The 57,671-nt window shown below is 47.6% G+C and carries 48 protein-coding genes and 4 tRNA genes (2 of these 52 cut by a window edge); 23 read left to right on the top strand and 29 right to left on the bottom strand.

What is annotated here, in order from left to right; translation table 11 throughout:
- Positions 1-210, top strand: the 3' portion of a protein-coding gene (locus Q3O60_RS01505; protein ID WP_305892135.1) for a CBS domain-containing protein. 207 nt of this gene lie to the left of the window's left edge; only the last 210 of its 417 coding nucleotides appear in the window; its start codon lies off the left edge, out of view; it ends in the stop codon at positions 208-210.
- 69 nt (positions 211-279) lie between these two features.
- Here the strand turns inward: Q3O60_RS01505 and ettA are convergent, their stop codons facing one another.
- The gene (ettA, locus tag Q3O60_RS01510) at positions 280-1,941 is read right to left on the bottom strand and encodes an energy-dependent translational throttle protein EttA (protein WP_305892136.1); all 1,662 of its coding nucleotides are present in this window, start codon (positions 1,939-1,941) and stop codon (positions 280-282) included.
- A 159-nt stretch (positions 1,942-2,100) separates the two neighbouring features.
- Here ettA and Q3O60_RS01515 point away from each other — a divergent pair, with 159 nt between their 5' ends.
- Both Q3O60_RS01515 and folE read left to right on the top strand, forming a co-directional pair.
- Entirely contained in the window at positions 2,101-2,454 is a 354-nt protein-coding gene (locus Q3O60_RS01515; protein ID WP_305892137.1) for a DUF2750 domain-containing protein, read from the top strand.
- Between the two features lie 117 nt (positions 2,455-2,571).
- Positions 2,572-3,219, top strand: a complete 648-nt coding sequence (gene folE, locus Q3O60_RS01520; RefSeq protein WP_305892138.1) for a GTP cyclohydrolase I FolE — start codon at positions 2,572-2,574, stop codon at positions 3,217-3,219.
- Positions 3,220-3,263: 44 nt separating this feature from the next.
- Here folE and Q3O60_RS01525 read toward each other — a convergent pair whose 3' ends face one another.
- A complete protein-coding gene (locus Q3O60_RS01525; RefSeq protein ID WP_305892139.1) occupies positions 3,264-6,245 on the bottom strand; it encodes a bifunctional diguanylate cyclase/phosphodiesterase in 2,982 nt (993 codons plus the stop codon).
- Between the two features lie 188 nt (positions 6,246-6,433).
- On the opposite strand from Q3O60_RS01525, the gene Q3O60_RS01530 reads away from it, so the two are divergent.
- A complete protein-coding gene (locus Q3O60_RS01530; RefSeq protein ID WP_305892140.1) occupies positions 6,434-6,985 on the top strand; it encodes a glutathione peroxidase in 552 nt (183 codons plus the stop codon).
- Between the two features lie 80 nt (positions 6,986-7,065).
- Here Q3O60_RS01530 and Q3O60_RS01535 read toward each other — a convergent pair whose 3' ends face one another.
- On the bottom strand, positions 7,066-7,698 hold the full coding sequence (locus Q3O60_RS01535) for an alternative oxidase (protein WP_305892141.1): 633 nt from the start codon (positions 7,696-7,698) through the stop codon (positions 7,066-7,068).
- 299 nt (positions 7,699-7,997) lie between these two features.
- Complete coding sequence (gene rnhA / locus Q3O60_RS01545) at positions 7,998-8,477, bottom strand: ribonuclease HI (RefSeq protein WP_305892142.1); 480 nt, start codon at positions 8,475-8,477, stop codon at positions 7,998-8,000.
- A gap of 100 nt (positions 8,478-8,577) precedes the next feature.
- On the opposite strand from rnhA, the gene dnaQ reads away from it, so the two are divergent.
- The 6 genes from dnaQ to Q3O60_RS01575 all read left to right on the top strand — a co-directional run bounded on the left by dnaQ (position 8,578) and on the right by Q3O60_RS01575 (position 11,248).
- On the top strand, positions 8,578-9,291 hold the full coding sequence (gene dnaQ, locus Q3O60_RS01550) for a DNA polymerase III subunit epsilon (RefSeq protein WP_305892143.1): 714 nt from the start codon (positions 8,578-8,580) through the stop codon (positions 9,289-9,291).
- Entirely contained in the window at positions 9,273-10,736 is a 1,464-nt protein-coding gene (locus Q3O60_RS01555) for a TIGR03503 family protein (RefSeq protein WP_305892144.1), read from the top strand. The genes dnaQ and Q3O60_RS01555 overlap by 19 nt, the downstream gene beginning before the upstream one ends.
- 107 nt (positions 10,737-10,843) lie before the next feature.
- Positions 10,844-10,920, top strand: a tRNA-Asp gene (locus Q3O60_RS01560).
- A 24-nt stretch (positions 10,921-10,944) separates the two neighbouring features.
- Positions 10,945-11,021 (top strand) — tRNA-Asp (locus Q3O60_RS01565).
- Positions 11,022-11,051: 30 nt separating this feature from the next.
- Positions 11,052-11,128 (top strand) — tRNA-Asp (locus Q3O60_RS01570).
- Positions 11,129-11,171: 43 nt separating this feature from the next.
- Positions 11,172-11,248, top strand: a tRNA-Asp gene (locus Q3O60_RS01575).
- A 208-nt stretch (positions 11,249-11,456) separates the two neighbouring features.
- Here the strand turns inward: Q3O60_RS01575 and Q3O60_RS01580 are convergent.
- On the bottom strand, positions 11,457-12,893 hold the full coding sequence (locus Q3O60_RS01580) for a YfcC family protein (RefSeq protein WP_305892145.1): 1,437 nt from the start codon (positions 12,891-12,893) through the stop codon (positions 11,457-11,459).
- A 236-nt stretch (positions 12,894-13,129) separates the two neighbouring features.
- Here Q3O60_RS01580 and Q3O60_RS01585 point away from each other — a divergent pair, with 236 nt between their 5' ends.
- On the top strand, positions 13,130-15,181 hold the full coding sequence (locus tag Q3O60_RS01585) for a spermidine synthase (protein ID WP_305892146.1): 2,052 nt from the start codon (positions 13,130-13,132) through the stop codon (positions 15,179-15,181).
- Between the two features lie 298 nt (positions 15,182-15,479).
- Here Q3O60_RS01585 and Q3O60_RS01590 read toward each other — a convergent pair whose 3' ends face one another.
- The 5 genes from Q3O60_RS01590 to Q3O60_RS01610 form a co-directional block, all read right to left on the bottom strand.
- Entirely contained in the window at positions 15,480-16,892 is a 1,413-nt protein-coding gene (locus tag Q3O60_RS01590; protein WP_305892147.1) for an FAD-dependent oxidoreductase, read from the bottom strand.
- A 10-nt stretch (positions 16,893-16,902) separates the two neighbouring features.
- Complete coding sequence (gltB, locus tag Q3O60_RS01595) at positions 16,903-21,366, bottom strand: glutamate synthase large subunit (protein ID WP_305892148.1); 4,464 nt, start codon at positions 21,364-21,366, stop codon at positions 16,903-16,905.
- Positions 21,367-21,725: 359 nt separating this feature from the next.
- Complete coding sequence (gene iadA / locus Q3O60_RS01600) at positions 21,726-22,907, bottom strand: beta-aspartyl-peptidase (RefSeq protein ID WP_305892149.1); 1,182 nt, start codon at positions 22,905-22,907, stop codon at positions 21,726-21,728.
- A gap of 10 nt (positions 22,908-22,917) precedes the next feature.
- Positions 22,918-24,408: a putative basic amino acid antiporter YfcC gene (gene yfcC / locus Q3O60_RS01605; protein ID WP_305892150.1), complete on the bottom strand. Its 1,491-nt coding sequence runs from the start codon at positions 24,406-24,408 to the stop codon at positions 22,918-22,920.
- A 67-nt stretch (positions 24,409-24,475) separates the two neighbouring features.
- Complete coding sequence (locus Q3O60_RS01610; RefSeq protein ID WP_305892298.1) at positions 24,476-27,412, bottom strand: TonB-dependent receptor plug domain-containing protein; 2,937 nt, start codon at positions 27,410-27,412, stop codon at positions 24,476-24,478.
- Between the two features lie 328 nt (positions 27,413-27,740).
- Here Q3O60_RS01610 and Q3O60_RS01615 point away from each other — a divergent pair, with 328 nt between their 5' ends.
- Together Q3O60_RS01615 and Q3O60_RS01620 are read left to right on the top strand one after the other, a co-directional pair.
- A complete protein-coding gene (locus tag Q3O60_RS01615) occupies positions 27,741-29,633 on the top strand; it encodes a cyanophycinase (RefSeq protein WP_305892151.1) in 1,893 nt (630 codons plus the stop codon).
- Between the two features lie 19 nt (positions 29,634-29,652).
- Positions 29,653-31,944 carry an ATP-binding protein gene (locus Q3O60_RS01620; protein ID WP_305892152.1) on the top strand — a complete coding sequence of 764 codons (2,292 nt, stop codon included), beginning with the start codon at positions 29,653-29,655 and terminating at the stop codon, positions 31,942-31,944.
- A 24-nt stretch (positions 31,945-31,968) separates the two neighbouring features.
- Here the strand turns inward: Q3O60_RS01620 and arcA are convergent, their stop codons facing one another.
- From arcA to trmB, 5 genes are all read right to left on the bottom strand, one after another.
- On the bottom strand, positions 31,969-32,679 hold the full coding sequence (arcA, locus tag Q3O60_RS01625; protein WP_305892153.1) for a two-component system response regulator ArcA: 711 nt from the start codon (positions 32,677-32,679) through the stop codon (positions 31,969-31,971).
- A gap of 185 nt (positions 32,680-32,864) precedes the next feature.
- Positions 32,865-34,493 (bottom strand): ATP-binding protein, encoded by a 1,629-nt coding sequence (locus Q3O60_RS01630; protein WP_305892154.1) that lies wholly within the window; start codon positions 34,491-34,493, stop codon positions 32,865-32,867.
- Between the two features lie 118 nt (positions 34,494-34,611).
- Positions 34,612-34,929, bottom strand: a complete 318-nt coding sequence (locus Q3O60_RS01635; RefSeq protein WP_305892155.1) for a hypothetical protein — start codon at positions 34,927-34,929, stop codon at positions 34,612-34,614.
- Positions 34,930-34,937: 8 nt separating this feature from the next.
- Positions 34,938-35,960, bottom strand: a complete 1,023-nt coding sequence (locus Q3O60_RS01640) for a methyltransferase (RefSeq protein ID WP_305892156.1) — start codon at positions 35,958-35,960, stop codon at positions 34,938-34,940.
- A gap of 1 nt (position 35,961) precedes the next feature.
- Positions 35,962-36,687, bottom strand: coding sequence for a tRNA (guanosine(46)-N7)-methyltransferase TrmB (gene trmB / locus Q3O60_RS01645; RefSeq protein WP_305892157.1), 726 nt, complete (start codon positions 36,685-36,687; stop codon positions 35,962-35,964).
- Between the two features lie 174 nt (positions 36,688-36,861).
- Here trmB and mutY point away from each other — a divergent pair, with 174 nt between their 5' ends.
- From mutY to rlmM, 6 genes are read left to right on the top strand one after another with little or no spacing between them, the layout of a single operon-like run.
- Positions 36,862-37,884, top strand: a complete 1,023-nt coding sequence (gene mutY / locus Q3O60_RS01650; RefSeq protein ID WP_305892158.1) for an A/G-specific adenine glycosylase — start codon at positions 36,862-36,864, stop codon at positions 37,882-37,884.
- A 50-nt stretch (positions 37,885-37,934) separates the two neighbouring features.
- Entirely contained in the window at positions 37,935-38,207 is a 273-nt protein-coding gene (locus tag Q3O60_RS01655; protein ID WP_305892159.1) for an oxidative damage protection protein, read from the top strand.
- A 33-nt stretch (positions 38,208-38,240) separates the two neighbouring features.
- Positions 38,241-39,176: a transcriptional regulator GcvA gene (locus tag Q3O60_RS01660; RefSeq protein ID WP_305892160.1), complete on the top strand. Its 936-nt coding sequence runs from the start codon at positions 38,241-38,243 to the stop codon at positions 39,174-39,176.
- Positions 39,139-39,780, top strand: a complete 642-nt coding sequence (locus tag Q3O60_RS01665) for an alpha/beta family hydrolase (protein WP_305892161.1) — start codon at positions 39,139-39,141, stop codon at positions 39,778-39,780. Before Q3O60_RS01660 ends, Q3O60_RS01665 begins: the two co-directional genes overlap by 38 nt.
- Positions 39,777-40,157 (top strand): DUF423 domain-containing protein, encoded by a 381-nt coding sequence (locus Q3O60_RS01670; RefSeq protein ID WP_305892162.1) that lies wholly within the window; start codon positions 39,777-39,779, stop codon positions 40,155-40,157. The genes Q3O60_RS01665 and Q3O60_RS01670 overlap by 4 nt, the downstream gene beginning before the upstream one ends.
- Positions 40,154-41,239 (top strand): 23S rRNA (cytidine(2498)-2'-O)-methyltransferase RlmM, encoded by a 1,086-nt coding sequence (rlmM, locus tag Q3O60_RS01675; RefSeq protein WP_305892163.1) that lies wholly within the window; start codon positions 40,154-40,156, stop codon positions 41,237-41,239. Before Q3O60_RS01670 ends, rlmM begins: the two co-directional genes overlap by 4 nt.
- A gap of 82 nt (positions 41,240-41,321) precedes the next feature.
- Here rlmM and Q3O60_RS01680 read toward each other — a convergent pair whose 3' ends face one another.
- The 4 genes from Q3O60_RS01680 to Q3O60_RS01695 all read right to left on the bottom strand — a co-directional run bounded on the left by Q3O60_RS01680 (position 41,322) and on the right by Q3O60_RS01695 (position 44,096).
- Positions 41,322-42,032, bottom strand: coding sequence for an alpha/beta fold hydrolase (locus Q3O60_RS01680; protein ID WP_305892164.1), 711 nt, complete (start codon positions 42,030-42,032; stop codon positions 41,322-41,324).
- Positions 42,033-42,246: 214 nt separating this feature from the next.
- Entirely contained in the window at positions 42,247-42,372 is a 126-nt protein-coding gene (locus Q3O60_RS01685; protein WP_305892302.1) for a hypothetical protein, read from the bottom strand.
- A 3-nt stretch (positions 42,373-42,375) separates the two neighbouring features.
- Positions 42,376-43,386, bottom strand: a complete 1,011-nt coding sequence (locus Q3O60_RS01690) for a lipase family protein (protein ID WP_305892165.1) — start codon at positions 43,384-43,386, stop codon at positions 42,376-42,378.
- Between the two features lie 179 nt (positions 43,387-43,565).
- Positions 43,566-44,096 carry a DUF6795 domain-containing protein gene (locus Q3O60_RS01695; protein ID WP_305892166.1) on the bottom strand — a complete coding sequence of 177 codons (531 nt, stop codon included), beginning with the start codon at positions 44,094-44,096 and terminating at the stop codon, positions 43,566-43,568.
- Positions 44,097-44,590: 494 nt separating this feature from the next.
- On the opposite strand from Q3O60_RS01695, the gene Q3O60_RS01700 reads away from it, so the two are divergent.
- Positions 44,591-46,312 (top strand): DUF262 domain-containing protein, encoded by a 1,722-nt coding sequence (locus Q3O60_RS01700; protein ID WP_305892167.1) that lies wholly within the window; start codon positions 44,591-44,593, stop codon positions 46,310-46,312.
- 69 nt (positions 46,313-46,381) lie between these two features.
- Here Q3O60_RS01700 and Q3O60_RS01705 read toward each other — a convergent pair whose 3' ends face one another.
- The 7 genes from Q3O60_RS01705 to queF all read right to left on the bottom strand — a co-directional run bounded on the left by Q3O60_RS01705 (position 46,382) and on the right by queF (position 54,761).
- Complete coding sequence (locus Q3O60_RS01705; RefSeq protein ID WP_305892168.1) at positions 46,382-47,389, bottom strand: isocitrate dehydrogenase; 1,008 nt, start codon at positions 47,387-47,389, stop codon at positions 46,382-46,384.
- Positions 47,390-47,565: 176 nt separating this feature from the next.
- The gene (locus Q3O60_RS01710; RefSeq protein WP_305892169.1) at positions 47,566-49,218 is read right to left on the bottom strand and encodes a hypothetical protein; all 1,653 of its coding nucleotides are present in this window, start codon (positions 49,216-49,218) and stop codon (positions 47,566-47,568) included.
- On the bottom strand, positions 49,190-49,582 hold the full coding sequence (locus Q3O60_RS01715) for a DUF3192 domain-containing protein (protein ID WP_305892170.1): 393 nt from the start codon (positions 49,580-49,582) through the stop codon (positions 49,190-49,192). Before Q3O60_RS01715 ends, Q3O60_RS01710 begins: the two co-directional genes overlap by 29 nt.
- On the bottom strand, positions 49,575-50,405 hold the full coding sequence (gene xni / locus Q3O60_RS01720; RefSeq protein ID WP_305892171.1) for a flap endonuclease Xni: 831 nt from the start codon (positions 50,403-50,405) through the stop codon (positions 49,575-49,577). Before xni ends, Q3O60_RS01715 begins: the two co-directional genes overlap by 8 nt.
- Positions 50,406-50,409: 4 nt before the next feature.
- On the bottom strand, positions 50,410-51,768 hold the full coding sequence (gene ppnN / locus Q3O60_RS01725) for a nucleotide 5'-monophosphate nucleosidase PpnN (protein WP_305892172.1): 1,359 nt from the start codon (positions 51,766-51,768) through the stop codon (positions 50,410-50,412).
- 85 nt (positions 51,769-51,853) lie between these two features.
- Positions 51,854-53,413, bottom strand: coding sequence for a GGDEF domain-containing protein (locus Q3O60_RS01730; RefSeq protein ID WP_305892299.1), 1,560 nt, complete (start codon positions 53,411-53,413; stop codon positions 51,854-51,856).
- Positions 53,414-53,921: 508 nt separating this feature from the next.
- Complete coding sequence (queF, locus tag Q3O60_RS01735; RefSeq protein WP_305892173.1) at positions 53,922-54,761, bottom strand: NADPH-dependent 7-cyano-7-deazaguanine reductase QueF; 840 nt, start codon at positions 54,759-54,761, stop codon at positions 53,922-53,924.
- An 80-nt stretch (positions 54,762-54,841) separates the two neighbouring features.
- On the opposite strand from queF, the gene syd reads away from it, so the two are divergent.
- A complete protein-coding gene (gene syd, locus Q3O60_RS01740) occupies positions 54,842-55,393 on the top strand; it encodes a SecY-interacting protein (protein WP_305892174.1) in 552 nt (183 codons plus the stop codon).
- A gap of 76 nt (positions 55,394-55,469) precedes the next feature.
- Here the strand turns inward: syd and Q3O60_RS01745 are convergent, their stop codons facing one another.
- Together Q3O60_RS01745 and Q3O60_RS01750 are read right to left on the bottom strand one after the other, a co-directional pair.
- The gene (locus Q3O60_RS01745; protein ID WP_305892175.1) at positions 55,470-56,246 is read right to left on the bottom strand and encodes a DUF2310 family Zn-ribbon-containing protein; all 777 of its coding nucleotides are present in this window, start codon (positions 56,244-56,246) and stop codon (positions 55,470-55,472) included.
- Positions 56,233-56,580 carry a hypothetical protein gene (locus Q3O60_RS01750; protein ID WP_305892176.1) on the bottom strand — a complete coding sequence of 116 codons (348 nt, stop codon included), beginning with the start codon at positions 56,578-56,580 and terminating at the stop codon, positions 56,233-56,235. The genes Q3O60_RS01745 and Q3O60_RS01750 overlap by 14 nt, the downstream gene beginning before the upstream one ends.
- A gap of 157 nt (positions 56,581-56,737) precedes the next feature.
- On the opposite strand from Q3O60_RS01750, the gene Q3O60_RS01755 reads away from it, so the two are divergent.
- Positions 56,738-57,103, top strand: coding sequence for a DUF3192 domain-containing protein (locus Q3O60_RS01755; RefSeq protein ID WP_305892177.1), 366 nt, complete (start codon positions 56,738-56,740; stop codon positions 57,101-57,103).
- 32 nt (positions 57,104-57,135) lie between these two features.
- On the opposite strand, the gene Q3O60_RS01760 is transcribed toward Q3O60_RS01755, so the two are convergent.
- Positions 57,136-57,363 carry a DUF2789 domain-containing protein gene (locus Q3O60_RS01760; protein ID WP_305892178.1) on the bottom strand — a complete coding sequence of 76 codons (228 nt, stop codon included), beginning with the start codon at positions 57,361-57,363 and terminating at the stop codon, positions 57,136-57,138.
- Positions 57,364-57,488: 125 nt separating this feature from the next.
- Between Q3O60_RS01760 and Q3O60_RS01765 the strand changes: the two genes are divergently transcribed.
- On the top strand, positions 57,489-57,671 hold the start of the coding sequence (locus tag Q3O60_RS01765) for a GNAT family N-acetyltransferase (protein WP_305892179.1). Its footprint extends 468 nt past the window's final position; 183 of the gene's 651 nt are visible here — the first part of the coding sequence; its start codon is at positions 57,489-57,491; the stop codon falls past the right edge of the window.

Here is a 57,671-nt window from a genome sequence, read left to right on the forward strand (position 1 = left end):
GATTTAGCCACCTTAAAAAAGCGGGTGCATCAGGTGATGCATCGTAAACCGGTCACCTTACCGGTGACTGCGGAGGTGATGGATGCGGTACGGGTGTTTAATCAGGACAATGTATCCTGCATTCCGGTTGTCGATCAACAGCAGCGGCCGTTAGGCATTGTGAGTTGGCGCGATATTATGCGGGCATTAGGCAAGAAAGAAGCAAAATAGTAGTGTTATCTACGGAAGCACTGTGCGGCCATAGCAGCCAACACAGTGCATTATCCAATAAAATAGCCGTTAGATTTTCTTGTATTTAATGCGATGCGGTTCCAGCGCCTGAGCTCCTAAAGTTTCTTTGATCCAAGCCTCGTAATCCGAGTAGTTGCCTTCAAAGAAATTGATCTGGCCTTCATCGCGGTAATCCAGAATATGGGTCGCAATGCGATCGAGGAACCAGCGGTCATGCGAGATCACCATGGCGCAGCCTGGGAAATCGAGCAGGGCATTTTCCAGTGCCCGTAGGGTTTCCACATCCAAATCGTTGGTTGGCTCATCCAGCAGCAACATATTGCCGCCAGCACGCAGCAGTTTGGCCAGATGCACCCGGTTGCGTTCACCGCCGGATAAATCACCGATAAATTTCTGCTGGTCATTGCCTTTAAAGTTAAAGCGGCCAACATAAGCCCGGCTTGGCAGTTGCACAGTACCGACCTGTAAAATATCCTGACCGTCTGAAATCTCCTGCCAAACGGTATTTTTCGCGTTCATGCTGTCACGGAACTGCTCAACGGAAGCCAGTTGCACGGTATCACCGACACTAATGCTGCCTGAGTCAGGTTGCTCACTTCCACTGATCATTTTAAATAAGGTGGATTTACCAGCACCGTTCGGGCCGATAATACCCACAATAGCGCCTTTAGGAATGCTGAAGCTTAAATCATCAATCAGCAGTTTATCGCCAAAGCTTTTGCGTAAATGCTCCACTTCCAACACCTTATCGCCCAAACGCGGCCCAGGCGGAATAAACAGCTCGTTGGTTTCATTACGCTTTTGAAAATCAGAATTTTGCAGTTCTTCAAAGCGTGACATCCGGGCTTTACTCTTAGCATGGCGGCCTTTTGGATTGGTACGCACCCACTCAAGCTCTTGCTTAATGGAGCGCTGACGGGCATGCTCCGTTTTTTCTTCCTGCGCCAAGCGAGCTTCTTTTTGCTCCAGCCAGGAGGAGTAATTGCCTTCCCACGGAATACCATAACCACGGTCGAGTTCCAGGATCCAGCCTGCGACATTATCCAGAAAGTAGCGATCGTGGGTAATGGCGACCACAGTGCCAGGGTAATCGTGCAGAAAGCGTTCCAGCCAGGCAACCGACTCGGCATCCAGGTGGTTGGTTGGCTCATCGAGCAGTAGCATATCTGGCCGCTCCAGCAGCAAACGACAAATAGCCACCCGGCGGCGTTCACCACCGGATAAATGTTCAATGCTGGCATCCCAGGCTGGTAAACGTAACGCATCAGCGGCTCGCTCCAGCGTGTTCTCCAGATTGTGGCCATCTTTGGCCTGGATCAGTGCTTCCAGTTCACCTTGTTCTTTCGCTAAGGCGTCAAAATCGGCGTTTTCTTCAGCATACGCAGCGTAGACTTCGTCCAGCCGGGTGAACGCTTGTTTTACATCAGCCACCGCTTCTTCGACAATTTCACGCACGGTTTTGCTGGTATCCAGCACCGGCTCTTGCGGCAGGTAGCCAATTTTGGTGCCTGCTAAAGGGCGGGCTTCGCCTTCAAACTCTTGATCTACTCCCGCCATAATGCGCAGTAAAGTTGATTTACCAGCACCATTTAAACCCAGCACACCAATCTTGGCGCCAGGGAAAAAGGACAGGGAAATATCTTTTAAAATGGTTTTCTTCGGCGGGACGACTTTCGAGACCCGGTGCATGCTGTAAATATATTGTGCCATGAGATCCACTTCATTGATTGCAATGGCTGAATTGTACGTGATTTCGCTGCAGCCGTGAAGTCGACTCAAGCATGCAATCAACGATGGATAAAAAGTAGCGCATTAGGCACCATATCTGTTCTAATAGTCGTACATTTATTGGCAAGTAGTGAGTCTCCCATGACCGATGTGATCCATGATCCTCAGTATCAGAAATTTGTAGAAGAAGCGAAAACGACCGCCGTGGTCTGGGCTTTAGCCGAAGGTGAAGACTTGTTGGTGGTCGAATCGGTGGAGTTTGAAGAAACCGATGTGATCCCATTTTGGTCAACAGAAGCCGATGCGCAAAAGCAATGCAGTGATGAGTGGGCTGCCTATAAACCGGAAGCGATCCCGCTGGATGTGTTTTGCGATGGCTGGTTAAAAGAGATGTATGACGACGGATTATTGATCGGTACCAACTGGGATGATGAACTGAATGGGCCAGAAGTTGAGCCGAAAGTTTTGCTCACCGCCTTGCGTCGGGTACAATAGCTGCTTGGTATGAGTGGTTTGGTTTGGATTTTTTTGAACTAAAGCATCTATACTGCTGTATAAAGTGAAACTGCTTTATACCGCCATAAAGCGTAGCACTCATTGTCTGGAATTTGTATGTTATCTGAAGAAGCGATCCGCGTTCGTAGCGCCCTGGAAGCCAAAGGGTTAGAAACTCCCATGCTGGAAACGGGACTATCCCGCGATGAAAAGTACAGCAAAATTTCTGCTTTGATGGCAGAAGTTGTCCAGACACTTGGGCTGGATTTAACTGATGACAGTCTGGCAGAAACACCGCATCGCATCGCTAAAATGTATGTCGATGAAATCTTCTCTGGCTTGGATTATCAGAAATTTCCCAAAGTGACGCAAATTGACAACAAAATGAATGTCAAAGAGATGGTCAAGGTGCGGGATATCAGCTTTTCCAGTACTTGTGAACATCATTTTGTCACCATCGATGGTTCAGCAACCGTTGCTTATATCCCGGAGAGTCGGGTTATCGGCTTGTCTAAAATTAATCGTATCGTTCGTTTCTTTGCGCAACGCCCACAGGTGCAGGAGCGGATGACAGAGCAGGTGTTGGTAGCATTGCAAACACTGCTTGAAACCGACAATGTAGCAGTCTGTATTGAAGCGGTGCATTATTGCGTGAAAGCGCGTGGTGTCATGGATGTGAATTCAAAGACCCAAACCACAGCTTTAGGTGGCAGCTTTAAAGACGATGGCCGAACCCGAGCCGAGTTTTTTTCCCGTTTTGCTTGATGGCGTGATGGTTTAAAAAAAGCGGACCTCAACGGTCCGTTTTTTTATGGAATGGCTTGAGGTGTCAGGTGCTGCTGCAAAAAATCGGTAGCACTTTCAGCCAACATGGGGCGACCATAATGATATCCCTGTATATCATCACACCCAAGCGTGGCCAGTAACTGCTGGTGCTCGGCCGTTTCAACGCCTTCAGCAATTGTTTTCAAGCCTAAGCTTTGTGCCATACGAATGATGGCTGTGACAATGGCTAAATCGTCTTTGTCGGTCAGTAAGTCACGAACAAAGGATTGATCAATCTTTAGCTTATTCAACTTGAATCTTTTCAAATAACTTAATGAAGAATAGCCCGTACCGAAATCATCAATAGCGACCCGCATGCCTAATTGCCGCATGGCCTGAATGGTTTTAATCGCTTGCTCAGCATCTTCAACCATGGCACTTTCGGTAATTTCAAGTTCAATACTGCTGGGATCGAGTCGAGCTAATTGCAGATGAGCTTGAATGATATCCAGTAAATCGGTTTGCTTAAATTGTATTGGGGACAGATTAATTGCCATCACTAAGGAATTAAACCCGGCCTGATGCCATAATTTTTGTTGTTGAATGGCGCTTATCAAAACCCACTCCCCAATGCTTTGCATCATCCCCGCCTGTTCTGCCAGAGGAATAAATTCTGCTGGTGATATAAATCCGAGTTCAGGGTGTTGCCAGCGTAGCAGTGCTTCGAATCCGGTAAGCTGTTGCTGATGCAAACTGTACTGTGGCTGATACACTAAATGCAGCTGGTTACGTTCGATGGCAAAGCGTAAAGCATTTTCTAATTGTAAACTGCGATTGAATTGACTTTGCATGTCTGGAGTGAAAAAGCAGTAATCGTTTCGGCCGCCTTCTTTCGCCTTAAACATAGCAATATCTGCATGTTTATACAGCTCATGAAAATTTTGTCCATCCATTGGATAGATCGCAATGCCAATAGAGGCTGATAGAGTAAGGGTTTCATTTGCCACAAAGTAAGGATTGAGCAATTGCTGCAACACTTTCTCTGCCAGACGGCCTGCAGAGTCCTGATTGGTATCCGGCAGTAGTAACATAAACTCATCGCTGCTCAGACGGCAAAGGGTATCTGCGCTCTGACAGTGTTTTTTAAGACGTTGAGCAACTTGAACCAAGACGTCATCACCGGCACTATGCCCGAGCGTATCATTGATTTTTTTAAAGCGGTCAAGGTCGATAAATAAAACTGCCAACTGCGTTTTCAGCTTTTTTGCATGTTGGATAGCTTGTTCGGTTCGGTCGAGCAACAGAGTCCGGTTTGGTAGCTGGGTAAGTGGATCAAAGTGAGCCAGAAAATCCAGTTTCCTTTGATCATCTTTGTAGGTGGTGATATCGCTAAATAAAGCAACATAGTGGGTAAGCTGGCCCCGCGCATCGCGGATCTCTGTAATGGTGAGCCATTCTGGTAACATGCTGCCATTTTTACGTCGGTTCCAAATTTCACCTTGCCAGTAGCCATGGCGCTGAATGGATAGCTGCATGCTTTGATAAAAGCTGGCGTCGTGTTTGCCAGAGGAAAGAACGCTGGGTTTTTTCCCAATAACTTCGTCGGCTTGATAACCGGTAATATCGCTAAATGCTTTATTAATACTTAGTATTTTTTGCTCTGGATCGGTGATTAGCATACCTTCTGAGCTTTGTTCAAACAGTTGCTCAAGCAATTGTAGCTTAAGTTCTGCTTGCTTCTGTGCGGTGATATCAATGTGAGTGCCGACAGTGATATCACCTGGCTCACCGAGCTCATTTAACAGCGTTCTTCCACGTGATAAGATCCATAGCCAGCTGCCATTGGCATGTTGCATGCGAAACTGAACTTCATACATACCATCAGGCTGCGCTAAGTAGTTGAGAAAAGCCTGACTCGCATTGGCTTTATCGTCCGGATGCAAGAAATGAAGCCATACCTCTGCCAAATTGTCCTGGCCCGTTTGATCGTAATCTTTACTATCGCGGCCTAACATACTGAAATACTCAGGACTACATTGCAGAGTATTTTGCTTTTTATGGTATTCCCAAGATCCTGTGTTCGTGGCCTTGATAAAAGAGTGATACCGTTTTAAAGCTTGGTTAAGCTCGGATGTTCGCTCTGCTACCTGAACGGTCAGTTTCCCACGCTGACTGCGGAGCAGCAAAAATAATAAAGCAAAACTATACAGCATCAGGCTGCTGATGATCCCCAGCGACATTTCAAGCCAGAGTGCTGAGTGATGGTACCACCGACTTCGATGGCTAAGTTGCAGCATCCAAGGGTTGTGAGGAAGGGAGAAGATAAACTCAGGTGCATGATCGAGAACGGCCCCACTGTTACTGATCTGTTGCAGCTGGTCTTGTTCTGCTCGCATTAGCCGATAGTGATACTGGTTAGGCGGGAAAAACTCGCTAACGATATCGTTAAGTAGGGGCTCCAACTGCAAAGTGACATTGATAAACCCCCAGAATTCATTGCCATTCGGTGTCGGAGTGGGCAGATACAGTGGTAAGCGGCCTATTACCCCCATACCGCCCTGAACAAGAGGGAATGGACCATTGACTCGCAGCGCCTTTGCTTCTTTAGCTCGCCTCGCCTCTTTCGCCTGTTGTGGGTGACTAAACATGTCAAAACCGAGCAAGCTTTCATTGCCGGTTAGTGGAAAGACTGCACTGACCTGGCCATCCGGTGCCAGCGAAATAGCATGAATATCGGGATAAAACTGCAGTAGCTCTGCAGCGTATTGATTGAAGTCGACAGTGAGCTCTTGCGGCTGTTTGAGGCCAGCTGCGATAGCATAAGCGGCCGTAAAGTTTCGCTCCAACCGTAATTGCAACTGAGCAAAAAAAGCCTGAGCAGCCTGTTGAAGCGCTACGTCTTGTTGCTGCTGTCGATGGCTATCCAGATAGTAAACAAAGGCTGCGTTAAGCAGCAATCCGAGCCCTAAAATACTCAGTGCAAGTGGATGAAACTTGTTGTTCAACAACTCAGTCAAGGTTTTCATAGGGCGGTTATTGAGCCTTTAAATAGGATGATTGCACTAATTTAGGTTGCTATCTAATTGTTTTTAAAAATATTCTAGCCTCTATTGTAGCGTAAATCTGTTTTTTTTCCTTGAAAGCAGAGGAACCATAATGCCGTAAGTGGCGTATAATCAAGGTAGATCAACGCACAACACCAAGGATTATTGCCATGAAAAAGTTACTATTGACCGCCTGCATCGCGGCCTCTATGGTCAGTTTTACCTCAGCTGCCAGCCAATGTGGTGCAGTTCTGAGCCACTCAATGCAGCAGCTGAGCACTCGTGAAACCGTCGATTTATGCGATAGCTTCAAAGGCAAAACCTTATTGGTCGTGAATACCGCCAGTAAGTGTGGTTTTACTCCACAATTTGATGCTTTACAAAAATTGCACGAAGAATACAGCGATAAAGGTCTGGTGGTGTTGGGCTTTCCATCGAATGACTTTCGTCAGGAACATAGTGATGAAGAGCGTACGGCCGAAGTCTGTTACCTCGATTATGGGGTGAAATTTCCCATGTTTACCACTACGTCAGTACGTGGCAGCAACGCCAACCCAGTGTTTCGCGCTCTTATTGATCAAAGTGGTGAGCAGCCGTCTTGGAATTTTAACAAATATTTGGTCAGCCCTGATGAGCAAACCGTAGTGCACTTTGGCAGCCGAACCAGCCCGACCGATGCCAAGTTTATCGCTGAGCTTGAAAAGTTGTTACCGCAAAGCTAGGTACTAGCTCTACAGACTGCAACCACAGTCCCGTGGTTGCAGCTTGACGAGTATGAGCATGTGCTTTCTCAAGACAAGCGCTATTTGCTCAGCTGATTGGCAAAACCATGGTTGACATCACGGTGACCTGCCTCATCGGCCCGCACGGCAATAACTACATCTCGCAGTTTAGCATCGGCTGGCATTTGCCAATAATCTATTGCCACCTGTGGCGCGGCGATATTCTCAATGATGCCCTGATCTATTTCTTCTAAATAGCAGCTGTAACTGAATACCGCTTCTTCTTCAAAATAGCCGACTAAGCGATGCGCTGTTTTTTCTGACACGATATACAAAAGTAAAAAACCAACAAAAAAGAAGCCTTGAGCTAGCAATATCAGGATGCGTTCAAACCAGTTGGGTTTGGCTATTTCAATGAATGTCATCAGGTGCATCCGCTCGTTTTCGGCTTCGTCTAGCAAGACTCGAATCCAGCCTTGATCATCTTCCATGCGGCGTAAACTGCGCATATGACGAATCATACCAGCCACCATGCCAGGGACCCCAGCGACGGTTTCAAGGATCACGGCCCGGTGGCCATAGCGCTTGGCAAAAAAAGTATCTGCACAAAAACGCAGTATTTTGGTCAGACGAAAAGCGATTCGGTCGGATAAATTTTGCGGACTATGGTGGGGTGCTAGTGGATCAGATTGGTGGCTTGACTCTTTAGACATCAGTAGCTCCTACTTTACAATGTATCGACACAGTATGACACAGGACAACTGAACCTCTACTGAGTATCCAGTACGTTAACGCGGTCAGTCTGGGGATAAAGTTTGTCCGCCAGTCGAATGCAATGTGGTATACCAAACATAATACGGATCGAGTTTTGTTATGTTGGCTGGCAAGAGTCGCTGCAACTGCTGGCGCACCTAACCGAGCCAGAAATACCAGATCAAGATTGATTTATGGTCAACATGGCCAAGCCAGCTTCAGTGTTTAAAGCATGATAGAGATCGTTTAGGATATAAGGTTACTTGGTTACTAAACTAAGCTCAAAGCCTTCATCAATGCCAATCGCCGCGTCAGTTGCTGCGTCTCTAGCCAGTTGATCACAGCGCTCATTTTCTGGATGACCGGCATGTCCTTTCACCCAATGCCAGTTGATCTGGTGGCGCTGTGCGGCAGTGTCGAGCCGTTGCCATAGATCTTTGTTTTTCACAGGTTTTTTTTGGCTGGTACGCCAGTCATTCCTTTTCCAACCTGCGAGCCATTGCATAATACCAAGACGGACATACTGGCTGTCGGTGGTTAGATCAACCTGACAGGCCGATTTCAACGACTCCAGGGCGACAATTGCTGCTAATAGCTCCATACGATTATTGGTGGTTTGACGAAAACCACCGCTCAATTCCTTTTTATGCTGCTGATAGCTGAGTACCACGCCATAACCGCCCGGACCAGGGTTGCCAAGGCAGGAACCATCTGTAAAGATGGAGACAGTTTTCAGCATAGAGTAATCCTTATTTTTATGGGGTTTTTCAAGTCAGTAGCGCATAGCAGCGGCAGAGTTGTTATAATTTAACGTAAAAGCGACTTCAGCGGAACCAAAGATGGCAAAACGTCAGATTGTACTGGATACCGAAACCACCGGCATCAGCCCAAAAGAAGGGCACCGCATTATTGAGATTGGTTGTGTTGAACTGATCAACCGGCGTTTTACCGGCAATAATTATCATGTCTATATTAATCCTGAGCGGGAAATTGAAGCCGAAGCAATAGCCGTGCATGGCATCACCAATGAGCGTTTGATGCATGAACCAAAGTTTCGTGACATTGCTCAAGAGTTTTATGAGTACATACAGGGCGCTGAGCTAGTGATCCACAATGCGCCCTTTGATGTTGGTTTTATGGATCATGAGTTTGCCATGCTACGGCCATCAATACCTGCTGTGGCTCAGCATTGCGCGGTACTGGATACCTTGAAACTAGCCCGGGAAATGCATCCGGGGCAAAAAAATAACCTTGATGCACTCTGTCGTCGCTACGATATAAACAACAGTCATCGAACCTTGCATGGCGCCTTGCTGGATGCTGAGATTCTGGCTGAGGTCTATCTGTTGATGACGGGGGGGCAGGTCAATTTAAACCTGGCTGGCGAACGGGAAAAGAGTGATGGCGATCAACCACAGCAGCCGATCCAAATTAAAAGACAGGGGGCTTTGAAGGTGATCAAAGCCAGCGATACGGAACTGCTCGCGCATCAGCAACGATTAGATGTCATTGCAACAGAGTCAGGAGGCCTGTTATGGCCCTTACAGCAGTAAAGTGGATTTTGCTTTGCACGGCTATTGTATGCTGTGGCTTGGCAAGTGCAGATCCTGCTTCAGAGACTGAGCCAGAGCTGACGATTGAGCAATTAGAGCAGATGGAATTAAACTTTCCTGATGCATTGGAAGGAACCCCATTCGACGTTGGCTTTGCCATGCTGGATGAATTACCCACCAAAAACCAGCTGCCATTTTTTGACAATCGTTTTCGTATTGATGCCGAGGTGGATGAAATTACCTTGTTGATGTTTCGTCGGCGAGGTTCACCGGCTGTGATTTTGGTCAGGCCGGATGGCAGCAAAATTAATGTCCGCACGGCAGAGGAGTTTGGCGTCGAGTGGCACGATACCAATAATTACGATTTGATCCGTATTCCCAGACCGATGCCGGGCCCGTGGCAGGCGCTGGGGCGTATTTTACCTGAAAGCCGTATTATGGTGTTCAGTGACATCGAGCTGGATGTCGATCCGTTGCCTGAGCACTTGATGAGTGGCGAAACCCTTAAGGTAACGGCTCGCTTGCAAAATGCTGGTGATCCTATCAATGCACGGGATTTCCGTGAAATTCTGACCTTGGATGTGATTTTTATCAGCACCAATAACCCTGATTATGACAATTTTGGTCGCGGTATCGTACAAGTGGCTCAATTTAGAGATGATGGACGAGGCTTCGATGAGCGTGCCCGTGATGGTGTCTTTACCGGTGAGTTCAAGCTGGATTTTGCTGCTGGAGAATGGGTGCCAAAGTATTTGGTAAAAACACCACTTTATACCCGGGAGGTGGTGCAACCTGCAGTGCTTATTCATCCTTCACCGATCAAGCCAAATATTCAGATTGCTGAAGATGAGAGTGCAGCTCATCACATTCAGTTTACCCTAGTCGATGAGCAGGTAGATGCATCATCGCTCATTGTTCAGGGAGGGATCCGTTATCCCGATGGTGTTGAAGACAGCTTCAGCTTACAAGAACAACAGGGGGCTCATCATGAGTTGGTATTGGATAATCGAGGCTTTGGTAGCTATGTGGTGATCGCTTCTGCTTTTGGCACAACCACCGAAGGTCGTGAGTTTATGCTGACGTTGCCTGTCATCGACTTTTCCGTCAATCTGCAAACCTTTCAGGCGCCTGAGCTTGAAATGCTGCCAGAGGAACTGTTGGCTTTAGAGGCTGAAAAATCACAACAAGAAGAAGAGCCCACCTTTCCATGGGGCTGGGTGATTGTGATCAATACAACGATTTTTGCGATTGGTGGTTGCATCATTTGGCTCACTATTAGCGGTCGCTCATGGCGAGATTTGCTGCCCCGTAAAAAAGCAAAGGGTGAACAAAAACCAGCTGAACAAAAGCAATCAGAAAAGTCAGCTGGCAAAAATGAACCGCAGGATGCTGGTAAAAAAGACGATTTAGACGACATTCTGGATCTATCGTTACCGGATGATTAAGGATTGCGCAATTGTCGGCAAAAAGGTGTTGACGAAGAAAACCCTAACCCTTATCATTCCCGCCGCAATGCAGCATCCGTACCAAGGATTCTGTAATGCTCTGGTTTGGAGCGGTAGTTCAGTTGGTTAGAATACCGGCCTGTCACGCCGGGGGTCGCGGGTTCGAGTCCCGTCCGCTCCGCCAAACCTTTACACAGTTCATGACAGTGGAGCGGTAGTTCAGTTGGTTAGAATACCGGCCTGTCACGCCGGGGGTCGCGGGTTCGAGTCCCGTCCGCTCCGCCACTGTTCAGAATTGTGTATGTATACCGCTGCGGAGCGGTAGTTCAGTTGGTTAGAATACCGGCCTGTCACGCCGGGGGTCGCGGGTTCGAGTCCCGTCCGCTCCGCCACTATACATCCCTTGCTTTGCACTCTGAGTGCGTTCTGTTATACGGAGCGGTAGTTCAGTTGGTTAGAATACCGGCCTGTCACGCCGGGGGTCGCGGGTTCGAGTCCCGTCCGCTCCGCCAACACTTTTCTAATATTTAGACTTGGGTTCGAGAGCCATCTATTTCGCGAACCATTTTCCCTGTGTTATCTTCTTCTGTCTCGAAAATACACCTATCATCCTGTTATCCAAGATAAATTATTATACTGCTCTGATATCTGGTTATTGTATGTTGGAAGGGGCAGAATAAAGCCATGACCAGCAGTTACTGGTCATGGCTAAAAGCAGAATTAAGAGGCAATAACCGCTTCAATGGACGCCATGGCAACTTCTGGTTGCACATCAGCTCCATAACCAAATACTACAGCCAGTACGAGCACTAGAGTGGCAGCCGCCATTAGTTTTAATAGCAACGGAATGCAGAACTTGAACCAGCGGTCATATGGCACACCGGCAATACCAATGATGCCCATCAAGACGGCATTGGTTGGTACGATCATGTTAGAGAAGCCATCACCAAACTGATAGGCCAGTACTGCCACCTGACGCGGTACACCAACCAAATCGCTGAGAGGCGCCATCAACGGCATGGTAACAAAAGCCTGGCCGCTGCCTGAGGGCACGAACAGATTAAGAATGGTCTGGATCACCAGCATACCAAAAGCCGACACAGTTGCGGGGACATGCGACAACGGCATGGATAGGCCGTGTACTATGCTGTGCAAGATTTGGCCGTCCTCTAAAATCAGCGCGATACCGCGGGCAATACCAATCAGTACTGCCGTGGTGGTTAAGTCTTTCACCCCTTCAATAAAGCTATCAGACGCTTGGTCAAAACTCAGCTGACCAATCAGCGTGGTAAGAAGACCCCAACCAATAAAGCAGGCACCGAGCTCATACAGATACCAGCCGTGCTCAGAAATACCATAAACAGCAATACCGATGGTGATGAGGAAGCTGGCTAGGATCAGTTTATGACGCTTGTTTAAACCAGGGTAGCTTTTGTTGCTGATATCGCCGACCGGGCAAGGTAAGTCTGCTACCAATGAAGCTTTAGGGTCGGCAATGACTTTCTGGGCGTATTTCCAGACATGGTGGTAGGCAATAATACAAAACGGCAGGATCAGGGCCAGCCGAAGCCACATACCAGAGTATGGCGGTACTTCAGCGATCCCTTGAGCAATCAGTACCGTGAAAGGGTTAAAGGCAGAGACACCATAACCAACACCATAACCCGCGACCGTCATGCCTACGGCAGTCATACTATCGAGTCGCATGGCCTTACAGAGTGCGACTAATATCAGCACGAAAGGAATGTATTCACCGGCAGTACCTATCGCCCCGGAAGCCAGTGAGAAGAAGAAAATGACCATAAAGATCAGCTTGTGTGGTGCATCGCTGTGTTTTTCCAGCAAGCGGCCAATCAGTGCATCTACCGTGCCGGTTCTGCGCGCGACAGCCAGCACACCACCGACAATAAAGACAAAGAAAATGATGTCCTGAGCGGCGGCGAAAGCGCGGGGTACGGCCGTCAGCAGCTGCCAGGGAGTGAGTAACTCCCGATCCTCAGCCAGCGTATAGGTACCTGGAATGACCACGGTGCGGCCAGTATCGGTTAATGCGGTATCAAAAAAACCCTGTGGTACGATCCAGGTTGCGATCATTGCAATGATCATCATACTGAACAACAAAGTGAGGGTGTGGGGGACCTTAAATTCTTTCTTCATGGAAAGACCTTTTTCGTTATATACCCATTGTCTCTCAAAGCGCACGGGTATTGGTTATCAGGTGTCAAAACCATTCAAGTCTACCTGAAGGCGGGGTGGCAACCAAGACGCTTGTTGTGCATTTGTATAAAATTTATAACGTCTTTGCATGACCACTTGCATGAAGTGCTCTTAAGCTTGCTTCAAGATTAGGCATTGTATAGGCTTGGCAGCATTATTCATTCGTAGGATTAGCTGTGCCTATATTTATTCTGACCATTTTTCTCAGCGCCGTGCTGCTATTTTTAATTCAACCGATGATGGCCAAGATCTTACTGCCTCACTTTGGCGGCGGTGCTGCTATTTGGACAGCTTGTATGCTGTTTTTTCAGGCCATGCTGTTGGCCGGTTACAGCTATGCGCATGCTCTGACTAGCTTCTGCTCATTGCGGCAGCAACGTTGGCTGCACGCCGGGCTGATCGTGGTGTCGCTGCTATGGCTGGTAGCCAACCGCTTGGGGGGGGCTGTTCCCTCCACGGGAGAGTTTCCGCTACTGGGCATTCTTTGCTGGCTGTTGCTTAGCGTTGGTTTACCCTTTCTTGTGGTCTCGGCGACAGGCCCATTACTGCAGCGTTGGTTCGCCGATCGCTTTCCTTTGCGGTCGCCGTACCGGCTGTATGCTTTATCCAATGTCGGTTCGCTGGGTGGGTTATTGAGTTATCCTTTTTTGGTGGAGCCATGGTTATCCTTGACGCAACAAACACTGATGTGGTCGGCAGGCTTTGTGCTGTTAGCTGCTTTTTTACTGCTGTTGATTGGCACTCAGTTACCCGCTGAACGCACTACGACAACAGATGCTTCGGCCCAGGGAGCAACCACCGAGCGCACCGCTCCCCGGTTATGGGGCTACTGGCTGGCGTTATCGGCTTGTGGTGTCGTGTTGCTGTTGGCGGTTACTCAACAACTGACCCAAAATGTGCCACCCGTACCTTTTTTATGGGTGGTCCCACTTGCGCTGTATTTACTCAGTTATATCGTCGTTTTTAACCGTGATAGCTGGTATCAGCGCGCCATTTGGTTGTATTTATTTTCCATCGGTGTGGTGATAGCACTCATTCTGATGCATTTTGGCCGCTTGTTTGATTTGTACTCTCAACTGATCTTGTACCTGATGATTTTGTTCAGCGGTTGTGTCGTGTGCCATGGTGAGCTGGCTAAATTAAAGCCTAAAGCTCAGCAGTTGACCCAGTTTTATTTAGCGATGGCATCCGGTGGCGTTTTGGGTGGTGTGCTGGTGAATCTAGTCGCGCCAGTGCTGCTAAATGACTTTTATGAATTTCCGTTGGTATTAGCCGCTATTCTGCTGCTTGCCGTGTTGCCATGGCGCAAGCAATTAGTTTACTGGAAACAGGGTCTGTGGCTGGCTGGTGTTTTTGCTTTTGGTATCAGTGCAGTCGCGTTGCAATGGTTATTCTCACAGCATGATCTACATCAACAGCGTAACTTCTACGGCAGCTTGTCGGTACGGGACATGTCTATTGCTGGTCAGATGCAGCGACAGCTGATTGATGGTACCACCAGCCACGGTGCCCAATATTTGTCTGCTGAGAAGCAGCAGACAGCCTTGAGTTATTATCGTGAAGGTACTGGTGTTGCTGTAGCCCTGCAGAATTTTGTGCCGAGCTCATCGGAGCGATCTATCGAGCAGGTGCACCAACGTCATTATGGCATGGTGGGGCTGGGCGCTGGAACCTTGGCTGTGTATGGCCGCTCAGGCGATCGCATTGTGTTTTATGAGCTAAACCCGGCAGTGATAGAGGTGGCCGATGATTATTTCAGTTACCTCAGTGAAAGCCAGGCGGATATTGAGGTGCTGCTTGGTGATGCCAGACGGGTGTTGCAGCAACAATTAGAGCAATCGGGTAGTCAGCAATTTGATGTGCTGGTACTGGATGCATTCACGAGTGATGCCATACCACAGCATCTGCTGACCCGTGAAGCTTTCGAGTTGTATTGGCAGCATTTAATGCCAGATGGGATTTTGGCGGTGCATGTTTCAAACAATTACCTGGACCTGACCTCTGTAGTTCGCAATCACGCCAAAGCTATGGGGCTGGAGAGTTTCTTTATTTATACCGAGCCAGATGATAACAATTTTGCAGCAGTCGAGTGGATCCTGTTGACCAATAATCATCGCTTTATGCGCCAAATTGTGTTGTTTCAAGCCACAACATCATGGCCATCTGAGTTGAACCCCGCCATTCAATGGACGGATGATTACAGCAATTTATTGCAGGTGCTCAAATAAAATGACTCGACGATGGGAATAACTCAGCGTGGTAAACGTTAACTTCATAGATGACGTTATTTTGTCTGTTTTTCTATTTAACAAAGGGGTACTGATGATGCAACATGTTCAATCTTTTGACTGGCCGCTGCAGCTATTGCGGTTTCTGTTGCATTGGTCGCTGCCGTAGCCATTTGTTTTTCCGGCATCGAGTTAGTTGGCAATGGCATGCAACCGCATCAGCCGGATTTTTAAACTGACTTACCAAAAAAACCGCCTTTGTAGATTGGCGGTTTTTTTATGGTAATCAACTTTATACTTACACCTGCAAATAATCCAAAATACCTTCAGCGGCTTTGCGGCCCTGGGCGATGGCAGTGACTACCAGGTCAGAGCCAAGTACCATGTCGCCGCCAGCGAAGATTTTTTCCTGATTGGTTTGCAATGCGTAAGTGCTTTTTTCATTGGCATGCACCCGGCCTTTTTGATCCAGTTCGATGCCAAACTGCTGCAACCAGGCCGGTGGGCTGGGTTGAAAGCCAAAGGCTATGATCACCGCATCGGCTTCCAGCACATGCTCTGAACCAGCAATAGGCTCCGGGCTGCGGCGACCATTGGCATCGGGCTCGCCCAGTTGGGTTTTCACCACCCGAACGCCGCAGGCATTGCCTGCTGGGTCGACTTCAATACCAAGCGGCTGCAGGTTAAACTGAAAATCAACGCCTTCTTCTTTGGCATTTTGCACTTCTTTCCGTGAACCCGGCATATTGGCTTCATCGCGGCGATACGCACAAATCACTTGGTGTGCACCCTGACGAATGGAGGTACGCACGCAGTCCATCGCGGTATCGCCACCGCCCAATACCACCACACGTTTGCCTTCCATGCTGATGTAAGAGTGCTCGGTTTGCCAGCCCATTAACTGATTCGTATTCCCAATCAAAAATGGCAGTGCTTCGTGCACGCCCGGTGCTTCTTCATGCTCAAGGCCACCTTTCATCGGTGTGTAGGTGCCAAGCCCCAAAAATACTGCATCGTACTCTTCGACCAATTGCTCAAACTGAATATCGTCACCGATACTGGTATTCATACGAAACTCAATGCCCATATCGCTGAAAATTTGCCGCCGTAGCTGCATCACTTCTTTTTCCAGCTTAAAGGCGGGTATGCCAAAGGTCAGCAGGCCACCAATCTCCGGGTTACGGTCAAATACCACTGGCGTGACACCGTTGCGTATCAATACATCAGCGCAGGCGAGGCCGGCAGGGCCTGCACCGACTACGGCGACCCGACGGTCGGTTTTAACGACCGCAGATAAATCCGGCCGCCAGCCCATTTCGAAGGCTTTATCGGTGATGTATTTTTCAATGCTGCCAATGGTGACAGCGCCAAAACCTTCTTCCAACGTGCAGGCGCCTTCGCACAAACGATCTTGTGGACAAACCCGACCACAGACTTCGGGCAGGCTGTTGGTTTTATGCGATAATTCAGCGGCTTCAATGATCTTGCCATCATTGGCTAGCTCGAGCCACTGCGGAATGTAGTTATGTACCGGGCACTTCCACTCGCAGTAAGGGTTGCCACAATCCAGGCAGCGGTCGGCCTGACCGGCGACCTGAGTATCGGTCATCGGCTGGTAAATTTCGACAAACTCGATGGTCCGTTCTTGCATCGAGCGCTTTGGCGGATCGACTCGTTCCACATCAATAAACTGATAAACATTCTGTGCCATAACCGTCTCCTTACATCGCTTGCACGCGGAGCTCGTCAGACGAGCGGGCCCGGTGCCCTAGCAGAGTGTGAACATCGCTGGTTTTCGGTTTGACCAGACGGAATTTAGGTAAATACTGTTTGAAATCGGACAGAACTTTGTGCGCTAAGTCACTGCCGGTTTGTTCGTAATGCTGGTGCAATAAGCTGCGCAGATGCTCCTGCAAAATCGGCATTTCAACATCCAGGCATTCAACCAGCTCGGGGTTCACCCGCAGTTCCAGATCGTTTTGCTCATCCAGTAAGTAAGCAAAGCCACCGGTCATGCCCGCGCCAAAGTTCACGCCAGTATCGCCGAGTACCATCACGACACCTCCGGTCATGTATTCGCAGCAGTTATCACCTGTGCCTTCGACCACAGCAATCGCCCCTGAGTTACGTACGGCAAAGCGCTCACCGGCTTTACCAGCGGCAAACAAACGGCCGCCAGTAGCACCATACAAACAGGTATTACCAATAATGGTGGCGCCTTCTTTGGCATAGCCCACGCCTTTGGGTGGAAATACAGAGATTTGCCCACCGGTCATGCCTTTGCCCACGTAATCATTGGCATCGCCCTGTAACGACAAATACAAGCCACCGGCATTCCAAACACCGAAACTCTGGCCGGCAGTTCCTGTTAGGTGTACATGCACAGGCTCAACCGCCATACCCTGATTGCCATGATGACGGGCAATGAAGCCGGACAGGGTGGCACCCACTGAGCGATCGGTATTACGAATGGATAAACGAACCCGGCCGCCGGCTTTGCGTTTAACGGCATCACCCAGTAATTCGACCAACTGCAGATTTAAATCGCCTTTATCAAAAGGAGCATTGCCTTCAACGCAGTACAGTGGTTTTTCTGAGCGCACTCCACTGGACTCGAGAATTTCTGACAGATCCAACCGGCTTTGTTTTTGTGTTTGTGGCTCAACCAGCTCGAGCAGGTCGGTACGGCCAATCAGATCTTCCAGTTTTTCCACGCCGAGCTCAGCCAATAAGGCCCGTACTTCCTCGGCCAGAAACTTGAAGTAGTTCATCACCATTTCGGGCAAGCCATTGAAATGGTTTTTCCTGAGTGTGGCATCCTGAGTCGCGACGCCGGTGGCGCAGTTATTCAGATGGCAAATGCGCAGGAACTTACAACCCAGCGCAACCATAGGACCGGTGCCAAAACCAAAGCTTTCTGCCCCTAAAATAGCGGCTTTCACCACATCAAGGCCGGTTTTTAAGCCACCATCTACCTGCAGGCGAACCTTATGGCGCAGGCCGTTATCGACCAGTGCCTGGTGCACTTCAGCCAGACCCAGTTCCCAGGGGCTGCCGGCATACTTAACGGAGGTGAGCGGGCTGGCACCGGTACCACCATCGTAGCCAGAAACGGTGATCAAATCGGCGTAAGCTTTCGCCACACCGGTAGCAATGGTGCCAATGCCGGGTTCAGACACCAGTTTGACGGACACCAGTGCTTTTGGATTGACTTGCTTCAAATCGAAAATAAGCTGCGCTAAATCTTCTATCGAATAGATGTCGTGGTGCGGTGGCGGTGAAATTAAGGTGACACCAGGGACCGAATAGCGCAAATGAGCAATCTCTGCCGTCACTTTTTCACCGGGTAACTGACCCCCTTCACCAGGTTTAGCACCCTGAGCAACTTTAATTTGCAGCACTTCGGCATTGATCAGGTAATGAGGTGTGACCCCAAAACGACCAGACGCGATTTGCTTAATTTTTGAGTTTTTCTCAGTACCAAAACGACGTGGGTCTTCACCACCTTCACCGGAGTTTGAGCGGCCACCCAAGCGGTTCATCGCGATCGCCAGCGCTTCATGCGCCTCCGGGCTTAAAGCGCCAATTGACATGGCTGCGCTGTCAAAGCGGGGAAAGAGTTCGGTATCCGGCGCAACTTGCTCCAGCGATAAAGGCTGCTCTGCTTTTTTCAATGTCAGCAGATCACGGATATGGGCGATTGGCCGTTCATTAACCAGGCTGCTGAAACGTAAATAGTCGCTGTACTGGCCACTGCGTACCGCTTGTTGCAGAGTCTGCACCACATCCGGGTTGTAGGCATGGTATTCGCCATCATGCACATATTTTAGCAGGCCGCCATGGTTCATTTGTTTGCGCTTTAACCAGGCAATATTCGCCAGTTGCTGTACATCCTGTTGTACATCATTAAAGTTGGCGCCACCAATACGGGACTCAATATCACTGAAGCAAAGCTGCATGATATCTTTCCCTAAACCAATGATTTCAAACAGGTTCGAACATCGATAACTGGCAATAGTGGAAATGCCCATCTTGGACATGATTTTAAACAGGCCCTTGTTGATACCTTTGCGATAATTCAGCACCGCCTGACGAGCACTTAACGTCAGCACGCCTTTCTCAACCAGTTGTTCAACGGTTTCATAGGCCATAAACGGATATACGCCTGTCGCACCGAGCCCAACCAATACCGCAAAATGATGTGGATCACGTGCAGTGGCGGTTTCGACAATAATATTGGAATCACAACGCAGCTGAGCTTTCACTAAGGCCAGTTGCACAGCACCAACCGCTAATGCGGCCGGGATCGGCAGTTTACCCTGAGCAATATCACGATCTGATAAAATCACCAGCACCACTTTTTCATCACGAACGGCAGTGACCACTTCGGTGCATAATTGCTCCAGTGCCTGTTGCAGGTTGTGTTGATCGGGAGCGAAGTTTAGCGAAAACTGGCGGTGGCGATAGAATTCGTCATCGGCCGCTTTCAGCTGCTTTAAATCTGAATACATCATCACCGGTGATTCGAACTGAATGCGACGGGCATAGCCTGCGGTCTCGCTAAAGACGTTGTGCTCGCGGCCAATGCTGGTCGCCAGCGACATCACATGATTCTCCCGCAGCGGATCAATCGGAGGATTGGTCACCTGGGCAAATTGCTGACGGAAATAATCAAATAAATTACGTGGTTTTTGCGACAACACCGCCATAGGCGTATCGTCGCCCATGGAGCCGACTGCTTCCTGGCCATCTTTGGCCAGTACCGTCATCACCTGAGCAATTTCTTCGTAGCTGTAGTTAAACAGTTTATGGAAAATTTGCATGGTGCCATCATCAAACACCCGTTTGCCAATTAAATCAAGCTCATAGTGTTCGTACGGCACTAACCGTTGCACATTGGCATTCAGCCATTCACGGTAAGGATGGCGTTGCTTTAAATCTTCATCGATATCGCAAGAGCGCCAGACTTTACCGGTGTAGGTATCGACGGCAAGCATCTCTCCGGGGCCGACCCGGCCTTTTTCCTGCACTTCATCCGGGCTGTAATCCCAGATGCCGACTTCGGATGCCAGTGTCAGCACCTGATCTTTAGTGATGACAAAGCGGGCAGGGCGCAAACCATTGCGATCCAGGTTGCAGGCAACGTGACGGCCGTTGGTCATAACGATACCGGCAGGGCCATCCCAGGGCTCCATATGCATGGAGTTAAACTCGTAAAATGCTTTTAAGTCATCATCCATCACCCGGTTGCCTTGCCACGCAGGTGGAACCAGTAAACGCATGGCACGGAATAAATCCATGCCACCGGCTAAAAATAGTTCGAGCATATTATCAAGTGAGCTGGAGTCCGAAGTGTCTTCTTTGACAAACGGCGCAGCCTGTTGCAAATCAGGCAGTAAAGGCGACCCAAACTTGTACTGGCGGGCACGGGCCCATTGGCGGTTGCCTTTAATGGTATTGATTTCACCATTGTGAGCCAAAAACCGGAATGGCTGAGCCAGCGGCCAACGTGGCATAGTGTTGGTCGAAAAGCGCTGGTGAAATACGCAGATGGCGGTTTCCATACGAATATCTGCTAAATCCAGATAGAAGCGCGGTAAATCGGCCGGCATCATCAGGCCTTTAAAGACTGTGACCAAACAGGAAAAACTAGGGATATAAAAATCAGCATCATCCGCCAAACGTTTCTCAATACGTCGGCGCACCATATACAAGCGTCGCTCCAGATCCCGCTTACGCCAGCCAGGTTGCGCATTGACAAAAATTTGCTCAATCCGTGGCAGAGAATCAAGTGCTATCGGTCCGAGCACGGATGGATCGATAGGCATTTCACGCCAGCCGACCAAACTTAAGGTTTCATTGGCAATTTCTTCTTCAATCACGGCTCGGGCATAAGCGGCTTTTTCGGCATCCTGACTTAAGAACATCATGCCGACGCCATACTTTTTACCCAGACTCCAACCATTTTCTTCAGCTATGGCGCGAAAGAAGCTGTCAGGTTTTTGCATCAGCAAACCACAGCCATCTCCGGTTTTGCCATCGGCCGAAATCCCACCCCGATGTTGCATACGATCCAGACCATTAATAGCGGTACGTACCAATTTATGGCTGGCAACCCCTTCTAAGTGGGCGATCAAGCCAAAGCCACAGTTTTCACGGGCTTGTGCGTGTTGATACAACGCCATTACACACCTCCAAACTTGTCCAAATGGATATAAATCTAATTATTGTGAATTTTTATTCTTTTGTGTGCGCGGCGTTAAACTGAAATAAAATAACGGAATACTTTCAGTTTCCGTGTGAATATAGAGTAATAGCTCTTACTGCGTTTAGCCGTCTGAACGTCAATAGATGATAGGTATACCGGCTTTTATAGCAAAATGCAAGCAGACTTTTGTGATGATAGAGTATAGAAAATAATCAGGGATTATTGAAAATAAATTACACGAATTGCCACTATTTCCGTTGTCTATGGGGATTTAGACAAAATAAAAGCTGCCATGGCAGCTTTTATAAGTGGTAAATTATTCTAAAACTATGCGAGTTAAGATTCAAAAGTGCCTTTAATCACTGCTTTACCTGCCGCAACCATCTGTACGCCCTTAGCATACACCTGTTCGATCTGTAGATCGTCGCGTCTGAGTAAGACCAGATCAGCATCCATTCCGACAGCAATCCTGCCTTTATGGGCTAAACCAAGAATTGCTGCCGGAGCTGCTGTAATCGAGCAGATGGCATCAGCCAGTGACACTTTATAGTCTTGTACGGCCTGACGAGCCGATTGATACAGGGTGCGTACCTGACCAACTTCGAGGCCCAGCATCTGACCTTTTTGATCATAAATAGGCAGGCTGGCATTACCATCTGAACTCATGGTCAGTTGCATCGCTGGTATGCCGTGCTCAAGGCTGATGGCCAGAGCTTGAGCAGCTGCCACTTCACCATGTGCTAAGTCATACTCAGTCGTGCTGGTGGTAAAATCGATATAGCCCCCTTGTTTTGCGTAGGCTAAGGCGGCATCAAACACCTGCTGATTGCGATTCATATGGGTGGGGTAAAACTGAGTCAGTTCCAGCTCACTATCCGTCACAGCATCCAGAATAGGTTGTAAAATACTATCGCCGGCGCCCATATGGACACTAACAATGCCACTTTTTCCAGACAGAATGCCACCAACGCGAGCCGCCGCAGCAACTTTACGGATTTCACTGATGGTGGGTTGCGATGAGCGGTGATCGCTGATGGCGATTTCTCCGACTCCGATAAACTTATCAATCAGAATTAAATCATCGGTAATGTTGTCCGTTAAGGTGCGGCAAGGAATTTCGTAGGAGCCGGTATGACACCAGGTACTGATCCCTTCCTCTTCCAGGGCGTGTGCCTTCGCCAGTAAGTTGGTCAGTGTACGAGTAGTAGCATCGGTGCCAAGTACGCCAATGGCGGTTGTGACACCGCCCAAGGTGGCATCCGTCAATTGCATCTCGGGTGTGCGGCTGGCAAAGCCAGCCTCACCGCCACCGCCAATAAAGTGAACCAATGAATCGACAAAACCAGGTACCAGATAATAATCACTCGCGTCGACTTGTGTGATGGGGAAGGTGCTATTGCCGGCATCGAGCTGCTCGGCGATAGCGAGGATTTTGCCGCCAGCGATCAGCACATCCTGCTTGCCGAGAGATTCTGGAGCCATGACTTCGGCTCCTTTAAATAGAATTAATTGAGTCACAATAACCTCATTATTGATAGCCAATGCTAACCGCAATTAGCATGGCCAGGCTGGCCAGAAAGAACAGCCAAAGATAAAGTTTCCAGGCAAATCGTGCCCATACAGTCCAGTCGACCCGAACCACTCCCAAGCAGCCAATAAGAGCGGCGGATGTTGGAATGATAATATTGGTTAAGCCATCTCCGAGCTGAAATGCTAATACAGCAATCTGTCGTGAAATACCAACCAAGTCAGCCAGCGGGGCAATTAATGGCATGGTAAGAGCGGCCTGACCGGAGCCTGACGCGACAAAGAAGTTAAACACCGATTGCAACACCAACATAAACCAAGCCGATAACCACGCCGGAAAGTCTCCAAGAGCCTGACCAGAATAATACAGCATGGTATTCAGTACCGAGGGGGTCTGAGGATCATCGCCACCTAGCATCAGCACAATGCCTTTGGCCATCCCAACAATCAGCGCAGCTGGCAGTAATTCGGCGGCACCATTTTTAAAAGCATCGGCAGCACCATTCAGCGTTAAACGTCCACCCAGCACGCCCAGCACCGCCACCACTAAACCAATGGTAAAAAACTGGCTGGCAATTTCCGGGATGTAATAACCGCGGTTGGTCACGCCCCAGATAATCCAGATTAAGCCGGCAAAGAATGCCAGTAGGATCAGACTATCCAGCTTGGTGTAGTTGCTGGTTTGCGGCTGACCTTCACCATGCTGGGCTTTGACGACTTGATCGGTGGCATAGCTGAACGACAGTTCAGGATTTTCCTTAATACGACGAGCATAACGCATGGTGAATGCGGTACCAAATAGGGTCAGTACCGCCCATAGCACATAGCGAAACTCAGCACCGGACATCAAAGGGATATCGGCAATACCTTGAGCAATCTGGATACTGAACGGGTTCATCCAAGAGGCGGCAAAGCCGATTTGGGTGGCCACATAGGTCACCAATACTGTCGTGATGGCATCGTAGCCCAGTGCATACATTAGGGGGAGTAACACGATGCAAAAAGCAATGGCTTCTTCTCCCATACCAAAAATAGCACCACCTAAAGAGAACACCACAAACATCAGTGGGATAAACAGCGCCTCCATATTCTTGGTCTTGTCGATCAGCGCCAAGATACCATTATGAATGGCACCGGTTTGCATAATGATGCCAAAGGCACCGCCGGTGAGCAGTATAAAGGCAATGACACCAATAGCTGAGCCCCATTTATCCCCTGAAACTAAGCCTTCAAAAGCGTAATTGAGAAAGCCGATTCCACCACCCTCAGCAAAAAGGGGGACTCCATAACTTTGTTCTGTATCCAGAGCAAAACTTGCCGGATCGATGCGTTGCAGTACTTCTGTTTCGCCGTTTTGTTCCATCACGACATCCTGCATACCAAAGCTACCAGCAGGCACCAGATGGGATGCAATAGCCGCAAATACCATGACAAAAAACAGGATCACAAACGCATCAGGCATATTAACTGGGTTCTTTCCAGCGGTTTTCATAAACAATCTGCCTGTATCAATCAATAGAAAGTAGTGGGGGAGCTAAGCTCCCCCCTATAGTGACTTCTTAGAAGAAGTAAGTTAAGGATAAACGATAACTGCGACCCATGGCATTATGATTGATGGAATCAAAGCCACGAGCACTGCCGAAAACGCGTGGTGGATCACGATCCAGCAGGTTATCAATACTAAAGTTAATGGCTGCATTGTCAAAGTCATAACCAACACTGGCTCGTAAGGTTGTCCAGGAAGAGACGTTACGACCACCATCTTCATTCAGAGCACCCAAGTCTTCCAGCTCATCAAGGTTGCGACCACGCAAACGACCGATATCGTCTTGGTAAGAAGAGGTATACAAGGCGGTTAAGCCAAGGAATAAATCTTCATAGCTCCAGGATACCCGAGCGCTACCAATGTTTCGTGGGTAACGGTAGGTCCCTACCAATGATTCAATATCATCAGAGCCGGCCTTGTTACGTTTGAAGGAAATGTAGTTGGTCCAGTCGGCATCCAGTCCTAAACGACCACCAGCAAAATCCAGTGTATGTCTGAAACTGATATCCAAACCTTTTACTTCTTGTTTGCCGACGTTTTCCAGTTGGATCACGTGGTCACGCAATAATGGTAACTCATCAAAGCGAGGATCGAACTCATTGACATAGGCATCAAGGATTTCGCTCAAGTTCGCGCCATCCTGATCAATGCGACGGCCTGACATATCCGTGACATCACAAACGTCAGGATTGTAAGCGATACCAATCTGTCCTTGTGGCACCAGCCCACAGTGACGTACCGATGCATCGGTAGCCGTGCGTGCTAACATCGCCGTCATGTCGGTATCGACCAAGCGGTCATGATCAAACTGCCAGTAATCAATAGTGATGGTGGTATCACGCGTCGGGCTCCATGCCAGGCCCAGACTGATAGACTCTGAGGTTTCTGCTTGTAAATTCGGGTTGCCCAGCTCCAGTACATTCGGACTGCTGGTAAAGTTTTGGCCATCACAATACAAATCCGAGACTGTTTGATTGGCACTACAATCATAGGTTGCCGTGGTAGTGCGCAGCTGAACACCGGCTTGAGTTAACGATGGTGCGCGGAACGACGTGGCCCATGAACCACGTAAAACCAACTCATCCACTGGACGCCATGTCAGGCCCACTTTTGGATTGAAAGTACCACCAAAATCGTTGTAGTGATCGTAGCGGCCAGCCGCCAATAACTCAACGCTATCGCTCAGAGGTACATAGATTTCTGCAAAGGCGGCAGCTTGGGTGCGGCTTGCCTCTGACAGGCTGGAACCAAAGCCAAACACATCGACCAGATAGTCATTTTCCGGGCGAGCACGAGCATTCAAAGAAGGCACATCGTTAATTTCTTCCCGACGTAACTCCAAACCTAAAGCCGCTCCAACAAAGCCAGCATCCAGCTCGAACAGTTCGCCGCTAAAGCGGGCATCCCAGCCATAAACAGTGCTTTGGCCATCACGGGTTGGTACTTCTTGAGCAAGCGCTAAAATGGCTTCATTGCCAGCATCATTCTGTAAAAATGGATTGTACACACCGGCTAGACTGGAACCAGAGGCGCAACTTAGGCCTGAACCATCGAAGCCAGCCAAAGTACCATCCAGACAAAGCTCACCAGCGATACCTGCATGGTATTTATAGCGGTTATAGATGCCAGCGGTTGCCTTTTGAGTAGATTCTGAGCGAGAAAGTAAAATCGCACTTTCCCATTCCCAATGGCCAATATCACCAGCCAAAGAGGAGACCAAGCGAATCGCCTCACTTTCTACTTCAACGGTGCGAGGATCATTGAAACGTGCGTCAAACTGGAAACCCCATAGTCTTTCTCCAGCTGGCGAGAAGAATGGATCGATCCAAATTTCATCATCACCGAAATAGATAAAGGTAGAATCTCTGGTGGTACCCGGGAAAATATCCAGAGCATCTTCTTGCACCCAAGCTCCTTCCGTATCATCGAGTTGATCAATAGGTGCTGGGCTCGAAAATGAAGTAGATTTGGTGCGGCTGTAAAATACATCGGTGTTCCAGCGCAGATTATTGGCTAGTTCTTTATTAAACATAAAGCCAATAGAGGCACTTTTGAACGGGCTTTGCAGCACATCGTCTTCATTGCTGTAGTAGGCACAGATTTGTTCACCAAACTCGGTGGTGACAAATTCGGTTTTACAATCCGGGCTGCCAATCTCATCGCCACTTCGAGCAGAGTTAAAATAGATATTTGGCGTGCCTTTAGGCAGGTAGGAGTAATTACTAACCAGAGCCGGTGTACGGGTGAACTCTCGATCCTGAGCGGTCAGCATTTTACGATCAAAATAATCGGCAAACACAGTCAGATTACCGCCAGCGACTTCGGTGCCATAGACAAAGTTGATGTTGGCTCTGCCATCGTTACTCGAGGCAGTGCTGTTGCCATAACTGACGTTCAGCTCGGCGCCGTCGTAATCAGTTTTTAAGATGTAGTTGATCACACCAGCAACGGCATCTGCACCATAAATAGCGGATGCGCCGGTTGCCAGTACTTCGATCCGCTCAATCGCGGCCAATGGAATGCTGTTAATATCGACAAAGTTCTGAGTGCCAGCCGCAAATGACGATGCAGCGACGCGGCGGCCATTAATCAGGGTCAGTGTAGAAGCCGGGCCTAAACCACGCAAAGAGGCTGCAGCCTGGCCACCAGGGGTTGAAGTCGAGGTAGCGCCACTTTCTGAGGTAGAGAAAGTACCACTGCCGCCACGGACTTGGCCGAGGTCGCGTAGTAATTCGTATATATCGCTGGCACCAGAGTTTTTAATATCTTCAGAAGACAGTACAACAAGGGGCTGTGTGCCTTCCAAATCGACGCCACGAATACGTGAGCCAGTCACTTCAATTCGTTCAAGCCTTTGTTCATCTTGTGCCACCTCATTGGTATCTGCGACCAAGCTGGCAGAGAGTAAAGCAGTAGTTATTGCTGTTGTAAGAGCAGAAAATTTACGCATCATGTTACACCTGTGCTGCACGGCAACCTCAACCCGCAGCCGTTGGATCGAAAAGATCGATCAGGCAAGCGCGGTGAGAGGTTCAACCGTCAATTGATTATTATGGTAATACATTGGATTTTTCGGTGGATAGGACCAATAGCACCTACCGGTCAGGGATGACCGGTTGCGCTATTCGTTAAACCACTCTGAGAGGTAGTAAGACGAATAGTGATATGTGCTGAGCTTGATGGCTTTTTTCAGCATACCGCTACCTTGAAACAAAAATGCATAAATTCTGCCTATAGATTTATCTCTAATTGGCAAAGATGTCAATACAGGCTACTCTATGCAGTCAGTAAAAAGTGAAGCAAAAATCCGTTCTATGAAAAAAAATCCTAAAAAAATGAAGATCATGCCTTATCAAAACCGCCGTAGTACGCTGTTGCTATTTTTTTTCACGTTAGTCGCCTTTTCGCTGCCAGTTACCGCTGAATCATCGCATAAGCACCAATTAATGCTGATGGGAGGAGGAGTTAAAACCTGTAGCTCAGCAGCTCAAAATAGCTGTTTACCGGACACTGAATTTTCTGCAAAAGCAAAATCACAAGCACTATTTCAGTTGAGTGATGACAAGATTAAGCGAGTGATCAGCGACCCATATTCGCTTTTTTCTGCACAAAATAGCCGCTGGTTACCCGCTGCTTTACATGCTTTGCAGCAACAACAGGGCCAAGCGCCGCTGACGTTTGCAGCTTTGCGGCAAGCTTTTCGTCAGTTGGAATTAGAGCAAGAGGGGCAACATCATTTGGGAGCTGATTTGTATCAGCAACTCTCCGCTGAAGAGCTTGATTTTATTTTCGATTATTTAGAGATCATGGTGATTGACCCTGAGATGCCCTCCATACGGTTGAAAGAGCAAGCGGCGCTATTGCAAACGAATGATGAGTTTTCCATTAGTTTGTATCAACGTCTGGTAGCCGAAGCGCAAAAGCATTCAGACAAAGAGAAGCCTTTAATTTTATTGGTCACCGCTTCATCAAGAGATCCATTTGCGGCAGTGGATTTTTATCTTAATGCGCTTGAACAAGCTGGAGCAACTGCTCAGTGGTTACCCATCCATGGTCCCTACCATCAAAGCCAACAGTTGCGTCAAAGTGATGAAACCGCATGTGAGGACCTGGAGCAACACCTTGCTAAGATCCATGGCAGTTACAATCGGGCGCATGTTTATCCTGATTTAATGGACTATCAGCGCAAGGTCTGCCAACAAGGCAGTGACTATACGCTGGCGCTATTAGAGCGAGCTGATGGCATCTTGTTTAATGGCGGCGATCAATCACTGACCTTACAGGCACTGCGTTTACCAAGCGGTGAAGCAACTCAGGAGCTGGCGACTATCAAGCAGCGATTAGCCGCTGGCCAGCTCATCGTGGCTGGAACCAGCGCAGGGACGGCCGTGATGTCGGGGTCTGCCGATCAGGCAGTACCAATGATCACCAATGGCGATAGTGCCCATGCATTAATTCACGGTGCCATTGCTTCCGAAGCTCCCGTTCGTGGTTGTGCGCAACAGCAGCGCTGTCCTGAAGGTGTTGGTGAATTATTTCTTACTTACACGGCCACTGGCGGCGCAGCTCTGTTTCCTTGGGGAATTTTAGATACTCACTTTTCTGAGCGGGGGCGGGAAGGTCGTTTAATTCAGCTGGCTTTGGCTACTTCAACGCGGTTTGGTTTTGGCGTCGATGAAGCCACAGCACTATTGGTGTCAGTGCCTGAAGCAGATGGTTCGGTTCATTTTGAAGTGCAAGGTCAAGGTGGCGTCTATATTGCTGACACCCAGAATGCAGCTCAAACTGTCGTAGAGAACGAGCAAATTATTACTGGGGTGGCAACGCATTACCTAACGCATGGCGATGATGCAACACTCAAGCAAGATGCACTCAATATTAACTTTGCCAGCTGGAAACAAGCCGAGCGGGAGCCAAGCCCTGCCAGCCTGCATGCAAGCCATATACTAAATGCAGATCACTACCAGCAATTAGCAAAGCGTCTATGTAGTACACAAAGTGACGAGGCGACAGGACTCAGCCAATTGGCAAATCATAAGTTTCAATTTCGATTGGCTGAACAAGCATCTACCCGACAGGCGCTCGGCTTCTTTGCTGTGTCCGATCGGGAAGTGAGCTATTGTTCATATCAGAATGTACGAGTGGATATTACCACCACCTTGCTGGAATAATGCAATTACTGGGGCTTTCATGATCGTGGATCAAGTACATCCTTTAGTGAAAGGATTTGCTGAACGTTTAAGGCAGTGGGGTTGGTTGAAACTGCTGCTACTGATTCAGCTATTTGTGACGTTAGCGACTACCTTGTTGTCGCTAGGCCTCTCTTTATTACTTGGCTCCGGCCTTAGTTGGCATACCAGTTTATCGGTGTTGGTACTGACACTGTTGCTTGGACCCTTGGTGTTGGCTCTGGTGTTTTATTTGATTCAGCATCTGGATGCAACGCTGCTGTACCTGGAGGATTCCAGCCGACAAGAAAAAATGCTTAATCAACATCTGCAGGAAAATATTCGGCAGCTTAATTTTGAGATTGAAGAGCGTAAAAAGGCATTTCAAGCCAAGCGTCGAGCCATTGATGAGCTGCGAAAAGAAATTTTAGAGCGAAAAAAAGCACAGCAAGAGCTGGAAGAGCAAACCCTACTGATCCGCTCGATCGTCGACAGCTCCCCCGATCTATTTTATTACCGTGATGAAACGGGCCGCTTTGCCAGCTGTAATAAAATGTTTGAAGTGATTATGAACAAGCCAGCCAAGGAGCTGCTGGGCCGGCATCCTGCTGATATTTTTCATGAGGATACCGTGCCGATTGCTATCTTAAGTGATCATGAAGTGTCGTCTCATCATTCAGAATTAACTCTTGATGTTGAGTTCACTGATTGTCATGGCCAAAATCTGTGGTTCGAAATGCGTAAAGTTCCCTTTTTCGATAAACAGGGACGCTACATTGGTTTGCTGGGCTTTGGCCGTGATATCACGTCGCGTAAGCTGGCTGAGCAAGCATTAGAAAAAGCATATCAAGATAAAGGTAAGTTTATTGCTACCCTTAGCCACGAGCTACGCACGCCTCTGAATGGCATCGTTGGCCTGACACAGCGCTTGTTGGATAGCCAATTAAGCAGCCAACAGCTGAGTTGGGGACAGACTATTTTTACCAGTGCTGAAACACTGGGCAATATTTTTAACGACATCATTGATCTGGATAAAATTGACCGGCAAGACTTGGATATTTTGTATCAAAGTGTTGAGCTCAATAGCTTTATTAAGGATATTGATAACTTTGCTGAGCTGATTTGTCAGCAAAAAGGCTTGCAGTTCGAAGTAGAGCAAATGATACCTGAACCTTGCTATTTGCATTTGGATCCTACACGGATCAGGCAGGTATTATGGAATTTACTCAATAATGCTGTGAAGTTCACCAGTCAAGGTGTGGTTCGATTATCTTGTGAACTGCTGCAACACGATACCTCTCAGCTGCGGCTCAAAGTCAGTGATACTGGTATTGGTATCGACAGCCTGGAGCAAGAGCGTATTTTTGATATGTATTATAAATCCAGCGACGGTCGGCGTTTAAGTGCGGTAGGTTCAGGTATTGGTTTGTCGGTTTCAAAAGCGTTGGTCGATGCCATGGGTGGTGAGATTAGCTTACAAAGCGAAGCTGGCAAGGGCAGTACCTTTGAGGTATTGCTGCCGACCAAGTTAGTCAGCAAACCCACCATTGAAACCATTGAGTGTCCAGAGCTCACCATTTTGTTGGTGGAAGATGTGCCGCTTAATGCGGATATTGCTATCAGTTTATTAGAGCAGCGCGGTCATACGGTGATCCATGCGGATACCGGTGAAGATGCGTTGGCATTGCTGGAAACAGAAGATGACATTGATTTGGTGTTATTGGATATGCAATTGCCCGACATGACGGGCGATCAAATCGCCAAAGTGATGCGTCAAGAATTGCATCTTAAGCAGATCCCCATCGTGGTGTTAAGTGCCAATGTGCGTAAAGCCGAAGCGCAATTATCCGGCATTCGAATCGATGGCGCTTTGGCAAAACCCCTTAATACCAATAACCTAGACCAGTTGCTGGCTCAGCTCTTTTCTCCCAGTGCTGTGAAAACAGTTGCTGCCGAACCACAGAACCAGTCCAATGATATGTTGGATTTGGCTACCTTAGATGATTACATGAACTCGCTGGGTAAAACCGCGATGGATAGAAGTGCAAAGCTTTTTAGTCAGTTGTTTCCAGGATACATCAATAAGATGCTTGAGGCGGTGGTTCATCAGCACGTCGCTGAGTTTCAGGATGCCGCACATACCTTAAAAGGGGCAGCCGCTTCGGTTGGCTTGCAGTGGGTGCAAACCCAGGCGAAAAAGTATGAGATGTTGCAAGAGCCAAACTGGCATCAACTGGAGCGTCAGCTGGTTGATTTTCACTTAACAACAGAGCGGCACTTGGCCGCTCTGAAAGATTACATTGTCAATCACTAGCGCGAACTAGCACGCGCAAACAATTTAGTCTTTGTCGATATGACCCACAAAGCGGTAGCCTTCACCATGGATGGTGCTGATCAGCTCTGGCGTATCCATATCGGTTTCGAAATGCTTACGAATGCGGCGAATGGTGACATCAACGGTGCGGTCATTAGGGCGCAGTTCACGTCCTGTCATATGACGGATCAATTGTTCACGGGTGAATATTTTACCCGGGGTATCAAGCATTAAACGCAAAGCACGATACTCACCTTTAGGCAGGCGACGTGATTCGCCTTTTGGTGAAGTCAGGTTGCGGCTGTTTTCATCCAGTGTCCAGCCGTTGAATGTGACGACACTTTTGTGCTCTTCAACCACAGGTTGAGCAACGGTGCGACTTAACAAGTTGCGGGCACGGATCGTTAATTCACGCGGGTTGAATGGTTTGGTTAGGTAATCATCGGCTCCAATTTCTAAGCCAAGAATACGATCTACTTCGCTATCTCTGCCAGTCAAAAAGATTAAACCAATTTTTTCTTTTTGACGGAGTTCGCGCGCTAAAATCAAGCCGTTTTTACCCGGTAAATTGATGTCCATCACAATCAGATTGACCTTGGTATCTGCCAGCCGCTGGTTCATTTCATCGCCATTTATAGCTTCAATGACATCGTAACCTTCGCCTTGAAACAGGCTGACAAGATTTAATCGGGTAACTTCTTCATCTTCAACAATCAGAACGACTGGGGTCTGCATATGATTAACCTTATGTGATTTTTGTGAAACTGGTGATTTATTTCTATGGTTTGTTATGACATACCATTGTCAATTAGTTCTCAATTATAGCTTTACTTTGCTTTGTTAACAAGTGGTTTTGTTAACATTTAGAGATGACTAAAGTAAAGATCCATTTTTTATGGGATAAATAGCATAAAAAACAATCAGTTATTGTGTTTTTTTGATTTCAAAATGACAGGGAATGCAATGAAAATATGCACGCCTTCATCGATAGAGCTTTCCAGCTGTATCTTGCCTCGCAAGGCTTGGGTCACTAAGTTATAGACCAGATGCATGCCAAGTCCGCTACCACCTTCCCCTCGTTTAGTGGTGACAAAAGGATCAAAAATACGCTTACGTATTTGCTCAGGTACGCCGGAACCATTATCTTGGTAGAAAAGCTGACAATCATTGTTTTCGGTGGTGACGGTGATATTAATTTGTCCATGCTCTTTGTCGCTAAATGCATGAATTAAACTGTTCATAATCAAATTAATCAGGATCTGATTAATGGCGCCAGGCTTGCTCTGTATCACGAGATGTTCCGGACAACTCACGATGACCTCATGCGAGGTTTTTTTCAGGTTTGGTCGTAATGACAATAAAACTTCATTGATCAACTGCAGCATATTGAATTCACGATCATGATCATTGGATTGATCGACGGCTACTTGTTTAAAACTACGGATTAAACTCGCGGCTCGTTCCAGATTACGATAGACGATACTAAGGTTCTCATCGGCCTCTTTGAGAAAACGAGCCAACTGTGACGAAGTGAGCTTTTTTTCTTCAAAACACTGTTCTATGACTTTTAACTTATCTTGCATCAGCGTCGATGCTGTAATGCCAAGACCAATAGGTGTATTCACTTCATGGGCTATGCCTGCCACCATTTGTCCTAAACTCGACATTTTTTCAGTTTCGACGATTTGATTTTGATACTGGTGCAACGTCTCCAGAGTACTCAGTAGTTCTTGATTTGATTCTTTTAATGCCAGTGTCCGTTCAGATATTTTTTGTTCAAGGCTTTGGTTTAATTGACGTATTTCTTGCTCAGCACTTTGCAGCTTTCGAAATTGGCGTTCAATTTTTTCCAGCATCAGGTTTAACGCTTTACTGTAGGAGTCCACCTCTTCTAAATCAGTGAAGGGAGCTCGCAGACTGAAATCCTGGGTTTTGGTGATGCGCTGAACTTGTTCCAGTAAAACAGCTATGGGTCGCGTGACCCACTTCTGCAAGCGGTGAGCGACCATAAAAGCGATGAGTAAAGCAATACATGCCATACTGACCCCATAAACAATCTGATTTTGAGTGTATTGCGATAATTCACTGGTGTTCGCTCTGAGATAGGCGTAACCAATTGACTCCGCATTGCTGATAATGGGAGCGATAACCTCAATGTAATGACCACTTCGTTTCGGTGTTTGAAGTTGCTCAAGGCGATGAAACTGTGTGGGATGAGGGCCAACGGTTTGACGGTTATAACTGGTAAAGAAAAATGGTTCAGGTTGCGTTGAGTGGTAGCTGTAAATATGAATATTATCGATCATAGGCTCGGCAGCAAAGGCTTGCAGTTGTTGTTCAAGATACTCGCTATCATTATTTTGTAAGTTACTGGCTGAACTGAATGCTACGATAGTGGCGTACGCTTCAAGTTGGTTTAGTAGCTTGCTCCGTTGAGCATTGATGTCGTGAGTGATCGAGATAACAAGTGAAGAAATGAGTGTTAAGCTGCAAATCAACATGATAATAGTGATCAGCATGCTTTTTAAAGAAAAGGTTTTTTGTATCATTGAGTTGTCATCATCGTAGCTGGCCTGATTTGCCAGAATTGGCTTACTATGATGTTATGCACAAATCAATGATTTAGCAAATTGATAACCTGTATATTTTCTCGATTAGGCTAGGGCTCTAGTCTTCGCGGCGCAAGATCCGCAGGATAGGTTCTAACTCCATGCCAAGTTCCGCTTCAAGCTGGCGTCGATCCATACGCTGGCGGATCTGGGCTACGTCTGAGCTTGGCTGTTGCAAAAAGGCTTGAAAGTCTTCGACACAAATACAACGCATTTGGGCGCCAGTCTGATCGGGCAATTGCATCATACGGTACAGCAAATGCGAACAGGCTTTTACTCGTCGGGGGTTTTGCACGCAGTCGCTATCTGCAGCAAAAGAAGTTTCAGTGAACAACCCACCAACAAACAGCAGAATCATGATGGCAGCATGCTTCATGACAGACCCTATAGTTTTTTTCGTTGAATACATTGATACACAGTAAACCCATTACTTTTAGCCAGTATAGTACAATGACCAAAGCTTGCTTCCAACCAGCCTTTGTAAGGCAAATGTGTATTCGCCACCAGTGTCAGACTACCACCAGTTTTAATGCGCTTGGGGCAGTCACGTATAAAAGCCTCAGCAATGCTGTAGTCGGTTTTCAGCCCGGTATGAAAAGGAGGGTTGGTGACCATATGATCAAATACCGCGGGGCTTGTCGGTAAGCCATCAGCAGCGATGACTGTGCCTGTCAGTTGATTCGCAGCCAGGGTCGCTTCCGTAGCTGCCACGGCCAAGGCACTGACATCAGAGGCTATTAATTCAATGCTAGGGTTGTTTTGTTTGAGCCAGGCGCCAATGACACCACAACCGCAGGCAAAATCAAGCACGCTGCCGCTGAGCGGGCTGGTGAACTGCTGCAACAACAGCGCGGTGCCAGGATCCAGTGCGCCATGATTAAACACTCCGGGCATGGAACAGATCTGTAGGGGCTGCCCCTGAATTTCCAGCGAAAACTCACTGATCGATGGCGTGCCGGTTGGCCGCTTGCCTGCCAGTAAAAACCACAAAGCATGGCGGGCATTGTCGAGCTTATGTGCCGACATGCCGAGTGTTGCTGCCTGCTTGCTTAAGGTTTTAATACCACTTTTATTGTCGCCTACCACAAAAATATCGCAATCGTCCGCCAGTACCGGACTGACTTGTTGCAGCATAAAGTGAAATTGCTCTTTGCTTTTTGGATAAAACAGCACCGCGGTTTGAAAGGGCTGAGAAAAATCCGCCTTGATACCAAAACTGCATGAAACCCTGGCACCTTGCCAGTTTGCAGCGACAGACGTCTGGCTGGTAAAGACACTGAATTGTCGTTCACTATCTGACTTGGGTAATTGGCTTGCAAGCGGGTCGAGCGGAGGCTCAACCAGCAGGGTATTTCCTTTTAGGTCGGCGAGGTTTCGCAGCAGCATCTGGCTGGCAGTAGTGAGCATATTAGTGCTCCCGCTTAAACATAAGATCCCAAACGCCATGGCCTAGTTTTTTGCCGCGCAATTCAAATTTGGTTTCGGGCCGATGCGCTGGGCGTTCAACATAATCTTGTTCGGCGGAGACATTACTAAATCCTTCCGCAGACTGCATCACTTCAAGCATGTGCTCGGCATAGTTCTGCCAGTCGGTCGCCATGTGGAAGACACCGCCTATCGCCAGTTTTTTACGCAGCAACTGCACAAAATCTGTTTGGACAATACGACGCTTGTGGTGTTTTTTCTTTGGCCAGGGGTCGGGGAAAAACAATTGTACCGTTGATAAACTCTGATCCGGCAGCATCTCGTTGAGCACATCGATAGCATCGTGTTGTATTACCTTGAGGTTGCTGATGCCTGCGCTGGCTGCATCGGCTAGACAAGCACCGACACCCGGGCGATGCACTTCAATACCGATAAAGTTTTTTTCTGGCGCCGCTTGTGCCATTTGCACTAAGGATTTTCCCATACCGAAGCCAATCTCTAATACCGTTGGAGCTTCGCGCTGAAACAGGGCGGCCACATCAAGTTGCTGCGGTTGATAATCCAGCCCCATAGACGGCCAGTGTTGCTCCAGAGCGAGCTTTTGAGCTTTGGTTAAACGCCCTTCACGGAGCACAAAACTGCGAATACGTCGAATATAAGACGGCTGCTCTGTGGTCTCGGTAGTTGGCTGCTGTGGGGTGTCGCTCATCGTGTGCTCCGGCTGAATATGGCTAAGCGGCGTATTATACCCAAACAACCTAAAGATGCGAGCTTCAGAGTTGCTGGTTGATTGGGTATACTGGGCGCTGTAGCGCATACCCAAGTACATACCCATCCTGCCACAACGTTTTAGGATGGCCATCAGTTCAAACCCGGAGTGGATGTGACAGAGCTTTCGTTTAGTGCAGATGATTTTGCAACATGGGTCATTGATTGGCAGCAGCAGCAAGGTCGACACGATTTGCCTTGGCAGCAAGATGTCAGTCCCTATAAAGTGCTGGTTTCTGAATTGATGCTGCAGCAGACTCAGGTCAGCACGGTGATCCCTTATTTTGAACGCTGGATGACCGCCTTTCCAGATATCAGTCAGCTGGCACAAGCATCGCAAGAGCAGGTGATGGGGTTGTGGCAGGGGCTTGGTTATTATGCTCGTGCCCGCAATCTGCATAAGGCGGCTATCGCTATTACCGAGCGGGGTCGTTTTCCAGATGATCTTGTTTCTTTGCAGCAAATCCCGGGCATTGGCCGCTACACGGCCGGAGCCATTATGTCATTTGCTTATGATAGCTACGGCCCCATTGTTGATGGCAATGTACGCCGGTTATTTTGTCGGTTATTTGCCTTAGAAGGCTCACCCGGCCAGAGCGCATTGGAAAAGCAACTATGGCAGTTGGCGGAACAACTGACACCGCAGCATCACAACCGGCGCTTTGCGCAGGCACTGCTCGATCTTGGCGCGACGGTATGCAAGGCTCGTCAGCCCGGTTGTCAGGACTGCCCTTTGCAAACGGTTTGTCTGGCGCATCAGCAAGACAGAGTGGCAGAGCTACCCACACCAAAAGTCAAAAAAGCCAAGCCGACCCGGGAAGGCCACTTTTTATGGGTGCATCAGCAACAGCAGCTGTTGTTAGAGCAACGGCCTGATCGGGGTATTTGGTCGTCCTTGTTGGCTTTACCCGAAGTTGAGGCTGACGACCCACGTTTAGCTCAAGCAAAATTGTTGGGGCAATTCAGTCATCAGTTTAGTCATTATCAATTGAATGCATCTATTTGGAGCCCGCCGCAACAGGTGGAAGAAAGTACCTGCCAAAGCTGGTACAACCGGCAACAATTGACTGAGGTAGGCCTACCTGCGCCCATTCGCAAGTGGATTGAGCAGCAGTTAAAGCATTCCGCTTTGGATTAAGATAAACTACTCGTTAAGTAAAACCGTAAATTTATAAGGCTATTCGAACTATGACGCGTACCGTTCATTGTCAGTACCTAAACAAAGACGCACCAGGGTTAGATTTTCAACTGTATCCGGGTGAACTTGGGAAAAAAATCTTTGATGGCATCAGTAAAGAAGCGTGGGGGCTTTGGCAAGCAAAGCAAACGATGCTGATTAATGAGAAAAAACTCAATATGATGGATCCAGAGCATCGTAAGTTGCTGGAAAGCGAAATGGTAGCCTTCTTGTTTGAAGGCAAAACAGTTGAAGTGGAAGGCTATACACCACCAAAAGCGTAACTTCATGGATTGCAGCAAGGATATTTGCCAGCTATGGCCCGACGTTTACCTCCTCTTAATGCGCTAAAAGCTTTTGAAAGCGCCGCCCGGCACCTTAGTTTTACTAAGGCGGCGGAGGATCTGTTTGTCACTCAGGCGGCCATTAGTCACCAGATCAAAGCGCTGGAAGATCATCTCGGTTTAAAGTTGTTTTTGCGAAAAAACAGATCCTTGTTACTGACGGAAGAAGGGCAGGGGTATTTTCAGGATATACGAGATATTTTTGTCCAACTGCATGAAGCAACTGAGAAATTGCTAGCCCGCGGTGCCAAAGGTTCTTTGACGGTCAGTATGCAACCAAGCTTTGCCATTCAATGGCTGGTGCCTCGTCTCAATTTATTCAGCGAGCAGCACCCAGACATCGATGTTCGTATCAAAGCGGTCGATCAGGATGAAGGCTCGCTGACCGATGATGTCGATGTAGCGGTGTATTATGGCCGGGGCTATTGGCGTAACTTGCGCTCTGATAAATTGCAGCCAGAATATCTATTGCCAGTGTGCTCGCCGCTGCTGTTAAATTCGGGCAAGCCATTGCAGGAAGTCACCGATCTACGGTTTCATAATTTACTGCATGATGGTTCCAGAAAAGCATGGAAATCCTGGTTTAGCAGTCAAGGCTTTAAGCACTTCAATGTGAACCAAGGGCCAATTTTTAGTCATTCTTCCATGGTGTTGCAAGCGGCTATTCATGGGCAAGGGGTGGCACTGGCTCACAATGTTTTGGCGCGGCCGGATATCAGCTCGGGTCGTTTAATTGTGCCTTTTCATCATGTGCTTATTTCTAAAGATGCGTATTATCTGGTATGTCGTGACAGTCAAGCCGAGCTAGGTAAAATTTCGGCTTTTCGCCAATGGCTGGTGTCCATGGTGCAAGAGGAACAACAGCAATTTAATGAACAACAATTTACCAATGCCGTCGCCGCAGATTAACCGGCCAGCTCAGCCAATCGCTCGATTAGTGTTCGCCCATGGCGCAGGCGCCTCGGCTAGCAGCGACTTTATGCAGTGGCAGGCTGAAGCCTTGGTGCATCAGGGTATTGAAGTATGGCGTTTTAACTTTCCCTACATGCAGCTGCAAGTGGCTGAGCAAAAAAAGCGACCGCCTAATCCGATGCCTGTGCTGCAACAGAGCTTTCAGCAGCAGATTGCATCCTGCCCGCAGGATGTGCCGTTGTTTATTGGTGGCAAGTCGATGGGGGGCCGTGTCGCTAGTATGTTATCGGCAACAGCCAGCGTGCGCGGGGTTCTGGCTTTTGGTTACCCTTTTCATGCCCCGGGTAAACCAATCTACAGAACCGATCACTTTGCCGGGTTAGCAAAGCCGTTGCTTATTTTGCAAGGCAGCCGCGATACCTTTGGCTCACGCGCAGAACTCGCCGATAAGCAATGGCCAGAGGTGACGTTGCACTGGCTAGAGGATGGCGACCACAGTTTTAAACCTCGCAAAAAAAGTGGCCTGATACAGCAACAACTGATTGAGCAGGCCGCGCAGCACAGCAGAGACTTTATTGATCATGTGTTGGTCTCCTCATGACATTGTGGCAACGGTTTAGTCTGAGTGCTGCCGGTCTCTATGGTGCGCTCTGGGTGGGACTGGCAGCCGCTGCCATGCATTTGTGGCAAGGGCAGCTTGACGCCATGGCGCTAAATCGATTGTTCAGTGCCATGGCTATTTTGGCAATGCATACGCTGGCTATTCTTGCGCTGTCATTGCACGCACAGGGTCGTCGCCGTTATGCAGCCGTGCTTCTGTGCTGGCATCTAGGCAGTTGGCTTTTTGTATACACACTACTGGCAGCTGTGTTTCAATTGCCTTTTCATGTTGGCCGGTTAGCGCCTATCGGTGGACAACTTTTGATTGTGGGCTGGCTGCTACTCGCGTTTAGTCCTTGGTTCAGGAAAATACCATGAAGCAATTGTTGCTTTACTGTCGTTCAGGTTTTGAAAAAGAATGTGCGGCGGAAATTCAGGATAAAGCTGCGCAGAACAATGTATTCGGTTTCTGCAAATTAACCGCTCATAGTGCCTTTGTTCTTTTTGAAGCCTATGATGCGGAGGCATTACTGCATTTTTATCGTTCCTTTTCGCTCACCAAACTGGTGTTCACCCGGCAGTGGTGCCTATTGCTTTCTGCTGAACTGCAATTGATGCCGCATGATCGGGTCAGTACCGTGTTAGAAGCCACCGCTGCAGCGGACATCAGGGGGTGTGGTGAAATTCGGGTAGAATACCCGGAAACCAACGACGGCAAAACCTTATCGACACTGGCGCGCAAATTAACGGTGCCGCTGCGGTTATCATTGCGTCAGCAAGGTGCGATGATGGCGAAGCCCAAGCAAGCTAAAGATTGTAAGGCCGCTCCTGTGCTGCATTTGTTTTTGGTTTCAGGTACAGAAGCTATGCTGGGTCTGAGTTATCCAGAGAACAACAACCCATTAGAAAATGGCATTATGCGGTTGAAGTTCCCCAAGGATGCACCGAGTCGCAGCACCTTAAAGTTAGAAGAAGCCTTTTTAACCTTTATTCCTGAATCAGAACGCGACAAGCGGCTGGCACCGGGCATGAAAGCCGTTGATTTAGGTGCAAGCCCGGGCGGCTGGACTTATCAGCTGGTGCGCCGCAGCATGATGGTCATCGCCATCGACAATGGCCCGATGGAGCAAAGCCTGATGGATACCGGGCAGGTCAAACATTATCAGGTTGATGGTTTTAAGTTTGAGCCACAAAAGAAAAATGTGTATTGGCTGGTTTGCGATATGATTGAACAACCTAATCGGGTCACTGATCGCATCTGCGACTGGCTGATCGCTGGCTGGTGTCAGGAAACCATTTTTAACCTAAAGCTGCCAATGAAAAAGCGCTATGAGGTGGTATCGCAATCGATGGATCATATTCATCAACGGCTGCAAGGCGCTGGGCTTAATTACCATATACAGGCCAAGCACTTGTATCACGATCGCGAAGAAGTGACGGTGCATATTCAGCGCAAGTAAGATTTTCACTTCTCGCTCAAAGCTGCTGTTTATGTGATTGGCTTTGAGCGAAGTGGTTAGATTGTGCGCTGCGTGACTCTATCTAGGGCGTGTTTATCTCCCTGAATATCTTCGCGATTTCGGTGCAAGACTCATCTTCTGCCATTCCCTCATGGCTAGCATATGGCGATACGCGAAATTCATGCTTTGGCAATTGTGTTGCCAGATCCAGGACGCTCTCAATAGGTGCATTTTCATCTCCTTCACCATGATGAAAATAAACCATTGGTGAGGCATTAAGTGGGATTGCACTCCACGACCCAAGAAGTACTTTGAAGTCAGCCCATGCACCATGCGCCAGATCTTGTGGTACCCCCCATAAACCAAGCTGCTCTATGGCTTGCTGGTACTCGTATTCTTGCATAAGACTAAGAAGTTGCAGTGTTGGAGGAGAACTTACCTTCTCGACGAAAATGCTTGGTGTTCCCATAGAGGCCAGAAGATAGCAAGATTTAACAATGGCAGGATTGTTTGCAGAGAAATGCAACGCGAATGGGCCGCCGCCGCTTCCTCCCATCGCATGGCAGAAGCTGATTTCACGTTCTTGGAGATATTGCAGGGTCTGATTTGAGCAAACTTCGAACGAGGGCTCGAGCTGTTGATCGTCATACCAAGGGCGGGTAGGGCAAATCAGTCGAATGTGGAGCTCTTTAGCGAGCTCGGAAAGCTCCTCTCCAGCCTCACCTCTTTGAGGGGTTCCCATGAAAAAAACTAACGCGGTGCCCTCCGGGTCACCAAACTCATAAAATTGCATTGTTAATCCTTTTTGTACCAAGGTGCTCGCGTTTGATCAGGCACGTTGTTCAGTGGCTGCTAACGTAATGAATTGGTATAACTAATGCTAATAGAGTTTGTTTCGTAAGGGAACCGCTTATTGACAGTTTTATACCGCTGTTTGATAGCAAATCACTAACCAATAAACAAAAAACCGCCAGCGGCGGTTTTTAATTGGAGTAAGCGAGTGGAAGTTACAGACGCTCTAGCATCGCGGCGGTGAAGTCGGTGGTGCCGTGGCTACCGCCCAGGTCGCGAGTGGTGCGGTCGCCACTGGCGATCACATCGGTTAGGGCAGCTTGATTTATATCTGATCCCAAATATTATTCCAGGTTTTTCATCGCCTGACGAACTGCGCGATATAAGGCACCTACGGTCACATCAAATACCCAGCGAATAAAACGCGCTGTTAAATCAGTGATAGTTGTAGTCACTTTACCTGCAAAGACCAACATATGGCCCAATAAACCTTTTATATCTTCCGCAAATTCAGGTGCTGCTTTGGCAATTTGCTCCATACTATGTGCCAGCAAATCGTAAAAGGTCAGGGCTGTACCTATCGTAGCAGCTGTCATAATTGCCGCTAGCTGCCCTGCTTTTTTCAAGATGGTGATAAGGGCATCGGTTATACGAAGCGCCCAATAGGTTGTAAAAGACGCTCTGTATCGGTCGGCATAACGTAAAACAACAGGTTGGGAGTTTGTTCTGGTATTTTGGGTGAGCTGTTGCCAACTATGCGAATTGGCTGTATTGATATAGCCTGGTGAGCCAGCCATAGAATGATGGAAGGGGTTGATCATCGAACCAGGTGCCAGTACAAACTCTTGCTTGTTGAATGGAGCATGAATAAAGGGCCAGAGCGGAACCATGGGCACAGGGTCTGATGAATGTATACAGCGAAAGTGTTTATCAATGCTGGTGGTGGTTTTCTTGGCAAACTCCGTAAGTCCTACTCTGGGAGCGCCAAAAGTGTAGAGGCAAACACGGTTACCGTATTGGCGTTTTACCCAGTCGGCGGTGAGGTGTGCCAGAGCTCCCCCCAAGCTGTGACCAACACAATGCACGGTACCTTTGCCATTCGCCCGAAGTAGAGGGTTAAGCTGTTCAGAAAGAGCAGGTTTAATACTCTGAAATACTTTATTAAAGCCAGCATGAATGCGGGTTTGGTTATCACCAGTAGCTAAACCGAAATGCAAGTCGGTAACCACATCACGTAGTTCAAGCTTATTCCATTTCAATTTCATAAAGGTGCCGCGTATAGCAACAACGGTATCACCCTGATATTGGTTTTTTCCTTGTCCAACAACAGCAAAGCCAGTTCTACGGTTAAGCATGCGTGAGAGCATTCCGCCTGAAATACCTTGTATAGGTCCACTTGTCAAATCAAAGTTGAAGTTGTTTCTGACGGTAGGCGGAAGATCTAAGTCATAAAGGCCGTTTTTCCCAGCTTTCCGAATGTCATAGGCTGCATTGGCCAGAACAGAGGCCATTTGAGGAGAAAGAGTTTGAGCCATTACGCCGGTTCCTTGTTTGTAATAGGGCTTTCATCAATGAATGAACAAATACTTGTGGCTATCAGATATACACCGGGCTGAGTTGGTTCTCTTTCCAAATCGAATAGCATCTCAGGTGAAGTCAGCTCACATATCATACCGCTCAGTAATTGGTTAAAGCTCTTGTAATCAACTGAGTTAAGCGCGCGAGCTCGCCAGAGCTTATATAGCTTGCCTTCGTGCTCAGCATAAATTTCTTGCCGAACATTGGTATCAAACATTGAGTCCCTTACTCTTATTACCTTGGTTGGTAAACTGAACCGACCATCTTTTCCCGTTAAAATGTGATCGCTGAATACTTCGTCACCATAAGTTATATCTCTGGTAATTCTTATTCCGGTTAATGCTTGTCCCTCAAGCAAGATGACGCCTTCTACTTCAGGCGACAACTGTAATTCTTTCTTCTTCAACCAACCAAACACGACAGCCTCCGCGGATAAACAGGCGAGTGTCAGCATTAATACCAGCGCTGACGTAAATATTTTATGCATGATCACATACTCATTTTGTGTACATAACAGATCATCATGTAGCTATTAGGGTTTATTTTAATGTTATTTGAACTTTAATGTAAATTAAAAATAAACTTTAGTTCTAAGTTCGCTTGCGATATTTTGGGTTCTAGTCGTGAGTACTGTGGCTGCGATTGGCAACTATATTGGCTAGTACCACTTTTTTTGATTTAACATGAGTATTTTAAAGTGAAAGTAAGAAATATTTTTACAATTTAAGCTAACACTAATGATAGGATGTTTGTGCAAGAAATCAGGGGATGCGAGTGAGGGCTTAAAGCCGTTCTAGCATTGCGGCGGTGAAGTTGGTGATGCCATGGCTGCCACCGAGGTCGATGGTGGTGTGATCATCGTTGGTGATGACATCGGTTATACCACTTTGATTTTCTCATGTAAGAAATACACTTGCGCTTGGGGATTCAGGAGCGAGGTGATAAGATTTAATCAATTAATAATAAATATTATTGAAAATCATGAATCTTAGTACTGCTAATGAAAATTTTCGTCAGCTAGTTGGTCATAATGTAACTTATAGCATTCCCCCTTTTCAACGTGATTACTCATGGTCTGAGGAAAACTGGGAAGAGCTGTGGTTTGACATACTTGCTATGTATAGTGGCGAAGAAGATGCAGAAAATGAACACTATATGGGATATTTAGTGCTTCAAGATTCTGACAATAAGAAATTTAGCTCCGTGATTGATGGTCAGCAACGGATAACTACAATAAGTATTATTGTATTAGCTGCATTGAATCATCTAAGGATTTTAATTTCAAAAGGCATTGATCCCGAGGATAATACTCAAAGAGCAAAAGTCCTGCGCGAAAGCTACATTGGATACATAGATCCAATTACACTTAAATCAAGATCTAAGTTAACATTAAATAAGCATAATGACAGATTTTATCAAACATACTTGGCTGTGAACTCTGAGCACATACCTGCGAGAAATTTAAAAGCTTCAGAACATATGCTGCGAAAAGCTTATGCTTGGTTTGGCAGCAGAGTCGAATCGAAGTTTGGTTTTGAAGACAATAGCGGGCAAAAGGTTACCGGTTTTATTGACTCCTTAGTAGATAAATTATTTTTTACTGTTATAACAGTAACTGATGAACTTAATGCGTTTAAAGTATTTGAAACTCTGAATGCTCGTGGTGTGAAATTATCATCAACCGACCTACTTAAGAATTATTTATTTTCAGTTCTTAGTAGTGATGACCCTCATGATTCAATTTTAGATGACTTAGAGTCCTCTTGGGAATACATCACTGGTCTGCTGAGTAGTGAAAGTTTTCCAGAGTTACTTCGTATTTTTTGGAATAGTAAGAATCGCTTGGTACGTAAAAAGGATCTTTTCAAGACCATTCAAAAGTCAATATCTAGCAAAGAAGAGGCGTTTGAATTAGTGAGAGATTTGGAGGTCAACTCGGAAATTTACGCAAATTTGAGAGACCCGACAAGTAATGTATGGAATGTAAAAGAGAAAGAGGCATTAAGCCAGCTTAGTATGTTTGGAGTGAAACAACCGATGGCTATGTTAATGTCAGCATATCGGCGTTTTTATGATAGTGAACGTTCGACCTTTACTTCCATCCTAGAAGCAATTTCCGTAATTTCTTTTCGATACAATGTCATTTGTAGCCTTCCACCTCAAGATCAGGAAGGGTTATATAGCTCAGTCGCGATTAAAATTGAAAATAGAGAGCTCTCATCAGGACAGGGAATTATAGAGGCTTTGCGTGATATTTATCCTGATGATGCTCAATTTTCAGGTGCATTTGCTACCAAGCAGCTGAAAACAACGAACTCTCGTAACCAAAAAGTCGTACAGTATATTCTCAAACGTTTAGGTGAGAAGATTTCGATGGACTCGATAGATTTGACAACAAGTAGGTATAATATCGAGCATGTTTTACCTCAAAAAGTGAAAAGTGGGTGGGATGATTTTAGCGATGTAAAGCACTCGCAATGCGTATACCGTCTCGCAAACATGGTAATTCTCGAGAAGTCTCTTAATAATTCTATTGGGAATAAAAGTTATCCTGAGAAAAAGCTAGTTCTAAGTCAAAGTAATGTCAGTCTTACAAAAAATTTGGCTGAAAGATATGATAAATGGACCCCAGAAACTATCGATTCAAGGCAACTGTTTCTCGCTAAACAAGCAAAAGGTATATGGAGGATCAATTCACTGTAGTACAACACCAACCCACCATGGCTAAAAAACCGCCAGCGGCGGTTTTTAATTGGAGTAAGCGAGTGGAAGTTACAAACGCTCTAGCATTGCGGCGGTGAAGTCGGTGGTACCGTGGCTGCCGCCGAGGTCGCGGGTGGTGCGGTCGCCACTGGCGATCACATCGGTTAGGGCAGCTTTAATTTTCTCGGCTTTGTCTTTCATGCCCAGATGCTCCAGCATTTGGATAGATGCCAAGATCACTGAGCTCGGGTTGGCGAGGTTTTTACCGGCGATATCCGGGGCGCTGCCGTGTACGGCTTCGAAAATCGCGCAGTCTTCACCGATATTGGCACCAGGTGCCATGCCTAAGCCGCCGACTAAACCAGCACATAAATCAGACAAGATATCGCCAAACAGATTAGTAGTGACGATGACATCAAACTGCTGTGGGTTCATCACCAACTGCATGCAGGTGTTATCGACGATCATTTCCTGCATGGTGATATCTGCATACTCAGCTGCCACTTCGCGGGCAACTTTTAAGAACAGGCCTGAAGTTGACTTAAGGATATTGGCTTTATGCACCACAGTAACTTTTTGACGATTTTCGCGACGGGCTAACTCGAAGGCGAAGCGGACAATGCGCTCGGCACCATCACGGGTAATGATACTGGTGGCTTCGGCGATTAAACCATCTTCTGAAACCACCTGACCATGGCCAGAATACATGCCCTGAGTGTTTTCGCGGATGGTGATAATATCGATATTTTCGTAACGGGCTTTGGTGCCTTTAAACGAGATGACCGGGCGGACGTTGGAGTACAAATTAAACTTTTTGCGCAAGGTTACATTGATGGAAGTAAAGCCTTCGCCAACCGGCGTGGTCAGTGGGCCTTTTAACGTGATCTTGTTACGGGCGATGGCATCCAACGTTGCCTCTGGCAGCAAATCACCTGTTTTTTCTAAAGCGGTTAAACCGGCATCGACGTATTCGTAATTGAAATCACACCCTGCTTTGTCGAGGATCTGAATGGCTGCTTCGACAATGCTCGGACCGATGCCATCACCTTTGATGACCGTAATGGTTTGAGTGCTCATGAGAAACCTTATACTAATGTTGGTATGAAATTGGGAGAGGCTGGAATGCCTGAAATCGCGGCGAAATATAGCACTTTTCGGAAAATTTTGCCAGTTTGGTGAAAGGTTACTTTCTAATACGGTCTGGTTGTCTTAATACCGTCATAAAGCTAGTAATAAAACTACAATGTTGCGAGTTAGGCACCCTGCAAAGGGTAATATACGGCATGCCGTTCCACTAAAGCTTGTAGTTGTTCTGCTGCACGAGCCGAGAGGTTCGCGGTCGCGGGTTGTGGTTCAAAGACAGCCAGATAACTTAGTTGCCAAGCACGATACAATTGATGGCTTAATTGTTTGATTTGAGCGGTTTGGGCATCGGCACTTTGCGGCATGCGAAAATGCACCAGAGCTTTATGCAAGCTTTGGTCGAAGCCATAGCTTCGGATAAGCAGCTGCAGCCGTGTTAGATACTGCTCTGATTGCCAGGTATGGCGAGAACAAGCGCTATGAAAGGTTTGTACTGCGGGAATAGAGTATTTAGGTAGCAGCCGCAGTGTAGGCAATTGCCACAATGGCAGTACCAGCAGCCAGGAGAGTAACTGCAATTGTGGCGCAGGCATGGCAACAGATTGCAGTTGCAGCGCGACATAAAGGCACTGTTGCAGTTGATGCAGCAAGGCATGATGCGGCTGAGCCTGATGGTGGCAAAAGCGCTGGCACTGCGCTTGAGCCAGCAGCCAAGGGAGTTGTGCTGCGCCTAACAGCAGCAGGGCATGTTTTGTCTCTTTTACCTGCTGTTGCTCTCGGTTTTGCAGGCTGGCAGCTTCGAGCAGCAGCTGGTAACTGACTGGGTCCTGTTGTAGCGCCTTCACTTGTTGTGACAATGATTGCTGACAAAATTGCTTAATCAGCGCTGGTGCTAACATTTGTGGCTCAGTGGCAGGAAAGCGGGTTTGGATCAAATCACTGGTTTCTGCTTGTGCAATGCTGTGCAACCAGTGCCAGTGCGTAAAGGGTGAGCCGGCTTGCAGTGTGAATTGTTGCTCTGTTACCTTTAGTGAACGGATCGGTGGTTTGAGCTGCTGCTGTTCGATCGGTAGCACCAGTAATAACTCTGCTTGTTGCTCCAGCAGCAGCCAGCTATCGCCTTGTTCATTAGCGACAATGCTGCCACATTGCCATAGGGCTGGTCCTGTCGCGGCTAACTGCGCAAGATATAAGCGCTCTTGCGCATGCTGGCAACGCCAATAACAAGTTTGTAGTGCTACTGCCAAGCCAGCTTCTGGGGCTTTACTCATTAACCAACACAACTGGCTGCTGATACTCAACACATCACTGTAGGGGTTGTGTCGCCATGGCCGCTTTTGAGATTCGCTGTCGTAACAGTGCTGGAACCATTGTCTGGCATACAGAGGCAGCTGAGCTTTTAATTTGGCTAAGGCATAACGGGCTGGGTATCTCAGTAACATGCTGGAGGCCCGTTGCTCAGGTTTCTGTGCATCCAATACAGTACTGACCGCCGCTAAGCCTAAAAAGACACTACTGATTAATTGATGCATCAGTACAGCAGGCCAGCTGAGCTGCCGAGCGATCACCAGCACCAAACAAGCCTGCTTGACGGCAATGCTGGCAGTAAAATGAACATCCGCTGGTTGAAATTGCAGTTGCGCAAACAGCAGCAACTCGCTGTCCTCCGTCAACACAATCAACTGCTTCGCCAATTGCTCTGCTGTTTCTGTAAGCTGCTCAGCTTGGCTCGCATCCTTAGTTAGCAGGTAAAAGGACTGCAATTGTTGATAAAAGGGCTGCCAGCTGGCGGCTTTAGTGGTTGATAGGTCGGTGTTGTTCATAGCGCTCTAAAGCTTCATGGCCGATGGCGACCAATTGACGCTCTATAAAAAATAGTGCGGTGCATTCGTCCTCGGTGGTGATGCCATCTGCAATCGCGCGGTGCGTGCGGTAATACAGCAATTGATAGACCTCGCCATCATGGCGGTACGCTCTGGTAATATCCGGGCCGCCGAGTCGATCAATCACTTGCTGCTGTCGAACATCGTCTTCCAGCTTCAGGTTTTGAATGTATTTAGCATTGAATGCTTCTCTGATCTGCCAGTTCATTTGCGATGGATCATCTGGGTAATACTTCACGATCGCTAAAGTGATCAGCAGGTAAGCTACTAAACCGGCTGCCAGCCATGCAATAACTCTAACCATGAGAGCCCTCCGCCGGTAGGGATGTTTGCGGGTATCGCAATTGTTGAAGGTTCAGGCCGGTTTCGATGTCACAGCGTGGTTGAAAAAGCTGCATAAAGGTCAAAATATCTGCTTTGTGTTCGGCTAGTTTGTTCATCATCGCCTTGGGGCAATCCGGGTGCTGCATAATATCGTTGAAGGTATCGCCTAACGCCAACAGATCCAAGGCAGTTTTTGGCCCAATACCTGGTACTCCACTGATGTTATTGGTGCTGTCTCCGACCAAGCTCCAGTAACGGATCAGTCGATGCGAAGGCAGGCCAAATTTCTGTGTAATTGCAGCTTCTGAAACGGACTCGCGGCGAAAGTGATCGTAGATGGTGACGCCAGAGTCGAGCAAGGATAGATACCCCTTATCGGTCGAGACTACGGTCACTTGTTGTTGATGTTGTCGCATCTTGCTGGCTAATGAGGCGATGATATCATCGGCTTCAAAACCAGGCATTTTCACGTGTTGAATCCCCATGGCCTCGATACGTTGACATAGTTCGGTTAAAGCAGACTGCAGCAATTCTGGCATCGGGCTTCGGTTGGCTTTGTAAGCAGGGTAGAGCTGGTGACGCCAGGTCGGCTCAGGGCTGTCGAACACCACCAGCAGGTGGGTGGGTTGGCACGAGTGAATGATACCGAGCAACGCTTTTTCCAACGCATGCCAGGTGTTTTGCACGATCTGTTGACGCGTGGATGCATTCAGTTGATCCGGCAATGGCAGATAAGGCCGCTCTTGCACTGCATACAAACGGCGTATCAGATTCAGAGCGTCAATTAAAACCAGATGCGTCATAGTATTATCGTATTATCCTGTAACATGGTTCATAGCGGCTGCCTGGAAGCTTCATTCGGCCTTGCTCGACAAAGGCTTGCAATAGTTTGTCCATCAGTAGCATTAGCTCTGGTTCACCATGCAGCTGAAAAGGCCCAGACTGCTGAATAGCCTTAATACCTTCATCTTTTACATTGCCAGCAACAATACCAGAAAAAGCACGGCGAAGATTAGCGGCTAGTGTTGCTGTATCCTGCCTGCGATGCAAGTCGAGTGCGGCCATATTCTTGTGGGTCGGGATAAATGGTTGCTGAAAATCACTGTCAATTTTCAGGGTCCAGTTAAAGTGATAGGCATCTCCGACGTCGCGACGGTAGTCCCGCACGTTCTGACAGCCCGCTTTTAAGGTTCTGGCTACTTGCGCGGGATCATCAATGATCACCTCGAGTAAGTCGACGGCATCCTGACCCAGAGTGTTTTCAATGAAATGAATAATCTCTTTGAAATAATTTTCGCTGCTTTTCGGGCCGGTAAGGATCACCGGCAAGCGTTGAGCTTGATTGTCCTGATGCAACATGATACCCAACAAATACAGCAACTCTTCGGCGGTACCGGCTCCGCCCGGGAAAATGATAATGCCGTGGGCAACCCGGACAAAGGCCTCTAGTCTTTTTTCAATATCAGGCAGGATCACCAGTTCATTCACGATCGGGTTTGGTGGCTCAGCCGCGATGATACTCGGTTCGGTTAGTCCAAGATAACGGCCTGTGCCAGAGCGCTGCTTGTTGTGCCCAATGGTAGCCCCTTTCATCGGACCTTTCATGGCACCAGGGCCACAACCGGTACAAATATTTAAACCGCGAAGCCCCAGTTGATAGCCAACATCTTTGGTGTACTTATACTCAACCTCATTGATAGAGTGGCCGCCCCAACAGACGATCATGGTCGGCTCCGTATTGCAGCCAAGCACCTGTGCATTGCGCAAGATATCAAATACGCCATGAGTAATATGAGCGCTATTGGTTAAATCCAGCCGATTGGCATTAACTTTAAGCTGAGTGTGGTAAAAAAGAATATCGCGTAGCACCGCAAACAGGTGTTCGTGAATACCGCGTATAATGTGACCATCGACGAAGGCATCTTGTGGTGGATTAAATAATTCGATTTTGATACCGCGCTCACGACTGATTAAATTGACCGAAAAGTCTTCAAACTGCTGGTAAATTTCAGCGGAGCTATCGGTGTGGCTGCCGACGTTTAATACCGCCAGACAGCAATTACGAAACAGCTGAAACGCTTCTTTGTTGGTGTTTTGTTTCAGTCTATCTACTTCTAATTGTGACAGCAGACTCATGGAGCCTACGGGGTTTAATTGCACATGCATAAGCGAACTCCCTGTCTACATCCTATGTAAAGCGACTGCCTCGTCGACAGTTGCTTCAATTCGTTTGGGTATAGCCGCAAACAAATCAGTTGGATGTTGATTTTAATATGATTTGATCCCGGCCAGCATGTTTGGCTTCATACAATGCTTCGTCAGCTCGATCAAAGGCCGCCCGGATGTTATCGTGCTCTGTAAGTTGTGTCGCGCCAAACGATATCGTAATAGGCACTTTTTTATTCTTAAATTTAAATGGGATTTTCTTTATTTTCTGCCGTAAGTTGTTCAAGGGGTTTTCAAGTTCTGCCAGGGCAGTTTCAGGAAATAAAATAACAAACTCTTCACCACCATAGCGCGCTATAAAATCGGTTTCACGCAGGCTCTGCTTTAAAGCACGAGCGATTACTTTTAGCGTTTTATCACCAGCACTATGACCGTAGTTGTCATTGATGCTTTTAAAGTGATCGACATCGCCCATCGCGATACACAATGGCGTGCCATAGCGCTGAAAACGTTTGAGCTCTAGTTCAAAGCGATCATCAAATGCAGCTCTGTTCGGTATTTCGGTGAGTGCATCTTGCAAGCTACGGAATTTTTGTTCTGCAATTCGCTTCTGAAATAATTTAGCTTCTGACTCAAGGTCCAATAAGCGGTGTTCCATCGTTTTTAAGGAGCTCAGCATGGCCTCGCGCTCGTCTTTTTCCAACTGCTGTTTTTCCGCCAGCGAGTTGGTAAGATCCTGTAAGCGTTGACTGACTAGCCCCTTTAATTGTTCTAGGTTGGTGGCTTGTTTGCTGTCTTTGCTGAACGAGTCGATTTGCTGTTCCAGCTGCTGGTTCAGGTGTTTTAGTTTTTCCTGTACGCGACTGGATTGACTGAGTGACGAAACCAGTGAATTTTGTACTTGTTCCAGCGTATCGTGTAATTGCAATAAAAAGTGCTGTGCGGACTGACGTTCGGAATTGATACTGGCGACAATGATAGTAATCGTTGCCAGACAAGCATTGAGTAAATCTTCAATGCCGAGATGCGCTATTAATGATTGACGGATCCGATCGATGTCTGCTGAATATTGATCAGCAAAGCTCATTTCGCTGAGTAAATTGGTCAGTTCGACCGAAATTTGTCGGCAAATATGCTTGTAGCGTTCTTGTTCTGGCTCGTTGGAGTCATCCAGCGCCTGTTTAGCATGAAAGGCATTCTGATACAGCTTGGTCAGATCTGTTAGATGTGGTAGAAAAGCGTGTACGGTGGCGGATGGTTGATCGACCTTGGAGAGTAGCGCTCGTAAATCACGCCGTAACTGGTCGGGCAGGCCGCGTTGCTTCTGTAGCAGGCTGCCAGCCTCTTTCAATCCTGATTGCAGGCGCCGGATATCTTGCTCATTCTTACTTTCAAGGTGCTTTAAACCATCGCTGATGGTATTCACTGCAGGTAGTAACTTCTCAAGATCTGTGCCTCTAGCCAGCTCCAAGCGTAACTTAGCCAGCTTGTTATCCAGCTCGACATCCAACCCTTTGGAGGCTAGCGATAATCTGGATACAAATTTGGCCAGTATTTTGAACTGGTTTTCGTAGGTAATTTCCAGCTGTTTGCGTGTCTTTAACGCATGCTCTAGTTGTTGCTTCAGGTCATCTTGCAACGGCATCACCATGATGAGTTATTGATTATGAATTGAATAAGTTGGATTGGTATTAAGTATATATGCTACCACAGCAAATGCGACTATTGTTTGAGCTAGATTTATGTTTAATAAAATAAACCGGCTATTGAAAAGCCGGTTTATGGAGGTAGGGTGTTGTGTGTTGCTCAGATCTTAGCCTGACTATGCAACACAACCGATTGCTATTTACACAAATAGTAGGGCAACCAGGATTGTTCTTCTGTTGAGGTAAGGTGGTTCATCATAGTGTCCATCATCAGCTACAGCGTGTTGCAGTCCATCTGCATCACTGGATGAATTATAAGCAAAAAACTTTCATTTTGAAAGTGAGAATGAAAGTTTTCATAGTTGGTTTCTTTTTATTTTAGGTTATTCAGTCTAATATCCCATAAAAATCAATAATTTGATTTTTATGGGAGTAAAATATTATGTTGTATTTTGAGAGCTGCCGTGGATTGTTTCATGCTACTTTCAGTTTTGCTGGCATGGAGCCTTATTGGCGAGTGAGGCGGATCAGTGGTACCGGGTAAGGCTCGCTACTACGAAGCGGGTTAATATCTAAACCACCTCGTCTGGTATAGCGGGCGTAGACCGCGAGAAACTTGGGTTGGCAATGACGCCAGATGTCCGAGAAGATGCGTTCAACGCATTGTTCATGAAACTCATTGTGTTCACGAAAGCTAACAATGTAGCGCAGCAAGGATTCGTGACAGATGGCAGGCCCGCGATAATGAATAAAAACACTGGCCCAATCGGGTTGATTGGTGATTAGGCAGTTGGATTTAAGCAGATGTGAAAATAGCCTTTCATCTTTAAACTCTGCATGGGCTTTGAGCTGCAATAGCTCTGGTTGGTATTGATAATCGGTGATTTCGACATCAAGATCGTCCAAACAGCTGCCTTGGATCCATGTCGGTTGAAAAGGTTGTAATTCGTTAACGTTGTGCAGCGTTACTTCTACGTTGGAGCCAGCACAGGCAGATAAATCCTTTTTCAGCAGTTGATACACTTGACCTAAATCGCGAAAGCGATTCTGATTCAGGCTGTTTAAATACAGCTTGAATGATTTGGACTCAATAAGGTTGGCTGAGTCAAACGGCACCACGAAGGTTGCCAAAGCAACCACTGGCTTGCCTTTGTGGTTTAGCCAAGACAATTCGTAGGCATGCCAGATATCTTGGCCGACAAATGGTAGTGGCTCAGTGAGCTTAAGTTCATGACGCCCAATCTGCCGTGGGACCGCTTGCAACAACCCTGGATTGTACTGCCTTGGATAATCCGTTTCTTTGCCTAAGGTCAACGTATCCTGCAGGGTAGGGTGTGGCTTTGTCATAACGGCTTCACTCAGGTTAGAATACCTGCATTGTAGCATAAGCGGTCTGGCTGGATCAGCCCGTAAATAAGGAATAATCCATGGATTTCTCAGCGGCATGGCATGATTTTATTGAACGAAGCCTCCATTGGTCTGAACAGAAGCAGCAGCCCTTGCTAACCGAACGAGACAAACAGCTGCCATCTCCTTGTGAGTTAAATCAGGTCGGCGATGATCAAGTCGAGTGGAAACCGGTAGTACAGCAAGAGCGTCTTGATTTTAGCGCGGTTGAGCAAGCCCTTGAATTAACATTGCATCAGGATATTAAGCACTTTTATGGTTTGTATTTTGGCGGTGGTCTGGCGGCATCTCACCCGGATGGCAAGCTATTGTTGCTGATGCCATGGCATGTAGCGGATTGCGATCGTTTAAAAGAAAACATTATTGGTCATATTTTGATGAAACGCCGCTTAAAACAGCGGGAAACGGTGTTTATTGCCGTGACAGACGACGAGCAAACCGTGATTTCTGTGCTGAATGCAACCGGTGAGGTGTTTGCAGAACGTGTGGGTAAAGAAGTAGAGCGCAAGTTAGCTGCTAATCTGGCTGAGTTTCTGCAACAGCTGGAGCCGGCTAGCACTGAGGGTATTTAATAGCTTCTAGCCAGCCCTTCAGCTCTTGCACCGACGAGGTGAACGCACTAAGCACTCTGCAGATCAGCTCAACTTTTTACTGGCAATCCCAGGCAATATTCGACACCAGACGGCAGGGTTCACAGCGAAACTGAAACAATTCATGCCAGCTTTCCTGCAGTCGCCATGGTTCGCCACAACTCGGGCACGCTTTCGTGGCCTCCGCCTGACAATCTGTACTACTGCCACTGTACAGGTAGTAATAACAGGTTTTGCCTTGCTGCTGCTCTATCCGTCGGGCAAAGCGGCGCCCCTGCCGGTTTAACGTACTGTGTAAGCCTTGCAGCGCCTTTTCTGCGCTTTTATGCAGTACCCGCTCTTGTTGCATTTGAACTTCATCCAATGCTTGGTATTGCAACTGCCAACGGATCAACTCCTCGTGATCTTGTTTACTGCCGGTCGGCTGCAAGCGATACAAAGGAACTGGCGCAAAATGCTCCGCGCAACGCACGGGTGATACGTTCTCGGCAAAGTGACTGAATACAATGTAATGCTTAGCTTCGGTGCAAGGATCGGTGTGGCTAGACATCAGATCCGGACCTAACAGCGTAAGCTGCGGATAGGCCAGACCCGCTTGCGCGAATGCCTCCATCGCCGCCTTTCCGAGTAAGCTGTGGTGCCCAGTAGATAGAGCATCCTGAGCTGGGAGCACGACCCGGCTGCAAAAGGCATCATCCGTTTGATAAGTGGGAAACTCTCGCCCTAAGATTTGGCCGTTAAAAATTAACGTTTCCAGATAACGACGTACCTGCTGCTCGGCGATGCTTAAGTTGGTATCGGCAATAATACGAAAACGAAGCTCAGCAACCCACATGATGACGATCCAGCCGTTCTTGCAGTGCATGAACCAGCATTTCAAGCTGCTTTACTCTTTGCTCTAGCTGCTCCAGTTGCTCAATCCGATCTGTTTCTGTCGTTGTAGTGGCTGATTGCGTGCCGCTGGCAGGCGCTCTCGAATTAAACAGCGTTTGCGATATCGCCTCTCGTTCGGTAGCCGGGAGTTGTTTCCATTGCTGAAAAGCCTGCAGTAACTCTGCAGGGTGCAGCTGCTTGCCTAATCGGCTTCTCAGCAGTGCCAAACCAGGTGTTTTTCCTTCCTGCTGCAAGACGCTAGCCTGATGGCAAATGTGTTCAAGAGCTGTTGGCATTGGTTATATCCACCATTAAATAGCTAAATTCTACATCAAAACGATGTGGTTCAGCAGCGTTTATTTATTAAGGTACTGATTAATAATAAATAAAAATATTGGCCCTTTGCTTGCTTATACAGAGGGTTATTTAAACTTACCAAGTTAAGGAACTACTATGCATGCAAAAAATTGGCTTGTACCCGCACTGATGGTCTTTTCATTGAGTGGCTGTGTGATCGCGATTAATGACCATAACAAAAGTGACTCTGATGGCACTAATTGGCGAGAAAACCAAAAAAATAACCGTCAGTACATTAACCAGCTGACTACAGGGACTCCAATGATTACCGTGATGCAGCAGTTGGGTACAGCCGATTTCACGGAAACTTTCCAAAAAGATGACGATGCGGTGCAGGTGCTATTTTACCGCACTCACCACCGTCGTAGTGATGGCATGACCACCAAAGATGAATGCACGCCATTGGTTTTTAAAAACGGCCAGTTGACCGGTTGGGGTGAAAAGGCCTACAACTATTTATAATCAGGCTTAAAAGCCACTGCAAGCTAAACGCTTTAGTGCAATAAAGCGTTTAGCTCGTCAATAACTTCTGCCCAGTCGGCATCTTCTTTCAGCGATTCAGCGATAAAACTTGCCTGGCCTTTACTCCAGAATGGCGCATCCGCCAGATGCACATGTTCTGCCAACTTATGTTGTTGCACAAATTGATCGATGGACGCCTGATCGTTATCCAGACCAAGTTGGGCAAATAAAGTACTGAGCGTGTGTGTTGATGTATCCATGGTCACCTCGTAGAAAAAGAAACAGATAAGTTAAGCTTAGCGCATTGCAGATTGAATGCGTATTGGCAATTACAGAAAGCCCTGCTATGGTGAGGAAAAAATAACCATAATAATAAAGGTACGCTATGTCAGTCCAACAGTTGAATCAATTGGTTGTTCGTCCTATTGAAGGTGAAGAGCTGAATGTAGCGGCCTCCATCTTATTTCAATCCTATCATGATGACCCTTTGTTTATGTCGATCTTTAACGCTGAAAAAGCCGACTATGAGCAAAAGCTTAGAGCAGCTATACGTGAAGAGCTGAGTGCC

This window comes from Alkalimonas collagenimarina, from assembly GCF_030717845.1.
In the GTDB taxonomy this organism is placed as follows: Bacteria; Pseudomonadota; Gammaproteobacteria; order Enterobacterales; family Alteromonadaceae; genus Alkalimonas; species Alkalimonas collagenimarina.

Excerpts from the sequence above, each read along its gene's own strand:
- ettA (WP_305892136.1), bottom strand. The coding sequence starts at position 1,941 with ATGGCACAATATATTTACAGCATGCACCGGGTCTCGAAAGTCGTCCCG.
- Q3O60_RS01515 (WP_305892137.1), top strand. The coding sequence starts at position 2,101 with ATGACCGATGTGATCCATGATCCTCAGTATCAGAAATTTGTAGAAGAA.
- folE (WP_305892138.1), top strand. The coding sequence starts at position 2,572 with ATGTTATCTGAAGAAGCGATCCGCGTTCGTAGCGCCCTGGAAGCCAAA.
- Q3O60_RS01525 (WP_305892139.1), bottom strand. The coding sequence starts at position 6,245 with ATGAAAACCTTGACTGAGTTGTTGAACAACAAGTTTCATCCACTTGCA.
- Q3O60_RS01530 (WP_305892140.1), top strand. The coding sequence starts at position 6,434 with ATGAAAAAGTTACTATTGACCGCCTGCATCGCGGCCTCTATGGTCAGT.
- Q3O60_RS01535 (WP_305892141.1), bottom strand. The coding sequence starts at position 7,698 with ATGTCTAAAGAGTCAAGCCACCAATCTGATCCACTAGCACCCCACCAT.
- rnhA (WP_305892142.1), bottom strand. The coding sequence starts at position 8,477 with ATGCTGAAAACTGTCTCCATCTTTACAGATGGTTCCTGCCTTGGCAAC.
- dnaQ (WP_305892143.1), top strand. The coding sequence starts at position 8,578 with ATGGCAAAACGTCAGATTGTACTGGATACCGAAACCACCGGCATCAGC.
- Q3O60_RS01555 (WP_305892144.1), top strand. The coding sequence starts at position 9,273 with ATGGCCCTTACAGCAGTAAAGTGGATTTTGCTTTGCACGGCTATTGTA.
- Q3O60_RS01580 (WP_305892145.1), bottom strand. The coding sequence starts at position 12,893 with ATGAAGAAAGAATTTAAGGTCCCCCACACCCTCACTTTGTTGTTCAGT.
- Q3O60_RS01590 (WP_305892147.1), bottom strand. The coding sequence starts at position 16,892 with ATGGCACAGAATGTTTATCAGTTTATTGATGTGGAACGAGTCGATCCG.
- gltB (WP_305892148.1), bottom strand. The coding sequence starts at position 21,366 with ATGGCGTTGTATCAACACGCACAAGCCCGTGAAAACTGTGGCTTTGGC.
- yfcC (WP_305892150.1), bottom strand. The coding sequence starts at position 24,408 with ATGAAAACCGCTGGAAAGAACCCAGTTAATATGCCTGATGCGTTTGTG.
- Q3O60_RS01610 (WP_305892298.1), bottom strand. The coding sequence starts at position 27,412 with ATGCGTAAATTTTCTGCTCTTACAACAGCAATAACTACTGCTTTACTC.
- Q3O60_RS01615 (WP_305892151.1), top strand. The coding sequence starts at position 27,741 with ATGCAGTCAGTAAAAAGTGAAGCAAAAATCCGTTCTATGAAAAAAAAT.
- Q3O60_RS01620 (WP_305892152.1), top strand. The coding sequence starts at position 29,653 with ATGATCGTGGATCAAGTACATCCTTTAGTGAAAGGATTTGCTGAACGT.
- arcA (WP_305892153.1), bottom strand. The coding sequence starts at position 32,679 with ATGCAGACCCCAGTCGTTCTGATTGTTGAAGATGAAGAAGTTACCCGA.
- Q3O60_RS01630 (WP_305892154.1), bottom strand. The coding sequence starts at position 34,493 with ATGATACAAAAAACCTTTTCTTTAAAAAGCATGCTGATCACTATTATC.
- Q3O60_RS01635 (WP_305892155.1), bottom strand. The coding sequence starts at position 34,929 with ATGAAGCATGCTGCCATCATGATTCTGCTGTTTGTTGGTGGGTTGTTC.
- Q3O60_RS01640 (WP_305892156.1), bottom strand. The coding sequence starts at position 35,960 with ATGCTCACTACTGCCAGCCAGATGCTGCTGCGAAACCTCGCCGACCTA.
- trmB (WP_305892157.1), bottom strand. The coding sequence starts at position 36,687 with ATGAGCGACACCCCACAGCAGCCAACTACCGAGACCACAGAGCAGCCG.
- Q3O60_RS01655 (WP_305892159.1), top strand. The coding sequence starts at position 37,935 with ATGACGCGTACCGTTCATTGTCAGTACCTAAACAAAGACGCACCAGGG.
- Q3O60_RS01660 (WP_305892160.1), top strand. The coding sequence starts at position 38,241 with ATGGCCCGACGTTTACCTCCTCTTAATGCGCTAAAAGCTTTTGAAAGC.
- Q3O60_RS01665 (WP_305892161.1), top strand. The coding sequence starts at position 39,139 with ATGAACAACAATTTACCAATGCCGTCGCCGCAGATTAACCGGCCAGCT.
- Q3O60_RS01670 (WP_305892162.1), top strand. The coding sequence starts at position 39,777 with ATGACATTGTGGCAACGGTTTAGTCTGAGTGCTGCCGGTCTCTATGGT.
- rlmM (WP_305892163.1), top strand. The coding sequence starts at position 40,154 with ATGAAGCAATTGTTGCTTTACTGTCGTTCAGGTTTTGAAAAAGAATGT.
- Q3O60_RS01680 (WP_305892164.1), bottom strand. The coding sequence starts at position 42,032 with ATGCAATTTTATGAGTTTGGTGACCCGGAGGGCACCGCGTTAGTTTTT.
- Q3O60_RS01690 (WP_305892165.1), bottom strand. The coding sequence starts at position 43,386 with ATGCTTAACCGTAGAACTGGCTTTGCTGTTGTTGGACAAGGAAAAAAC.
- Q3O60_RS01695 (WP_305892166.1), bottom strand. The coding sequence starts at position 44,096 with ATGCATAAAATATTTACGTCAGCGCTGGTATTAATGCTGACACTCGCC.
- Q3O60_RS01700 (WP_305892167.1), top strand. The coding sequence starts at position 44,591 with ATGAATCTTAGTACTGCTAATGAAAATTTTCGTCAGCTAGTTGGTCAT.
- Q3O60_RS01705 (WP_305892168.1), bottom strand. The coding sequence starts at position 47,389 with ATGAGCACTCAAACCATTACGGTCATCAAAGGTGATGGCATCGGTCCG.
- Q3O60_RS01710 (WP_305892169.1), bottom strand. The coding sequence starts at position 49,218 with ATGAACAACACCGACCTATCAACCACTAAAGCCGCCAGCTGGCAGCCC.
- Q3O60_RS01715 (WP_305892170.1), bottom strand. The coding sequence starts at position 49,582 with ATGGTTAGAGTTATTGCATGGCTGGCAGCCGGTTTAGTAGCTTACCTG.
- xni (WP_305892171.1), bottom strand. The coding sequence starts at position 50,405 with ATGACGCATCTGGTTTTAATTGACGCTCTGAATCTGATACGCCGTTTG.
- ppnN (WP_305892172.1), bottom strand. The coding sequence starts at position 51,768 with ATGCATGTGCAATTAAACCCCGTAGGCTCCATGAGTCTGCTGTCACAA.
- Q3O60_RS01730 (WP_305892299.1), bottom strand. The coding sequence starts at position 53,413 with ATGCCGTTGCAAGATGACCTGAAGCAACAACTAGAGCATGCGTTAAAG.
- queF (WP_305892173.1), bottom strand. The coding sequence starts at position 54,761 with ATGACAAAGCCACACCCTACCCTGCAGGATACGTTGACCTTAGGCAAA.
- syd (WP_305892174.1), top strand. The coding sequence starts at position 54,842 with ATGGATTTCTCAGCGGCATGGCATGATTTTATTGAACGAAGCCTCCAT.
- Q3O60_RS01745 (WP_305892175.1), bottom strand. The coding sequence starts at position 56,246 with ATGTGGGTTGCTGAGCTTCGTTTTCGTATTATTGCCGATACCAACTTA.
- Q3O60_RS01750 (WP_305892176.1), bottom strand. The coding sequence starts at position 56,580 with ATGCCAACAGCTCTTGAACACATTTGCCATCAGGCTAGCGTCTTGCAG.
- Q3O60_RS01755 (WP_305892177.1), top strand. The coding sequence starts at position 56,738 with ATGCATGCAAAAAATTGGCTTGTACCCGCACTGATGGTCTTTTCATTG.
- Q3O60_RS01760 (WP_305892178.1), bottom strand. The coding sequence starts at position 57,363 with ATGGATACATCAACACACACGCTCAGTACTTTATTTGCCCAACTTGGT.